Here is a 55,789-nt window from a genome sequence, read left to right on the forward strand (position 1 = left end):
CGCACCCCGTCCAGTTCGGCGGCCTCCCACCAGTCGAGCTCGGTGACGCGGGTGAAGCGGCGCCGGGTGAACCAGCGGCCGAGGCCCGCGGGGACGAAGACCGGGGTGTCGCGCGGGAGTCTTTTGAGGGTCGGCCAGTCCATGTGGTCGTAGTGGTTGTGGCTGATGACGACGGCGTCGACGCGCGGCAGCGCGCTCCAGGCGACGCCGACGGGGGTGACGCGAGCCGGGGTGCCGAGGATCTTGCGGGACCAGACCGGGTCGGTGAGCACGGTCAGGCCCCCTATGCGCACCACCCAGCTGGCGTGGCCGGCCCAGGTGACGGCGGCGGTGCGGGCGTCGACATCGGGCAGCGGTCCCGGTTCGAAGGGCAGGTTCGGGATGTCGGCGAGGCTCTCGGCGGGCGGCCTGAGCGCGCCCTCGCGCGCGAACCGGGCGAAGGCCCGCAGGCCCGGCAGGGGCGCGGTCAGCCGGTCGGCGAAGGACTTGGGCCAGCGGCGCGGGACGCCGGTGCCACCCCCGCCGAGCGGCCGCGGCCCGACGAGGGGGGCGGGAGAGGCGACGGCATCATCCCGCTGCTGTGTCGAGGTCGATTCGGACGCTTGCGTCATCGCTCGGACTCCCATCCTTCGCCTGCCGGTCCGTTGCCTTCCGGGCCCCTGGAACCCGCTCCGGGCCCGCCGAGATCGCCGAACGCCGACCCCACCATGCTCAACAGCCGCCGTACATGCGGCAATTCCAGGGGATCCGGTGAGGTGAGAGACGCCCTGCGCTCGTCAGGGGTTGAACCGAGCAGCGGGCCGGTCGACAGGCGGGCCCGCAGCGCCGCCGGATCGTCGCCGAAGCGGTGGCCGCCGGGCACCGGCATGCCGAGCCGCTCGGTGAGGAAGTCCTCCAGGTCCTGGGCGTCGGTGACACCGCGGGCGGCGAGCGGCCGGCGCATCGGGTCGAGGTCGACGTAGAGATGGCGTCCTGCCCGCGGGGGCCGGGCGAACCCGCCCGCGGCGAGCACGACGCCGTGCACGGCCTGGGCCGCCTCGGCGTGCAGCGCGGCGGCGGCCGTGCGGCGTGCGGTGACCTCGTCGTCCTCGTCCAGGACGTACGTCGCGGCTGCCGCGACCGGCGCGGCGAGCAGGGCGCCGGTCGCGGTGAGGACGTCGAGGACGCGGTCGGCGAGGTGCTCGCCCTGTGCGGTCGGGGCGAAGCGGGCGCAGGCGGCGGGCAGCGACGGCGGCAGGAACGCGCCCGTCAGGTCCGTGAGGACGGTGACGTGGGCGGGGAACATCTCGGCCGGGCTGAACAGGACCGTGCCCGCGCCGGGGTGCACGGTGTCGCGCCAGGTCTCGTCGCTGACGATGTGCAGGCCCTCCCCCGCGGCGGCCTCCACGGCCTCGTGCAGCACCTCGGGCGGCGGCACGGTCGCCGTCGGGTCGTCGGCGACGGACAGGACGAGCAACCGGGGGTCGCCGCCCTCGGCTCTGACCCGGCGGACGGTCTCCAGGAGGGCGTAGGGGTCGGGGACGCCGCCGCACTCGGCGGGCGTCGGCACGTGGAACACCTCGCGGCCGAGCAGCCGGGCCTGCGGTCCCCACCACGCGGGGCAGGGGCGCGGCACCAGGACGTCGCCGCCCAGCGCGGCGGTGAGCGCGAGCAGCAGCGGGGCCGCGCCGGGGGCGGCGACGATCCGGCCCTGTTCGGCGGGGAGCCCTCTGCGCTGCCAGAAGCCGCGGGCCGCCTCCAGGAGGGCGGGCGGGCCGCCGGGCGGTTCGGGGCAGGGGCGGGCCGCGGCGCCCGCGACGACGGCGGCCAGGCCGGGCAGCACGGGCAGGCCCGCCTCGGGCAGGGGCGGCCCGTACCGCACGGGGCCGCGCCCCTCGCGCGGGGAATCCGTGGCCGTGGGGTCCGACTGCCGCATGCCGCCTCCGTGCCGTCTCGGTCACCGTCTACGTCCGCCACGTCCAGCGTCACATCCCGGTGACCCCGCGCGCGCGTCGTACCGCTCCCGAGTGCGTACCCAGGCGGGTGCCCGGCCAGGCAGGGGCGCCCGGCGCGGGACTGCGCCGGGCGGGTGAGAGGGGTTCTCGCGGGGTGCTCAGCGGGTCAGCGCGGTGAACTCACGCTCCAGGCCGCGGCCGCGGCAGTCGACGACAGCGGCGGCCACGTCGGCCAGCTTCCGGTTCGTGGTCTGCGAGATGCGACGCAGCACGGTGAACGCGTCGTCCGCGTCGCAGCCCAGGACGTGCATGACGATGCCGCACGCCTGGTCGACGACGGGCCGGGTGCGCAGGGCGGTGCCCAGCTGGTCGAGCTCCGTGAGGGCGGCCTGGTACGAGCGGTCGCGTACGAGGCAGGTGGCGGCGAGGTCGCCGAGGGCGCGCACCGGGCCGTGCGGGACGTCCTCCAGGGTGCCCGCGCGGAAGCTGTAGAGGCTGAGGGTGACGGTCAGGTCGGCGCTGCGGAACGGGATGGTGACGCTGGAGCGCACGCCGGAGTCGAGCGCCAGGGCCCGGTAGTCGGGCCAGCGGCGGTCGTTGAGCAGGTCACGGGCGTCGACCGGCATGCCTGCCTGCTCGGCGACCGGTATCGGGCCCTCGCCGGAGCGCAGCTGCACGGAGACGAGGGCGGCGAGGTCGGGGTGGGTGACCGCGGACGGCCGCTCGCCGCTGCGGTCGGACGCCATGGCGACGGCCCCGCAGCAGTCGGCCGTGCAGCGCACGGCTTCCTCGGCGAGTTCGGAGAGCCGGCGTGCCGGGAGTCCCGACTCGGGCGTTTCGGGCGGAAGTTGACCTTGCGCCCCCGGGTAGCAGTCCGAACGGGGGGCGGGCGTCTCGGCCTTGACGGTCTGTCGCATCGGGTAACGCCTCCTCCCTGTTGCGGCTTCCCCCGGCGGGCCCCGGAAAACCGCTGCACGGGATAGGTTCTCGGCATGGGGCAGACGGAAGAATTCGGTGAGGAACTCGCGGACTTCGTGCGCCGGGTCACCGAGTTGAAAGCGGCACGCTCCGTGCCCGCGGACGGGCTCCCCGCGGTGCTCGACGCGGCGATCTTCGAACTCGACCATGTGGTCGGCACGCTGTGGCCGTGGTACGAGCAACTGAGCGGCCCGGGCGCCGGCGCGGAGGGCCGGTCGGCGCACGCGGACCGGACGGAACAGCAGTTGCTGCGCGCCATCTTCCAGCGGCTTCCGCTTCCGGTGGCGCTCGTGGACCGCGAATCGGTGGTGCGGCGGATGAACTTCGCGGCGACGACGTTCACGGGCGTGCGGGCCGGGTACGCGACAGGGCGGCCGCTCACCGGGCTCCTGGCCCACGCCGACCGGGGCTCCTTCCGCTCGCAGGTCGCGGCGGTCGCCCGTGGCGAGGGGGACCGCGGCCTGACCGTGCACCTCCAGCAGGACCCGCGCTCGCCGGTGCGGACGACGCTGACGGGGCTGCGCCCGGGCAACGAACCGCGCACCGCGGTCCTCGTCGTCCTGCACCCGGCCGACGACGACGCGCCGGTGCGCGGCACGGCCCGCGCGACCGCGCCGGTCCCCGATCTCGCGGAGGCGACCCGGCACACGGCCCTGATGGACCTGGTGGACGTGATGGCGCGCGAGCTGCTCGGCGCGCCCGCGGGCGATCCCGCCCAGGTGCTGCACCGAGCCGCGCGGGTGCTGCACGGCCGGTTCGCGGACTGGGTGATCGCGGACCGGGGCGCCGCGCGTCCGGAGCGTACGGCGGTGCTGGGCGGCGACGACAAGGCCGTACAGGACATCCACGCGCAGGACCCCGCGGCCGCCCCTCTGGTGGTGGAGGCGGCGCGCGGGGGTTCACCGGCGCTCCTGGTGCGTCCCGAGGACCCTCAGGCGCTCGGTGAGGACGCGTCGGGGGCGCCGGTCCTGGTGCGCGCGGACGTCACGTCGCTGCTGTGCGTCCCGCTGATCCCGGCGCCCGGCGAACCGGTCCAGGGCGTGCTCACCCTGTTCCGGTCCGCGGGCCGCCTCGCGTTCTCGATGGCGGAGGCACAGGCGCTCGACGTGATGTCCCGGCACATCGCGCTGGCGATGCGCCGATAGACATCCGCGCCGCTAGGCGGCGTCGTGCAGGACCTGATCGCGCAGCCGGTCGCAGCAGCGGCTGATCAGGCGGGAGACGTGCATCTGGGAGATGCCCAGCTGTTCGGCGATGCGGCTCTGGGTCATGTCGCCGAAGAACCGCATGTACAGGATCCGCCGCTCGCGTTCGGGCAGGGCGGCGATGCGCGGCTTGACGGCCTCGCGGTCGACGACGACGTCGAGCGCGGGGTCGGCGGCGCCGAGCGCGTCGGACAACGAGTAGCCGTCCTCGCTGCCGGGCAGCTCGGCGTCGAGGGAGAGCGCGGTGAAGCTCTCCAGGGCCTCGAGGCCGCTGCGGGCCTCCTCCTCGGTCATGCCCGCGTGCTCGGCGATCTCGGCGAGCGTCGGGGCGCGCCCCGAGATGCTCTGGGACAGTTCGTGCTGCGCGAACCGGACGCGGTTGCGCAGGTCCTGGACGCGGCGCGGTACGTGCAGCGTCCACATGTGGTCGCGGAAGTGGCGTTTGATCTCGCCGGTGACGGTGGGCACGGCGTAGCTCTCGAAGGCGTTGCCGAGCGAGGGGTCGTAGCGGTCGACCGCCTTGACCAGGCCCAGAGCGGCGACCTGGCGCAGGTCCTCGTAGGACTCGCCGCGGTTGCGGAAGCGGCCGGCCAGCCGCTCGGACATGGGCAGCCAGGCTTCGACGATCTCCTGACGCAGGGCGTCGCGCTCGGGCCCCTCGGGCAGTTCGGACAGTTTGACGAACGCGGCGGCGGTGTCGGGGGCATCGTCGTGCGGATGGCGCCGAGCGGGCTTCACCGGGTTCTCGGGTGCGCTGGTACGCGTACGCATGGGATTGCAACTCCCTGAATGGGGTGCCTCTGTGCAATGGACACCGTGAGAGGGAGTCGCGCCCCGACGTGGATTCGGACACACCCGGGGCGGAGAAACCGCAGATACGCGTACGTACCCCTCCCACGGACGTGCCTCCTGTCCGAAGCACTGATCTGCGCCTGCCCCGTGGTCGGCGCGGCAAACATCCGCGGCGTCCACGGATCTCAGAGGCGCTTCTGCGGACGATCACGCCCGTTTGGTTGCCTCGGGCTCCTTCGGCCGCGGCAGCAGCCACTCCTCGTACCGTCCGAGCGCGACGACCAGTCCCAGCATGCCGAACGGCACGAGCACCGTGAGTAGCTCCATGGCCTGTCCTTCCCCAGCGAGCCGAGCGAGGGGGGCCGCACTCGGGTCTCCCCGGCACGGCAGGGCAAACCGGCAGGTGTCAGCCAGGTGCCCCCGGGTACGCGTCGGCCGCATTCACGACACAGGAGGGACAGATGCAGCGAGGCAGCGACCGGCTCAGCGCGCACCGGGACGACGAGATGAAGCACGAACTGCAGGGCCTGCTGCGGTCCGGCCACCCCACCCGCACCGAGGAGTGGAACGACCCGGAGCCGGTGGCCGACGACGACCCCGAGGTGGCGGGCGGCCCCGTGCAGCCGGGCCGCGGGCCGGGCCGCCTGGAGGCGGTGCGGCTCGAAGTGGGGCGGCTGCTGGGCCGTACGGCGTTCCCCGCGACGCCCGCGGTGCTCGCCGACGCCCTGGCCGAGCGCTCCGCCCCCGAACAACTGGTCACGATGGTCGCGGCCCTGCCGGAGAAGTCGGTGTTCCGCACGGCGAGCGAGCTGGCGCAGGCGCTGACCGACGAGCAGGCATAGGTGCGCACCGCAGGGGTACTGCGGCCGTGGTCACCCCTATCGCGGAGAAAGGCCCAGGGCGATGGCCGATTTGGTGAGGGAAGTCATGACACCCGGCGTGGTGGCGGTGCGCCCCGACGCCTCACTCGTCGAGGCCGCGCAGCTGATGCGCGCCCAGGACGTCGGCGGCGTGCTGGTGGCCGACGTCCGCCGGGTCGTCGGTCTCCTCACGGACCGCGACATCACGTTGCGCGCGGTCGCCGACGGCGCTGATCCGCTCACCGTGAGCGCGCAGGCGGTGTGCACGCCCGACCCGGTGGCGGTCGGGCCCGACGACGAGGTGTCCCGGGCCGTCGCCCTGATGCGGGAGCACGCGGTGCGCCGGCTGCCCGTGGTCGAGGACGGGCGCCCGGTGGGCATGCTCAGCCTCGGCGACCTGGCCCTGACCCAGGACCCGGACTCGGCGCTCGCCGACATCAGCGGCGCCCTGCCGGACACCTGACCCGGACACCCGACCCGGACACCCGAGCCGGGCACGACGAAGTACCTGACACAGCAAGGGAGTTGAGCAGCCATGCGTATCGCGTTCCTAGTGGCACCCGAGGGGGTCGAACAGATCGAGCTGACCGATCCCTGGCAGGCGGTGCGGGACGCGGGCGGCGAGCCCGTGCTCGTGTCGACGAAGCCGGGCGAGGTGCAGGCGTTCCACCATCTCGACAAGGCGGACACGTTCCCGGTGCAGGAGACGGCCGAGGGGCTGACGGCGGCGGGCTTCGACGGCCTGGTCCTGCCGGGCGGTGTGGCCAACCCGGACCAGTTGCGCACCGACGCCGACGCGGTGGCGTTCGTACGGGACTTCTTCACGCGCGGGCTGCCGGTCGCGGCGATCTGCCACGCGCCGTGGACGCTGGTCGAGGCCGACGTGGTGCGCGGGCGGACCCTGACGTCGTGGCCGAGCCTGGCCACCGACATCCGCAACGCGGGCGGCACCTGGGTCGACGAGCAGGTGAAGGTCTGCACGGGCGGGCCGAACGTGCTGGTCACCAGCCGCAAGCCGGACGACCTGAAGGCGTTCGACGAGGCGCTGATCGAGCAGATGCGCGGCGACTGACCCCGGCCGCCCCTGCCGCCCGCACGGGCCCGGAGCAATGTGTCCGGGGGGAGCCCGGGCCCGCGGGCAGGGGGCCGGCCCGGCGGGGTAGTGCCGGGCCGGGGGTGTCGCCGGAATCCGTCACGGTCTTCCCGGTACCCCGGTGACGGCAACGACCCGGAGCACGGGGGACCGGCCCCCGGCGACCCCCCGACGGTAGATCGGGCCCGGCTGCCGAAACGATCCGCTGAACGCGGGCGCTGTCCGGATAGCGCGGTCGGCCCTGGTCAGCCGCGTCCGGACCCGGTGGCGCGCAGCGTCGCGGACGGCACCCGGCCGTACTTGGCCCGGTACTGCTCGGCGAACCGGCCCAGGTGCCCGAAGCCCCAGCGGTGGGCGATGTCCGCGACGGTCGTCGTGCGCGGATCGGCCTGGGCGAGTTCGGCGTGCGCCCGCTCCAGGCGGACCGTACGCAGATACGCCATCGGCGGCATGCCCACGTACCGGCCGAACGCCTCCTGCAACCAGCGCACCCCGACCCGGGCCTCGGCCGCGAGTTCCGCGGTGGTGAAGGGGTGTTCGGGGCGCTCGCGCATGGCGTCCATGGCCCGCTTGACGGGGGCGGGCCGCAAATCCCCCGCGGGCCGGTCGAGCCGGTCGCGGAAGCGGTGACCGGCCGCCAGGAGCAGACCGTTGAGCACCGCGTCCCGCAACGGCGCGGCGACCAGCGGGTGGTGCAGCAGCGGGGCCCCGCCGTGCAGGTCAGCCACCAGTGAGCCGACGAGCCGCGCCCACTCGCGGCCCCGACCCTGCGTGAGGTCGAGGCCCGGGTCGAGGACGACGGGGGTGCGCGGGGCGATGCCCGTCAGCTCCTCGACGCGGCGCTCGAGCAACCCCTGGTCGATCTTCAGGGCGATGATCCGGCCGTCGCCCTGCCAGCGGTCGACGACGGTGGAGCCGACCGGCTGGAACAGGGCGGCGCCGCCGGGCGCGGTGAGCTGCTCGGGACGGGTCGCCTGGTGCCAGCGCAGCGGGTCGCCGAGCGGGATGTTCACGTGGTAGGCACCCAACTCCCCGCAGCGCACCATGACATCGGCGCCGCACCTCAGGTCGCCGACGGTCATCCCGCCGAGCTCCAGGACGTCGAAGCTCGCGCCGAACCGCTCCGGCCGTGCCAGGACATCGAGCCGGTTGGCGTAGAAGGAGTCCCTGATCGCCTCCATGGCCTCGTCGACGTCACCCGTCCGGAAGGACGTCCTCACCACCGCGTCTCCCCCTGCTCGGTCGTATGCGCCCAACGGAGCAGGATACGGGGAGACTTCAGGTGTCGCGACGTGGCTGCGACGGCATGCCTAGCGGGCGCGCTCCACGCGCCGTTCGTCCCAGACCGGCTCCGGGGTCTCGCGCAGCCTGCCGTCCGAGCCGAAGACCAGGTAGCGGTCGAAGGAGCGGGCGAACCAGCGGTCGTGGGTGACGGCGAGGACCGTGCCGTCGAAGGACTCCAGGCCCTCCTGAAGGGCCTCGGCCGACTCCAGGTCGAGGTTGTCCGTGGGCTCGTCGAGCAACAGGGCGGTGGCGCCCGCGAGTTCGAGCAACAGGATCTGGAAGCGGGCCTGCTGGCCGCCCGAGAGGCGCTCGAACTTCTGCTCCGCCTGCGCCGTCAGTTCGTAACGGCGCAGCAGCGACATCGCGGCGCCGCGGTCCTTGGCGTGGTCGCGCCAGAGGATGTCGAGGAGCTCGCGGCCCTGGAGCTCGGGGTGGGCGTGGGTCTGGGCGAAGTGGCCGGGGACGACGCGCGCACCGAGCTTCCAATCCCCCGTGTGCGCGACGGTGTCCTCGCCCGCGAGAAGCCGCAGGAAGTGGGACTTGCCCGAGCCGTTCGAGCCGAGGACCGCGACCCGCTCGCCGTAGAAGACCTCCAGGTCGAACGGCTGCATCAGGCCGGTCAGCTCCAGGCCCTTGCAGGTCACCGCGCGGACGCCGGTGCGGCCGCCCTTCAGGCGCATCGTGATGTCCTGCTCGCGCGGCGGCTCCGGCGGCGGGCCCGCCTCCTCGAACTTGCGCAGCCGGGTCTGGGCGGCGGCGTACCGGGACGCCATCTCGTGGCTGACGGAGGCGGCCTGCCGCAGGTTCACGACGAGCTTCTTGAGCTGGGCGTGCTTCTCGTCCCAGCGGCGGCGCAGCTCCTCGAAGCGGGCGAACCGCTCGCGGCGGGCCTCGTGGTACGTGGCGAAGCCGGAGCCGTGCACCCAGGCGTCGGCGCCGCCGGGGCCCGGCTCGACGCTGACGATCTTCTCGGCGGAGCGGGCGAGCAGCTCGCGGTCGTGCGACACGAAGAGGACCGTCTTGCGCGTCTCGCGCAGCTTCTCCTCCAGCCAGCGCTTGCCGGGGACGTCGAGGTAGTTGTCCGGCTCGTCGAGCAGGAGGACCTCGTCGGTGCCGCGCAGCAGCGCTTCGAGGACGAGCCGCTTCTGCTCGCCGCCGGAGAGCGTGCGCACCTCGCGGAACTGCGCCTTGTCGTACGGGACGCCGAGCGCGGCCGTGGTGCACATGTCCCAGAGGGTCTCCGCCTCGTAGCCCTGCGCCTCGGCCCAGTCGGACAGGGCCTGCGCGTAGTTCATCTGCGCGGCCTCGTCGTCGACCGTCATGATCGCGTGCTCGGCCTTGTCGACGGCCTTCGCGGCCTCCTGGATGCGCGGTGACGACACCGACACCAGCAGGTCCCGTACGGTCGTCTCGTCGCGCACCGACCCGACGAACTGGGACATCACGCCGAGGCCGCCGCTGATCGTGACGGATCCGCCGTGCGGCTGGAGCTCGCCGGAGATCAGCTTCAGGAGGGTCGTCTTGCCCGCCCCGTTCGGGCCGACCAGGGCGACGATCGCGCCGTCGGCGACGCGGAACGAGACATCACCGAGCAGCGCCCGCCCGTCCGGCAAGAAGTACTCGAGGTGTGCGGCTTCCAGATGTCCCATGATCAGGCATTGTGGACGCCCGTGCGGGTGACGGGCAAACGGATTCGCCGTCAGGGACCGGGTGCGGGCGTCGGCACGGGGTACGCGTTGTTCCATGTCTGACGACCTCGACCCCACCACGCCCCCGCTGGACGTGACCGCGCCGGGGCCTTCCCTGCGCGGCCGCCTCGCCGCCGCCGATCTGCGCGTCTTCGAATTCGCCGCCGGATCGCACTGGCCGGGCGCCGAGCGGATCCTGCCGAAGCTGAGCCGCGCCGCCAACCACGGAGTGCTGTGGTTCGCGGTGGGCGGGGCGCTCGCCCTCTCCGGTTCGCCGAAGGCGCGCCGCGCCGCCGTGCGCGGCATCGCCTCGCTCGCGGTCGCCTCGGCGACCATCAACACGCTCGGCAAGCGGTCGGTGCGGCGCAAGCGGCCCGTGCTCGACCCGGTCCCGCTGGTGCGCCGCCTGAAGCGTCAGCCGTTCACGACGTCGTTCCCCTCGGGGCACTCGGCCTCGGCCGCGGCGTTCGCGACCGGTGTCGCCCTGGAGTCGCGGGGCCTCGGCGCTGCCGTGGCGCCGCTGGCGTTCTCGGTGGCCGCGTCGCGCGTCTACACCGGCGCCCACTTCCCCGGTGACGTGCTCGCGGGCGCGGCGCTCGGAGTGGGTGCGGCGTTCGCCGTACGCGGTCTGGTGCCGACCCGCGACCAGATGCCGTCGCCGGGGCGCCCGCTGGTGGAGGACGTCCCCGCGCTGCCGGGCGGTGAGGGCCTGGTGATGGTGGTCAACACCCGGGCGGGGACGCCCGACAAGGTGCGGGCCCTGCGGGACGCGCTGCCGCGCGCCGAGTTCGTGGAGTGCGCGGGCGGTGACCTGGTGGCGGAGCTGGAGAAGGCGGCACCGCGCGCCCGTGCGCTCGGCATCTCCGGCGGCGACGGCTCGGTGAACACCGCCGCGCAGGTCGCCATCGCGCACGGGCTCCCGCTGGCCGTGCTGCCCGGCGGCACCCTCAACCACTTCGCGTACGACGTCGGCATCGAGGACGCCGGCGATCTGGTGCGGGCTCTCGAGGGCGGCGACGCGGTCGCCGTGGACGTGGGCCGCTTCACCTCGGAGCGGACCTCCGGGATCTTCCTCAACACCTTCAGCCTGGGCGCCTACCCGGAGCTGGTGCACGAACGCGAACGCTGGTCGTCGCGGATCGGCGGACGGCTCGCGGATGTGGTGGCGGCACTCCAGGTGCTGCGTCGCGAGCACCCCCTCGAGGTCGAACTCCACGGCAGGAAGCGGCCGTTGTGGCTGCTGTTCGCGGGGAACTGCACGTACCGGCGGATGGGCCTGACGGCCGGCCGGCGCGCGGATCTGGCCGACGGCGTGCTCGACGTGCGCACGGTCGACGGCGGCCGGCTGCCCGGCGTCCGGCTGCTCGCGGCGGCGCTCTCGGGTCCGCTGTCCCACTCCCCGTTCCACTCCGCGACCCGGATGACGCGGCTGCGGGTGGGCGGCATCAAGCCCGGCACCCCGCTCGCGTACGACGGTGAAGTCGGCGAGTGCGGGAGGGAGTTGACGGTCGACAAGCAGCACGAGGCACTGCGCGTGTACCGGCCGCTGACCATACTGTGACGCCCCGTCAGCAACCTTTCCGCACACACGGGCTGTCCATATTTCAAGACGGGGGTCTCACTATTCGAGTGGGGACCGTACGGTGAGGGCATCACCCGGGGCACCGGCCCCGGGTGACCGTCACACCGTGAAGGGATCCCGTCATGTCGCAGGAGACCGCCGTGTACACCCACGGCCACCACGAGTCCGTGCTGCGTTCGCACACCTGGCGCACCGCCGCCAACTCGGCGGCCTACCTGCTCGGTTCACTGAAGCCGCACATGAAGATCCTGGACATCGGCTGCGGCCCCGGCACCATCACGGCCGACCTGGCGGCCCTGGTCCCGGACGGCCACGTCGTCGGCGCCGACCACGCCGCGGGCATCCTGGACCAGGCGCGCGCCACGGCGGCCGAACGGGGCCTGACGAACGTGGAGTTCACGACGGCGGACGTGCACGCCCTGGACTGGCCAGACGACACCTTCTGCGTGGTCCACGCCCACCAGGTGCTGCAGCACGTCGGCGACCCGGTGCAGGCGCTGCGCGAGATGCGCCGCGTGACGAAGCCCGGCGGGATCATCGCCGTACGGGACTCCGACTACGCGGCGATGACCTGGTACCCGCAGTCGCCGGGCATGACGGACTGGCAGGACCTCTACCAGCGGGTGGCCCGCGCCAACGGCGGGGAGCCGAACGCGGGCCGCCGTCTCAAGTCGTGGGCCCTGGAAGCCGGTTTCGCCCCGGCGGACATCACGGCCTCCGCGGGGACGTGGTGCTACTCGACGCCGGACGAGATCGCGTGGTGGAGCGGCCTGTGGGCGGACCGCACGCTGGCCTCCGCCTACGCCGACCGCGCGACGGAGGGCGGGCACGCCACCCCCGAGCAGCTGAAGGCCGTGTCCGACGCATGGCGGGAGTGGGGCACGCAGGACGACGCGTGGTTCACGGTGCTGCACGGCGAGCTGCTGTGCCGTAAGCAAGAGGCGTAGGTAAGTGACTCCGGCCGTACGGGAGTTCAGCTGCGCGGCAGCAGCGGGCCGAGCGGTCCGAGGTCGATGTTCAGATCCTCGGGCCGCAGGTCGTAGCGGTCACGCAGCTCCTGCATGCGGTCCTCCAGGAGCATCAGCGTGAGGCCGATCCGCTCCTCCTGATCCTCGGTCAGGTCTCCGGTGTCGAAGCGGCGCACCGCCTGGCGCTCCATGAGCTGGCGCAGGAGTTCCACGACCGTCAGCACGAGCTTCATCAGGTCGCGCTCGACGGTGTCGGGTTCGAGCTCGATGCGCTGCCGCTTCCGCTGGGGTTCGCGCGTCATGTCAACTCCGGCCACGGGGAGGGGACTTGCTCATTGACCGAGCTGATCAGAGCGTTGAGGTCGATACGGACCAGGTCCACGTCGGCGATCCGCAGGGTGATGTCGCCGGCCAGGACCACACCGCCCGCGAGCAGCCGGTCGAGGAGGTCGACCAGGGCGATCTCGCGCCGTTCGACGACGGTCATGCGCGCTCGCTCCCCTCGTCGTCGGCCGCTCCGCTGAACGAGTAGCCGGCCCAGGGTCCGGTGAGTTCGACGCGCAGGCCCGGCTCGCGGTCCTTGGTGGCGTCGACCCGCTCCATGAACTCCTCCGACGTCGAACGCTCCACCAGATAGGCGGCGTTGAGGACGTTGCGGCCGCTCGTGCGGGACAGTTCGGGGTTCTGCGGCGGATGGATGCGGGTGGCGGCGGCGTGCCGCGCCAGGTCGTCGTGGAGCTCCTGAGCGAAGCGTTCGGCGCGCTGCCAGGTGTCGTCGCGTGCGGTGCGCTCGGCCCGGCGGCGGCGCAGGTAGTCACGGCCCGAGGACGCGGCGGGCGCCGGCGGCTCCTGTGCGGGCGGCGCCTGCGCGGCCTCCTCGACGTACACCTTCACCCCCCACTCGACGCGCCCTTCGAGGCGGTCGAGGCCGGCCCGGAAGCGGTCCTCCTCCTGTTCCAGCATGGCGCGTACGCCGCTGTCGTCACGGAAGACCGTGGCCAGGCGCAGGGGCAGCGGGCTGGTGACGGTGGTCAGGGCGCCGACCACGTGCTGGTGGGCGCGGGCCGTCTCCGTCAGCCAGTCGAGGTCCTCCAGGTGGGCGCGGAGCGGGACTTCGGCGAAGTCCCGCTCCGGCACGCTGCCCACGATCGCGACGAGGCCGCGGTGTTCCAGCTGTGCGGGCGGGGCGCCCGCGACCCCCGTCAGTTCGGCCTGCAAGGGGGCGGCGAGCGGCCGGCACACGGCGTACACGTAGCGCAGGTCGTCCGTCGTCGTCATGCGGTGTCCCTCTCCTCCCGGCTGCCGACGGCTTCCCGGCCGCTGCCGGACTCCTCCAGCTCGGCCAGGCGTTGCTTCAACTCGGCGTTCTCGCGCGCGAGTTCCTTGCGGCGGGCGCCCGACGACAGGGCCGGGTCGTCCTCCCACCAGTCGATGCCCATCTCCTTCGCCTTGTCGATGGACGCGACGATCAGGCGGAGCTTGATGGTGAGCAGTTCGATGTCGAGCAGGTTGATGCGGATGTCGCCCGCGATGACGATGCCCTTGTCGAGGACGCGTTCCAGGATGTCGGCGAGGTTGGCCCCGCCTCCGTCACCGCGGAAGGGCTCGGGGTAGCGGCTCGCGGTGGTCATCCGCGGGCCCCCGCGCCGGCCCGGCGCCGCCGGGGCTCGGGCTCCGGCTCCTCCTCGGGCTCGTCATAGGGCTCGTCGGCCTCGTCCGCCTCGTCGACCTCGTCCTCGTACCGCTCGTCCTCGGCCTCGTCCTCGTCGTAGGGCTCGCCGGCCTCGTCCTCGGCCGTGCCCTCGTCCTCGTCCTCGTACGCCTCGGGCTCCTCGCCGCCCTCGTACGCGTCGTCCGACGGCTTCCCGGCGTCCTGCTCGCGGGCCTCCAGCTCGCGCTGCTCCTCTTCCACGGCGTCCTCGTGGCTGCGGACGACCTCGCCGTCCTGGATCTCGCCGCGCCATCCGTCGCTCGCCTCGCCGCGCATCGTCACGAACCGCGCGAAGTGCTTGAGGTCGAGACGGGCGCGGCGGCCCTGGGCGCGCCAGATGTTGCCGGTCTTCTCGAACAGGCCCTTCGGGTAGTACTCGATGAGCAGCAGCACCCGGGTGAGCCGGTCGCCCATCGGGTGGAAGGAGACGACGCCCTTCGAGGTGCCCTTGGCGCCCTCCGACGTCCACTGGATCCGCTCGTCGGGCACCTGCTCGGTGGTGTGCGCCTTCCAACTCCGGTTGGACCAGAAGACCTTGAGCTGCCAGTCGGACGTGGTGTCGTCGGCGCGGTTCGCGTTCTTGACGCCCTTCGCGAACGTGCTGAACTCCTGGTACTGCGTCCACTGGTCGTACGCGGTCCGCAGGTCGACGCCGACGTCCACGAACTCCATGATGACGGTGGGCTTCTTGCCCGCGCCGCCCTTGCGCTTGCCCTTGCCCTTGCCGCCGAGGCCCTTGAACGCCTCGACGACGTTGTCCTTGAGCCGCCCCGCGCCCACCTCGACGGCGCTGCGCAACGGGCCCTTGCCCTCGGCGAGTTTGCGGCCGCCGTCGAGCGCGAGCTTCGCGAAACCGGGGCTGTTGCCCGCCGCGATGTCGTTCAGCTTGACCGTCGACTCGCCGAGCTTGCGGCCGGCGCCGATCAGGATCCGCTGCGCCTGTGCGGCGAGGTACTCCTGCAGCTCGGCCTTGAGGTGGTCGGTGGCCTGGCTCTTCGCGAGGCCGGTGAGCGCGTTCTTCGGGGTGTCAGCCACGGCCACGGCCTCCCTTCGTGGATGTGCGGGACGCACTGCCCGCGGTCTTCTTGGCGGTACGCGCGGTCTTCTTGGCCGCGCCGCGGGTTCCACCGGTGCCCTGCTTCGCGGCACTCTGCTGTGTGGTGTTCTTCTTGGCGGCGGCCGTCTTGCGGGCGGGGGCCCGGCGCCGGGGGCGCTCGTCCTCCTCACGCTCGTCCGCGTCGCTCTCGTGGTCGGCGCCGGCCTCGTCGTCACCCTCGTCCTCGGCCTCGTACGCGTCGTCCGGCTCGTCCTCGTCCTCGCGCGACTCGTCCTCGGAGCGGCGGCGTCCGGGCACGACCTTGCCGGTCACCCGCTCCCCCGCGTCGCGCACGTCGTCCACGTCCGGGGCGACGCCCGCGATCTGGTCGCGCACGCCCTGCGTACGGCTGTGCAGGCGGCCCGCGATGCCTTCGATCTGGCGCTCCACCAGGGCGCCCGACGCGGCCTTGCCGACACCGCGCAGATCCTCGCGGAGCTGGTCCCCGATCTCCTTGAACTGGGGGTTGTTCTCCAACTGGTGGCTCACCAGGTCGGCGAGCGCGCGCGGGCTCAGCTTCAGCCGCTTGCCCGCGACCATCGTGCCGACGGCGAACGCCAGCTTCATCTTCTTCGTACGCCCGAGGACGTAACCAGCCCCTACCGCGAGGCCGAGCGCTGCTCGGTTCACTTTCCCTCCAGCCGGTCGAGGAGTTGGTCCTCGATACGGTCGAACGTCTCCTGGTCGATCTCGCCCGCCGTCAACTGCTCTTCCAGGCGGGCGAGTTCGGCCCTGACTGCCGCAGGGTCGTAGTACTGCCGCTCGGCCTCCGTGAGCACCTGCTCCATCGCCCACAAGGACCCGCGCACCGGCGCCAGCGGCAGCAACAACACCTCCTTGATCAGCCCCATCGGGTCACTGCTCCGCGCCCACGTCCGCAGGCTCCGAGGGGCCCGGCTCCACGAAGCTGTACGGCGGGAGCGGGCCGTTGACGGTGAGCTCGATGTGCGAGTGACTCCGGCGGACCTCCTCGATCGCGGCGAGGAAGCGCTCGGACGTCTTCTGGTCGACGAGGAACGAGAGGTTGGCCAGCCAGCCCGTGCTCTCCGGACCCGTGGACATCGCCTCGGCCGCCGGTTCGAGCAGGTGCTGGAGTTCGACGGCGTCCTCGGCCTCCCGGGCCTGCACCGCCCCCACGACCAGCTCGCCGAGGCGCAGCCGCTCCTCGTAACTGCCGCCGCCCGCCTGCCGGTTGGCCTCGGTCATGGTGCGGACCTCGGGGTTCTCCGCCATCACGCGGTGCAGGACGGCTTCCTCGTCGTGCCGCGCCTTCACGTTGTACTCGACCTTGCCGTCGAGGGCGCCGAGCCGCTCCAGGTAGTGCTCCGCCCGTTCGGCGAGCACATCCGCGACCGCCTTGTCGTCGGGCGCGAGGCTGCCGAACCGCATGGGCAGCACGGAGCCGCCGCCACCCGCCTCGGACAGCACGCTCTGGTGGGCGAGCAGGTCGCGCCGCTTGGGCCGCAGGTCGTCGGGGGCCTCGCTGACGATCGCCGCGAGCGGCCCCTCCTTGACGATGCGGACCTCGCGCGCCGGGTCGCCGATGCCGCCCATTCCGGCGGGCAGCGAGGGGTGTTCGGCGGCGGCTATGCCGTAGATGTAGGTACTGGTCACTCCTGCTCCTCCTTACGGCGGCTCGGGGCGCGGCGGGTGCGCTTCGGCTCGGCCTGGCCCTGGCCCTCGTCGCGGGCCTGGTTGAACGCGTCGGAGATGGTCTGCGCGGCGCCGGACAGCGCACCCTTGGACTTGCCGCGCGCGCCCGACTCGGTCATCTCGCCGACGAGGTCGGGCAGGCCGGGACTGCGATGCGGTCCTGCTTCCAGGTCGAGGCGGTTGCACGCCTCGGCGAAGCGGAGATAGGTGTCGACACTGGCGACGACGACCCTGACGTCGATCTTCAGGATCTCGATGCCGACCAGCGAGACACGGACGAACGCGTCGATGACGAGTCCGCGGTCCAGGACGAGTTCGAGTACGTCGTACAGACCGCTGGTGCCGCCACCGCCGCCTGACTGCTGTGCAGGAACAACGGTCATGGAGACCGGTCCTCCTTGTCTGTGTTGTGCGCGGTTCTGCGCGCGGTACGAGGCGAGGGCCGGCGGCCTAGCGGCCGCCAGGACTGCGCGACTCGGCACGGCCCCGCTCATAGCGGCGGGTGCGCCGGTAGCCGGTGAGCACGCCGTGCGGGTCCAGGCTGACCTGGTAGCTCGCCAGCAGGCTCATGGTGTCGGGGACGCGGGCCACTTCGAGGACCTCGATCTCCAACTCCCAGCCGTCCTCCGTCCGTTCGAAGGACGACACGGACTCGGCCGCCATGCCGGTGAGCTCCGCCAGCTGGGCGCGCGCCTCGCGCAGCACCTCCATGGGGCCCGGCACGTCGCCCGCCTCTCCTTGCGTCTTGTCTTCTTCCGTGGTGTCTTCCTGCTTCTTCTCTTCTTGTGGCTTCTTTGTGTTCGTCATGTGCAGCCTCGTCCTCCGAGTCACCTCATGAGCCCTGGCCAAACCTTCAACCGGCGTTCCTGGTACGGAGTTTGCGGCGGGCGGGGCCGAGCGCCCGCCCCTTCCCGAGCAGCCCGGTCCACGGATTGGTGCGGGCCTGTTCGACGGCGTCCGTCACGCTCCAGCTGCGGGCGTCGACGGCGGGGTCGTCGAGCTGCTCCCAGGACAGCGGCGTGGCCACGGGGGCGCCGGGCTTCGCGCGCACCGTGTAGGGCACGACGGCGGTCTGGGCGTATCCGTTGCGCAGCACGTCGAGATAGAGGCGGTCGCCGCGGTCCTTCTTGCGCGCGGCCGTGGTGAGCGCCTCGGGGTGCTCGTCCGCGAGCGTGTCGGCGACCTGCCGGGCGAAGTCGCGGGTCTCGTCGAAGTCGTGGTGTCCGTTGATCGGTACGACGACGTGGACGCCCCGCGATCCCGTGGTCATCGGGGCCGCGGGCAGCCCGAGCTCGTCGAGCAGCGCGTGCAGCAGCCGGGCCGCCTCGCGCACTGGGGCGAAGTCGTCCTTGGCGGGGTCGAGGTCGAAGACCAGGCGGTCGGGGCGTTCGATGCGGCCGACCCGGGACTGCCAGCGGTGCAGGGTGAGCGCGGCCTGGTCGACGAGGAACATCAGCGTGGCGGTGTCCTCGCACACGGTGTGCGTGACCGTGCCGCCCTCCTTGGCGACCTCGACCCGGTGGATCCAGCCGGGGTAGTGGTCCGGGGTGTCCTTCTGCATGAACCGGGGTCCGTCGAGGCCGTCGGGGTGGCGTTCCAGCATCAGGGGGCGGCCGCGCAGGTGGGGCAGCATGAACGGGGCGACGGCCCGGTAGTAGTCGGCGAGGTCGCTCTTGGTGACGCCCTCGTCCCCGTCGTCGCGCCCGGGGAGCAACACCTTGTCGGGCCGGTGCAGCTCGACGCTGCGCTTTCCGGCGCGGATGGTGCGTGCCTCGCTCATGGTGCCCCACCTTCCTTCGTGCGTGATGGACAGCGCCCCAGAGGCGCGGGGCTGTGTCGATGTGCGGCTCCGCCGCGCGGGCGCGCCCAGCCGGGACGGCGCCGCACCCGGCAACGATGCCGAGGTCCCGGGGCACTGCCCGGGGCCCCGCTGCTCAATCGCCGCAGGGGCTCTAATGGGGCGTCACCGCGTGCTCGACCAGGAGTGAGACCCCGGCCACGATCGACGCCGCGTCGATGCCCGCCGCCCGCAACTGCTCCTCCGGCGTCGCAGACCCCGGCATCGTGCGGACGGCCAGGCGGACCAGGCGCGGCCCCGGCTCGCCGTCGTCGAACGCTTCGGCCACCGCGTCGCCGAGGCCGCCCTCGGGCCGGTGGTCCTCCACGGTCACCAGGCACCCGGTGTCCCGCGCGGCGTCCCGCAGCGTGCGGCGGTCGACCGGCTTGACCGAGTACAGGTCGATGACCCGCACCGGGATGCCGGCCGCGCCCAGTTCGTCGGCGGCGCGCAGCGCTTCGTGGACGGTGGCGCCCGCGGCGACCAGCGTGAGCTTGTCGTCGCCGGACGAGCGCAGGACCTTGCTGCCGCCGACGGGGAACTCCTCGTGCGGCGGATAGATGACGGGCGACTTGCCGCGGGACGTCCGCAGGTACCGGATGCCGTTCAACTCGGCCATGGAGGCGACGAGTTGGGCCGTCTGGTTCGCGTCGCACGGGTACAGGACGGTCGAGTCGTGCACCGCGCGGAACATCGCGAGGTCCTCCAGGCCCATCTGGGAGGGCCCGTCCTCGCCGATGGCGACACCGGCGTGCGAGCCGACGAGATTGATCCCGGCGCCGCTGATCGCCGCCATCCGCACGAAGTCGTGCGCGCGGGTCAGGAACGCCGCGAACGTGGACGCGTACGGAACCCATCCCCGTATGCCCAACCCGACGCTCGCGGCGACGAGTTGCTGCTCGGCGATGTAGCACTCGAAGTACCGCTCGGGATGTTCCTTGGCGAAGAACTCGGCGCGCGTGGAGTCGCCGACCTCGCCGTCGAGGGCGACGACGTCGCCGCGGGCGGTGCCGAGCGCGGCGAGCGCCTGGCCGAACGCGTCGCGGGTGGCCAGCTCGTCGCCGATCTCGTAGCGCGGCAGGTCGAGATGGCCGCTGCGTACGGCGTGCAGGATGCGGGCGGCCGGCGGCTCCTGGACGGCGACGCGCGCACCGCGGTCGCCGCCGAGCTCCGCGATCGCCTCGTCGGCCTCGGGCAGCGGCTTGCCGTGCAGGCCCTCGCGGTCCTCCACGGAGGCGACGCCCTTGCCCTTGAGGGTGCGGGCGAGGATCACGGTGGGCTGCCCGGCGGTGGAGCGGGCCTCGGCGTAGGCGCGGTCGAGGTCGGCGATGTCGTGCCCGTCGGCCTCCACGGTGTGCCAGCCGAACGCCTGGAAGCGGCGCGCGTACGCGTCGAGGTCGTGGCCGTGCCGGGTCGGACCGCGCTGCCCGAGCCGGTTGACGTCGACGATCGCGGTGAGGTTGTCGAGGTGCTCGTGCCCGGCGTGTTCGGCGGCCTCCCACACGGATCCCTCGGCGAGTTCGCTGTCGCCGCACAGGACGTAGACCCGGTAGGCGACGCGGTCGAGCCGCTTGCCGGCGAGGGCGACGCCGACGCCGACGGGCAGCCCCTGGCCGAGCGATCCGGTGGCGGTCTCGACCCAGGGCAGGCGCTGCGGCGTCGGGTGCCCTTCGAGCCGGCTGCCGAGCTTGCGGAAGGTCGTCAGCTCGGTGTCGTCGATGGCTCCGGCCGCCTTGTACGCGGCGTAGAGCAGGGGTGACGCATGGCCCTTCGACAGGATGAAGCGGTCGTTGGCGGGGTGGGCGGGCCGTTCGAAGTCGTAGCGGAAGTGGCGGGCGAGGAGCACGGCCATCAGGTCCGCGGCGGACATCGACGAGGTGGGGTGGCCCGAACCCGCGGCGTCGGCGGCGCGCACCGCGTCGACCCTCAACTGCTGGGCGAGTTCGTGGAGTTCGGTGTCGGTGTACGTGGTCACGGGGTACCTCCGTGGTGCTTGTCGGGGGCGCTGTCGGGCACCCGTGCGAGTTCGGGGGCGGCGGTGTCCAGCGGGACGGACCAGGAGCGGACCAGGCCCAACTGCACGGCCTGGCGCGGCAGTACGGCGTCCAGGAGCCAGTCGGCGGCGACCCGGATCCGGTTGCCGGGCATCGCGGCGAGGTGGTAGCCGCGGGTGACGGCGCCGGCCGGCGGGCCCGACAGGTGGATGCCGAGCGGGTTCGCGGCGGCCTCGACCCCGCCGAGGTCGACGGTGAAGCCGAGGTCCTTGTGCCGGTAGCTGCGGCGTTCGCCGTAGCCGAGGGACGCGGCGACGTTCAACCCGGCCACGCGCCCCTGCCGCCAGGCGTGCTGGGCCGTCATCGGCGTGTACTGACCGGGTTTCTCCAGGTCGGGGACGGCGGCGGCGTCCCCGCACGCGAAGACGTCCGGGTGGCCGGGCACGTTCAGGTACGGGTCGACGAGCAGCCGCCCGCGCTCCAGCGGCCGGCCGAGGCCGGAGACGAGCGGGTCGGGGCGGACGCCGACGCACCACACGAGGGTGCGGGTGTCGACGAACTCCCCGTCGTCGAGCAGGACGCCGTCGGCGGTGGCCTCCTTGACGGAGGTCTTCGTCCGCACCTCCACGCCGCGTTTGCGGAGCACGCCGTCGGATGTACGGGAGAGCCGTTCGTCGAGCTCGGGCAGGACGCGCGGCGCGATGTCGAGCAGCATCCAGCGGGGCCTGATCCCCTGCCGCAGCGGCTGCTTCCTGACGAGCGCGTCGGTCAACAGCTGTCCCTGCGCGGCGACTTCGGTCCCGGTGTAGCCGGCGCCCACGACGACGAAGGTGCTGCGGGCCCGGCACTCCTCGGGGGTCCTCGCCGTCGCGGCGAGTTCGATCTGCCGGGTCACGTGGTCCCGCAGGTACAGCGCCTCGGGCATGCCGCGGAAGCCGTGCGCGTGCTCGGCGACCCCCGGCACCGGAAGGAGCTTGTTCACGCTGCCGACGGCGAGCACGAGCCGGTCGTACTCCAGGGTGCCGTGCCCGCCCTCCGGGTCGCGGTAGGAGACCGTACGGGCGTCGAGGTCGACGCCCTCGGCCTCGCCGAGCACGAGCCGGGCGTGCGGCAGCGTCCCGGACAGCGAGACGGTGACCCGGCGCGGCTCCAGGGTGCCCGCGGCGACCTGGGGCAGCAGCGGCAGGTACAGGAAGTAGTCGGTCGGGTTGAGCAGAGTGACGTCGGCGCTGCGCCGGGCCACCCGGGTCAGCATGCGGGCGGCCCGGTATCCGGCGAACCCCGCTCCGACGATCAGGACGCGCTGTCGGGTACGGCTCACGGTTCTCCTCCCGGGACACGGAATCGGAACCCTCCGCGTCCCCGAGGGGCGCGCCACCAAACGTGAGCAGTCCTACACCGCCGGGCCGGGGCTGCGGCTCAGCGCGGCGGGTCCGACGGCATCGGCGGGATCTCGGGACCCTCGGGCCTGCCGGGGCGGGCGGCGGTGCGCAGGGCGTACGCCGCGACACCGAGGACGGCCGCCACGATCAGGGCCGCGCCCCAGTCGGGCAGGCCGAGCGCGAGCACCAGGCCCAGGGCGAGGGCGACCGCCGCGCCCGCGTAGAGTGCGGCCGCGCCGGCACCGGCGTACATCATCATCCGCCGCCGCTGGCCGGCCTCGGCCAGTTCGGCCCGCACGGCGTCGCGGACGGCCTGCGAGACGCGGCCGGTCAACTCGTCGGACACGGGATTCTCGACGTGCTGTGCGATGCGTTCCATGCGCGCCGGGTACCCGCGGCCCCCGTACCGTAACGGCGGCTTCCGCGAAACGATCACACCCCGCGGACGGGCCAACTAGGCTTCCCCGTATGGACATCCTGGGAACCACGCTGCGCATCTGCGTCCCGGACCTGGCGGCGCTGGAGTCGACGGTCTCGTTCTACGAGAACCTCACGGGCAGCCGGGCACAGCGCTTCGAGCGCGGTGGCGTCTCGGTGGCGGCGGTGGGCTGCTTCCTCCTGATGAGCGGCCCGGAGCGCGAGCTCGAGGTGCTGCGCAAGGTGTCGGCCACGATCGCGGTGGCCGACGTCGACGAGGCGCACGCGGCCCTGACGGCGTCCGGCGCGAAGGTCGTCGCGGGCCCCGTGCCGACCCCGGCGGGGCGCAACCTCATCGCGCTGCACCCCGACGGCTCGATCTTCGAGTACGTGGACCGCCAGGTGTCGCCCTAGGGCCTGTCGTCAGTCGGCGTCGCCGAGGTCCAGCTCGTCCACGGGTTCCTGGTCGAAGACCAGCGCGTCGGCGTCCTCGTCGTCGAGGACGAACACGTCGAGCTCGTCCTCGTCGGTGATCCGCACCGCGTCCTCCTCGGCGCTCAGCCCGTCGACACCGCCCTCCTGCGCGAACACGTCCTGGTTGCGCGCGCCATCGCTGTCGGGTGCGTCGTAGAGCAGTCCCGCGCGTGGTTCCTCGGCGCGCTCGGGGACGTCGGGCCGCTCGTCGGCGAGCCGGTCGTCGAGCGACCGGTGCCCGATCGCCTCGTCCACCGTCGTGGCCCGCTCATCGGCGACGGTCGGCTCGTCACCGGGCACCGGCATCCGCTCGGGACCGCTCGCCTCCTGCAGATCGGGGATCCCCTCGTCCTCCGGGTTCGCCCCCGGGTCGTGCGGCCTGGTCACGGCGATCGCCTCCCTCCGTAAGGCTTCGCGGCCGGGTGCCCCCTGAGGCGGCGGGAAACACACGAGGCCCACGTATCCTCTGCTGCCTGGCACAACGGGCGAAGGACGGTGCACGTGGCGGGCAAGGCGACGGAGTCGGGGCAGGGGCGTACGTCCCTGAGCGCGCAGGCGCGCGACGAGGTGCGGCAGCGCATCGTCGACCGCCGCTACGCGATGGGCGCTCGGCTCGTGGAGCGCGAGGTCGCCGAGGAACTGCGCATGTCCCGGGTGCCGGTGCGCGAGGCGCTGCGCGCGCTCGTCTCCGAAGGCCTCCTGGAACTGCTGCCGCACAGCGGTGTCCGCGTACGGCGCCTGGAGCGGGCCGACGTGGCGCACCTGTACGAGGTGTGGGAGCCGCTGGCCGTGCAGGCGTCGCGGCTCGCGGCCCGCGCCGTCGCGGCGGCCGCCCCCGACGCGCTGCCGGGCCTCGCCGCGCTGCGCGGCACCCTCGACCGGGCGGAGCGGGCCGCCGCGGCGGACGAGGGGTCGCGCGAGGTCGCGGCCCACACGGCGTTCCACGAGGAGATCGTGGCGCTCACCGGCAATCCGCTGCTCGCCCGCACGATGGAGCAGCTCAGCGGGCAGTTGCAGCTGCTGTTCGGGATGCGGGAGGAGCCCGCGCACATGCGGGCGCAGCACGCGGACATGTTCCGGCACATCGCGGCGGGCGACGCGGAGGCAGCGGCGGCGAGCACGCTGCTGCACGTCAGGGACAGTCGCGCGGTGGCGTTGAAGTCACTGTTCGGGGACGCGGGCCCCGCTGCGGTCGACGCCTGACCCACCGACCTCACTTTGTATACCTAGGCCAAAAATCCTCCCACCCCGCACGCGGAATCTCTTGAACATATCCGGCAAAGAACTCACCGTTGAGCGTCACGCACCGACGGACCTTGCCGCCGCTCTCCCCTTGGTATACAAAAAAGCGGTCAGGCCGCTCCCCCACCCCAAGGAGAACCGATGACTCCCCCTCCCCTGTCCCGGCGCGGCGTCCTCGCGGGCGCCGCCTCGCTCGGCGCGGCGCTCACCCCGACGGCCGCGTCGGCGGCGCCGGCGTCCGCCGCCGGGAGCGGGCGCGCCCCCAAGAAGGCCGTGGTCTTCCGTGACGTACGCCCCTTCGGCGCCAAGGAGGCCGTCGACCTGACGGTCGTCGACGGACGGATCAGCGACGGGCCCGCCCCGCGCGGCGCGAAGGTGGTCGACGGCGGCGGCCGGCTCGCCCTGCCGTCGCTCGTCGACGCGCACATCCACCCGGACAAGACGAGCTGGGGCGGCGACTGGGTCACGCGCAAGCCGGCCAGTGGCATCGCCGAATACTGCGCGCAGGACGTGGAGTTGTTCCGGTCGCAGAAGCGCCCGGTCGGCGAGCGGGCGTACGGCCTGATGGCGCACGCGGTGACGCGCGGCACGCGGGCGATGCGGGCGCACGCCGACGTGGCGCCCGCGTACGGCCTGGCCGGACTCGAAGGCGTGGCCGAGGCGCGCGAGCGGCTCGCGGACGCGCTCGACGTGCAGATCGTCGGGTTCCCGCAGCACGGCGTGATCCGTACGCCGGGGACCGCGAAGCTCCTGGAGGACGCGGCGCGTTCCGGGCTCGTCGACATGATCGGCGGCATCGACCCGATCAGCTTCGACCACGCCCTGGACGAGCAGCTCGACCTGGTCTTCGACCTGGCGGACCGCTACGGGGTCGGCGTCGACATCCACCTCCACGACCGCGACGAGAAGGGCACGACGGTGCTGCGCGGCATCATCGAGCGCACCCGCGCCCTGTCGCTGCGCGGCAAGGTGACGGTCAGTCACGTCTTCTGCCTGCCGTTCCTGCCGGACGGTGAACTCGACACGACGGCCGGGGACCTGGCGGATCTGGACATCGCCCTGACGACGGTCGCGCCGAACGAGTCGCTCGTCCTGCCGATCACGAAGCTCCAGGAGCACGGCGTCCGTGTCGGCCTCGGCTCGGACGGCGTGCGCGACTCGTGGAGCCCGTTCGGCAACGCGGACATGCTGCACCGCGCGCACATCCTCGGCTGGGTCACCGACGTCCGGCTCGACGACGAACTGACCTCCTGCTACACGGTGGGCGCGCACGGCGGCGCCGACGTGATGGGCCTGGACCGCGCCGAGTTCAAGCCGGGCGACCCCGCGGACTTCGTCCTGGTCCGCGGCGAGTGCGTCCCGCAGGTCGTGGTCGACATGCCGCAGCGCGACATGGTCGTCCACGGCGGCCAGGTCGTGGCCCGTAACGGGGAGTTGGTCTAGCGCGGCACCGCCGGGCGGGGCGGGGGCCCGCCCGGCGGTCGTCACTCCCGGCCCGAACTGGCGTGCACACACAGCCAGTTGGGGTTCTGCACACAAGCCTCCGCGCGACACACCTGCTGCTATCGTCGGCAAGGACGGTGTCGGACACATCGGAGTGCGGGGGAACAGCACAACAGGCCGTTTCACGTGGCACGCCGGGCGTGGAAGGGATCTGTATGACGCATCGTGACCGTTCCGGCGAACCCACGGGACTCCCCGCCACCCACGAGGAGTTCGTGAGCGGCACCTTGGCCGAGAAGGTCGAGAACATCAGCGACTTCCGTTTCGTGACGGAGTATCAGCGCAGCGGGCCGCTCAGCGCCGCGATGGCCGAGGCCCTGATGTCCGTGGGCTACCGCGTGCTCAACGACTTCCTCGAGCTGGAAGGCATCCACTACCTCGACGTGCTCGAGGCCCGCACCCAGCTCGACGGCGACAATCCGAACTCGATCTCCCATGTGGAGTTCACCTTCGGCCACGATCTCCACCACTGCCAGTTCATCATCGGGACGGACCGCTTCGAGATCCACCGGCGCCCCTCCTCGTTCGCGGACTTCTTCTCCTGGTACGTGCTCTTCATGAAAGAGGCGGAGCGGATCGAGGCGACCTTCCGGCGGACGATGGAGAACGTCGCGGAGCGGCCGCTGCGCCCGGCCCGCTCCCAGCACACCTTCGTCTTCTACTTCAGCGATTTCGTGCGCTACGACAGCGACAGCGGCAAGCCGAAGATCCGTAACACGGAAGTGCTCAAGGAGATCGTTCCGAACATCCCCGACTCCAACGGGCGGATGACGCCGCCCACCTCCCTCGACCTCTACCGCCTCGACCTGACCATCTCCAAGCGCGAGAAGTTCAAGGACCCGCTGCGCGGCACGGAGAAGGCGCGCAACACCTGGATCACCATCGAGGCTCCGTTCAACGAGAACGGCCGCTTCATCGTCTTCACGGCCCAACTGCGCAACACGGCCGCCGAGAACCTCTCCGAGAGCCCCGTGCAGGGCACCTTCGGGTTCGACTCCGACTCCAGCAGCGACTACCGCATCGCGCTCGTCGACTTCCTGCGCGACGGCGTCCTCGACGGGTTCGTGAAGGAGATGTTCAGGACCTGCCGGTTCCGGACCCAACGCCAGATGTGATCAGAACGGAGTCGATCCCGGTGTCGGACCCCAAAGTTGTTCCCCTCCCGCTCGGCTCCACATGGAGCGACCTGAGCACACCCCTGCACGAGCCCGAGAGCATTCGTATCAAGACCTATCTGCAGGGGATCGCCGACGACGATCTGATCACCCTCCAGTGGCCGAGCACCGTCGTCGGCAGCTTCGACGACGGCGAGGTCGTCGAGCGGATGGTCATCGTCAGCCAGGACGGCGGCCGCTGGCTGCGCCAGGCGGCCCACGGGATGCAGCCCGAGTCCCTCCTCGACCACGTCGCGTCGATCTACCTCTGCGCCGCGCGCACCGCGCAGGGGGTCGAACTGCGCTACGTCTTCATCGACCTGGACGACAGCGGGCCCTTCCTGGTGTGCCGCCGCGACGACTTCGAGACGGTGTACACCGCGCTCAACTCGCGCGGCAAGGACGCCGGCCGGGTGTGGAAGGGCAGCCGGCTGCTCGACGCCGACCTGTGGCGGCAGGTCGATCCCGAGTCCTACGTCTTCACCGCCGGGCTGCTGGAGACGGTCACGGCGAACACCTCGGGCTTCCTCCAGGGCGAGACCGCGAACCTGCTGCTCGAATGGGGGGTGCCGCCCAAGCGGGGCGTGCTCCTGCACGGGTCGCCGGGCAACGGCAAGACCATCCTCAGCCGCCTCGCCGTACGGCACGCCGTCGAGACGGGGATCAACGCCGTGTTCCTCGACGTCGCCAACCTCTGGGACTGGACCGAGATCGGCGACCATCTGCGCATGGCGGCCTCCCGGTCGCCGGTCCTGATCGTCCTCGACGACCTCGACATCTACTGCGGCCTGCGGGCGACCGACAACCAGAACAGCCAGGAGATGCGCCAGCGTTTCCTCGCCGACCTCCTCGAGTTCCTCGACGGGATGGAACCCACACAGGGGTACGTGCTTCTCGCGACCGCCAACCACATCGAGAACCTGGACTCCGCCCTGCTGCGCTCGGGCCGCCTCGGCGTCCACATCCCGGTGAACGGCCCCGACGAGGAGCAGCGCGAGAAGCTGCTGCGGCAGGCCCTCGAAGGCCCCGGCGGCATCAAGCCGCCCCGCCTCGCCACCGCGGCGGCGCGCCTGAAGGGCTGTTCCTACGCCGACATCGCCGAGTGCGCCAAGCGCTACAAGCAGGCGGTCGTCAACACGCACCAGCGGATCACCAGCGACCAGAAGCTCCTGGACGAGACCGCCGCGGAGTTCGCGAGGACGGTCCTCGCGGAGCGGGCGAAGGCGCCGACGGCCCCGGACGCCGAGGCGAACCCGGATGAGGAGAAGGCATGAGGCACATCCCCGAGCCGGGCGACTCGATCCCCATGGACAAGGCCGCCTGGACGCTCGGCGACCGCATCGGGCAGGGCGGTTTCGGCCTGGTGTTCCGGGCCCGCCGCGCCGACGGGGCCACCGGAGCCGTCAAGCTGATCGAGAAGGCGCCCGGCGCGGACCGCGAACTCCTGCTCGGCCGAACGCTGGCCGGATCGCCGTACGTCGTGCCGGTCCTGGACGCGGGCGAGACCGAGGACCACTGGGCGCTCGCGATGCCGCTGGCCGACACCTCCCTCGACGAGCGGGTCGCCCGGCAGGGCGGCAGGCCGCTGCCCCTGGCGGACGCCCTGGCCGTGCTGCGCGACATCGCCGCCGCCCTGGCCGACCTCGACGGACGGGTCGTCCACCGCGACCTCAAACCGGCGAACATCCTTCTCCTCAACGGCAGTTGGCGCCTCGCCGACTTCGGCATCTCGCGCTACGCGCAGGCGTCGACGGACCCGAACACCCGCAAGCACAGCCTCACCCCGCCCTACGCCTCGCCCGAGCAGTGGCGCGGCGAGCACGCCACCGGCGCCGCCGACATCTACGCGACGGGGGTGATCGCCTTCGAACTCCTCACCGGCAGCCGCCCGTTCCCCGGGCCGCAGCCCCCCGACTACCGTCGCCAGCACCTGAGCGATCCGCTGCCCCCGCTGCCGGACGAGGTGCCGGCGGAGCTCGCGGCCCTGGTGAAGGAGTCCTTGTTCAAGCCGGCCGGCGCCCGCCCCACCGCCGACGACCTGCGCGCGCGACTCGACCGCATCGACCGTGCGAGGTCCTCCAAAAGGGCTTGACCGGCTGCGGGTGTGGAACGACCGGGAGACCGACCGCGTCTTCCACGCACTCAGCCACGCGGCCGGGGCCGACATCGCCTCGGCCGGCCGGGCGGAGCTGTTCCACACGGCGGCGGACCTCCTGAAGTCCTTCACCGGGCGACTGCGCGCGGACCTCACCGGTGCGGCGCGCCAAGCGCAGGAGCAGGCGGATTCCCCGCTGTTCTGGTCCCTGCGGCTGCCCACCGCCGAGCTCCGCATCGGCATCGCCGAACCCGTGGAGCCCGCGCCCGGACTGCCCTTCGAGGTGATCGCGGCGGCGGAGATCCGGCTGACCCCGCACGACGGGCGCACGCGGGGGCGCGGCCACGCGCTGTGGTACTGCGACGCCCATACGGCACAGCGGTTCCGCTGGTACGAGACGGCCTTCGCGCCCTGTCATCCGGACCGGGTGCACCTGCAGCACGTGCCGTGCGCGCTGTCGCCGGAGGTGACCGAGGCGAGGGACGCGCTGGCGCCCGGTGTGACGGACGCGGAGTACGCGGTCGTCTGGCCGGTGCGGGAGCTGACGGTGCTCACGCTCGACGGCTTCGTCGACCGCTGGGCCGGCTGGCTGGCGGCCGCCGCGGCCGGGCAGCCCCTCGAACCCGGAGAGCGGCCCGACGCGTCGGGGACGTGGCGCCACGGCTGAGCGGCTTCTCCGGAGGTCAGGACCCCGGCCGCATCCGGAAGTCGTAGCGCGCGGGCAGCGGCTCGCCGGGGGCGACCCGGTCCCACATCTCCCCGATCACCTCCGCGCCCTCGCGCAGGTCCGCCACCTCGAAGCCCTCGTCGAAGACGGCACGCGCGGCTGCCGACTCCCCCTCGGCGACGAGGAGTTCGACCTCCAGGAAGCGGAAGCGGCCGCGGGCCCGGGTGGCGGGGTGCAGGCGCTGCCAGACGGAGCGTGCCGCCGCGGTCCGGCCGACGGCCAGGAGTGCCTCGATCGCCTCGCGGCCCAGCGCGGCGGTCGCCGTGAGCCAGACCTCGCCGTCGTCGCGGCGCTCCGCGCACAGGTCGTCGAAGGCCTCCGCGTAGCGGTCCGCGGCCCGCTCGCCGTGGCCGTCCGCGGCGTCCGCGACCGCCAGGCAGCGCAGCAACGGCCAGAGCGACGGGGCGAGTTCGAGGCCGCGCTCCCAGCTGCGCACGGCCTGCGCCCGGTCTCCCGCGTGCCATTGGGCGACGCCCAGGTGGTACTCGGACAGCGGACGCGCCGGGGCCGTCTCCAGCATGTCCCGCCAGGGCGCAGAGACCAGCGAGGGTCCCGGCGGGCCGACCTTGCGGGGCTCGGGGAACGCGCCGGTCTCCAGGAGGGTCCGCCAGGGCTCCTGCGCCGGACCGAGCGTCGCCTCGTCGAACGGGGTGCCCTCCAACTTCACGCCGGTACGCAGCACTTCGAGCGCGCCCCAGCCGGATCCGGCGGCGAGCCGCTCCCCCGGTTCGGTGTCGGCGTGCGGCCGCCACGCCTCGTACGCGGCGTCGACGGCGTCGCGCGGCAGCGCCGCTTCGAGCCGCCGCTCGACCTCGCCGACGGCGCCGCCCCAGTCCGTCCCGTGCACCGCGCCCGCGTCGGCGCCGAGCGGCCCGTACGCCTCCAGCCAGCTGAACTCGCCCTCGGCCTCCAGGCGTACGTGTTCCAGCTGGGTGCGCGCGAGGCCCGCCTGGATCTCGGCGTAGCCGCCGGTGCCCGGCTCGGTCAGCCACTCCTGCCAGCGCCGTCCGCCCGAGCCGGTCCCCCACACGAAGAGCTTCCGGCCGCGCAGGGTGTCCGTCGACGTCTGGACGAGGCCCTGCCCGGCGTCGTCGAGCGCGGCGATCCACCGGCGCCGCCCGTCCGGCACGTCGTAGAACCAGTCGGCGGCGTACTCGCTGTTCAGCGGGTAACTCCGGTCCGCACCACGGGAGTTCGGCACCGGTTCGCGGCTCAGGTGCTGCTCGTACCCGAAGTGCCAGGCCGAGTCGGCGGGCGCGAGGACACGCCGCTCCTCCGGTACGGCGATGTTGGACCACCAGTACACCGGCGCGGGCTTCTCGTGCGGATTGCGCACGCGGACGCCCACGTAGAGGAAGTCGGAGCCCTCGGGCAGCCACAGGTCGACCTGGAAGGGGAGGTCGCGCAGCCGCTCCCACTCCCACAGGCGCAGCATCTCGCCGCCGTCGGGGGCGGGGACGCGGGCGGCGTGCAGCGGCGCGCAGGCCAGGGTGGTGTGGCCGGTCGCGCCGATGTTCCACTCGATGCCGCCGGAGAACCAGGCGCCGTTGAGCGCGAAGGCCGCGGGCTGGAACACCGGGTTGCGGTACAGGAGTTCACGGCCGGTCGGCTTGTGGAACAGGGACCGGACGCGGCCGCCGAGCCCCGGCAGGACGGTGACCCGCAGCCGGTCGTTCTCCAGGACGATCGTGTCGAGGCCGACGGGCTGCCGGTCGCGCCCGTACCCGTCGACGAGGCGGGTGGGCAGCAGGCTGCGCAGCGGCCGGTAGCCGAGCTGGCGGGTCATGTCGAGCGGCAGGCCCGCCTTCGACCGTTCGTCGAGGGTGTGCGTCTCGGCCGGTGGCCGCAGCGGCGGCAGCGGGTTGACCGGGCCCGGCAGGACCCCCGGCAGGGTCAGCACCTCGCGGCGGATGATGGTCACGTCTGCCTCCCGTCGCCCGGGGCTCGGCCGCACCCGACGCCCCGATGACCATCGAACATGGTCATCGGCGAGCTGGCCAGGGGCTGCTCCGGTCAGGATTGCGCAAAGGCGGCCACGACCAGATCGGTGAGGAGCTTGCCCGCGGTGCCGTCGGGGTCCAGGTCGGGGTCGTAGATGGTGACGTTCATGCCGACGCAGCGCGGCGAGGCGAGCAACGGCCGCAGCAGCGCGAGGAGTTCGTCCGGCAGCAGGCCGTCGGGGTCGGGGGCGTCGACGGCGGGCATCACGCCCGGGTCGAGGACGTCGGCGTCCAGGTGCAGCCAGAACCCGTCGAGCACCGGCACTTCGAGGCTCTGCACGACACCCGGCACGAGGTCGGCGATGCCCCACTGGCGCAGTTCGCCGACGGTCACGTTCGGGATCTTCAACGCGGCGAGTTCGGCCCGCTCGTCCGCGAAGGCGTCGCGCCCGCCGAGGAGGCGGACGTCCTCGTCGCGCAGATACGGCCGCAGCCCCTCGATGTCCGTGAGGTCGTCCTGCCCGCGGCCCGTCCCGAGCGCCAGCTCCTCGCCGCCGGCCGCGCCGACCCGGTCGGAGTTGCCGGGGTGGCGGAAGTCCGCGGAGGCGTCGACGGCGGCGAGCCCGTACCGGCCGATGCGGCGCAGCGCGAGGGCCGCGCCCAGCTGGATCGAGCAGTCCCCGCCGAGCACGAGCGGGAAGTCCCCGGCCCGGACGTGCCGTTCGATCCGGTCGGCGAGCTTGACGGTGTACGCGGCGATCGCGGCGGCGTTGAAGACGCCGTCGCCCTCCTGCCAGTCGCCCCGGTCGTAGCGCGGCGGGACGACGACGCCGCCCTCGAAGGCGCCGAGGCGGCGCACGATGCCGTGCTCGCGCAGCGCTCCGGCCAGTTTGTAGACACCGGGCACGGTGCCGGGGGCGGGCGGGCGAAGACCCAGGTTGGAGGGGGCGTCGATCGCGACGATATTCCGCATGCGCACCATCCTCATCGACGTACCCTGACGCTTTCAACAGGCCGTACGCATGCAACAGGCAGTGCGCATCGGCGTACCCAGGAGGAGCGAGCACCACCATGGCCGAGAGCCACACCTACCGCGTCATCGTCCGCGGCACCTTCGACGCCCTGACCGACGCGGCGCGCGAGCGGCTGCTCGCCGAGGTCGCGGAGCACGAGGGCATCGCGGGCATGCGGTTCGGCCCCGAGGGCTCGCTCGCGTACGACCGCACGCTCAAGCACTTCTCGATGCGTTACGTCATCGAGTCCGATCCGGCCGACGGCGACGAGATGGCGGGCGCGCTCGCCGAGGAGCGGGCCGAGGCGTATCTGAACGAGCGCGGATACACGTACGGGGAACTGCGCTCCACCGTGACGGACATGGACACGATGAAGATCAACCGGAAGCCGGGACGGTAGGTGCCTTCCGGGCGCTGACCATGTCCGAGGTGAGCGCCCAGCGTTCGTGGTCGCGCCAGGCCCCGTCGATGAAGAGGAAGTCCGGCGAGAAGCCTTCGAGCCGGAAGCCGGCGCGGCGGGCCAGGGCGATCGACGCGACGTTCTTCGGCTGGACGTTGATCTCCAGGCGATGCAGGCCGAGCGGGCCGAACGCGTAGTGGATCACCAGGTCGAGGCCCTCGGACATGAGGCCGCGCCCGGCCGCGTGCGCGAAGGCGCCGTAGCCGAGCGCGCCGCAGCGGAAGCCGCCGAGCACCACGTTGTTGATGTTGATGAACCCGGCGATGGGCCCGCCGCCGGCCACGCCGTCCTGGCGCTCGCACACCAGGAACCCGTACCTCGTCGGGTCCTCGATGAGCCGGCTCGCGTAATCCGCGTAGGCGTCGGCGTGCACGGGCGGGAAGAGCCACGGCTGGTGCAGCTCGACGCTCTCGCGGGCCCGGGCGGTGAACTCGTCCGCGTCGGCGAGCGCGTAGGGCCTGAGGGCCACCCGCTCACCCGCGGCCACTGGCGCTGGATGCTCACTCATCCGGCCAGCCTACGCAGCGGCTACCCCGCCCCTGCCCTGGGGCACTTCTCAGCGTTCTTCACGACACCGATGCGCACCGTGGCGTCGCCGATCTCCCTGCCGACGGCCGGGCTCTGGGTGCAGACCTTCCAGCTCAGCGGCCACAGGACGTGCCGGTGGAAACCGCTGACGTCGTTCACCTCGACCCGGGTGCGGTAGTCGACCGTGCTGAACACGTGCATCAGGCCGCGCCCGCGGAAGTCCGGCATCACCGGGCCGTCCGCGGCGGCGGCCGCGCCCGCCGCGCCGACCGATGCCGTCAGGGCCAGGACCGTCCCGGCCGTCAGCGTCGCCGCGCGTCTCATTTGCGTCTCCTTGCCACGAAGTAGCCTCCGCAGACCGCGCCGATGACCGCCGTCAGCAGCAGGGCGATGTAGAGCGGCATGGTGACCTCGGGGATCAGCAGCCGGATCTTCACCTGGCGCGTGTTCTCGAAGATGAAGATCACGGTGAGGACCGCCAGGACCAGGACCGCGATCCTGGCCGGCGTGAACGCGGCGGAGCCGCCCCGCTTCGAGGAGCTCGCGGTGTCCTTGGGGCTCATCGGTGGACCCTTCCGTCGTTCCCCCGGAGGCCGTCACCGCCTCCCCGCCCAGCATGTGCGGGAAGCGGCCCGTCCCGCACCGGCCGGGCGCCCGTACGGGTGACAGTGCCCTGTGGTGGGTACGTGACGGAAGTGATCAGAAAACTGCAGGCAGTCGCTTTGGACTGCGCCGATCCCGAACAGCTCGCCGCCTTCTACGCCGAACTGCTCGGCGGCCGGGTGGTCGCCGACGACGACGACACCGACTGGATCGAGGTGCACGGCTTCGAGGGCGTCCCGCTGGCCTGCCAGCGGGTGGCGGACTACCGCCCGCCCGTGTGGCCGGGGCAGGACCGGCCGCAACAGCTCCATCTGGACTTCGACGTGGACGACCTCGACGGCGAGGAGAAGCGCGCACTCGCCCTCGGCGCGACGCTCCTGGAGCGGACGGACGAGCTCCGCCCGGGGGCCAACTGGCGGGTCTACGCGGACCCGGCCGGCCATCCGTTCTGCCTCTGCGAGCACTGAGGGGGCGGGGCAGGGGTCACAGGAGCGCCGGGGCGTCCAGGGTCAGCGTCCCGGCCTCGGCGTCCAGCAGGCCGGGCACCCCGAGCGGGATCGTCAGCGCCCCGTCGCCGTGTCCGAAGCCGAACTCCTCCGCCACCGGCACCCCGAGCCCGCCGAGCCGGTCGGCGAGCAGGTCGCGCACCGGCTCGCACTCGGCCCAGGAGCCGAGCAGGATGCCGGAGACCCCGGTCAGCCAGTCCCCGCGCAGCAGTTGGGTCAGATACCGGTCGATGCGGTACGCCTCCTCGCCGACGTCCTCCAGGCAGAGCAGCCCGCCGCGCGCCGACGGCCGGGCGTGCGGCGTGCCGAGGTCCGCCGCGAGCAGGCAGAGGCACCCGCCCAGGGTGACGCCGCGAGCGGTGCCGGGCACGAGCGCCCCGGCGCCGTCCACGGCGGTGATCACCTGGACCGACTCGGGGTCGAACAGTGTGGCCCGCAGGTGGTCCTGGGCCCGCGCGTGCTTGAGGAAGTCCGCCGCCGCGACCATGGGCCCGTGCAGCGTCGAGACGCCGAGCCGCGTCGCGAACGCCTCGTGCAGCGCCGTGATGTCGCTGTACCCGACGAACACCTTGGGCTCGGCGGCCCGCATCGTCTCCCAGTCGAGCAGGTCGACCATGCGCTGGACGCCGTAGCCGCCGCGGGCGCACAGCACGGCGTCCACGTCGGGGTCGCACCAGGCACGCTGAAGATCCGCGGCGCGGTCGGCGTCGGCGCCCGCGAGGTAGTCCAACTCCCCGTGTGTGTCCAGGACATGGGGCGCGATGACCGGCTCCAGGTCCCAGCCGCGCAGGATGTCCAGGCCCGCCTGGAGCCGCTCCTCGGGCACGGGCCCGCTGAGGGCGACGACGGCGACGCGGGCGCCGGGGGCGAGTCGGCGCGCGCGCCGCAGGGGATTCACTTGGACAGCTCCAGGGTGGGGATACCTGCCGGATTGAGCCCGAACACCTGGGCGTACAGGGAGAGTTCGGCCTCCAGGGCGCGGACCATGGTGTCCGCACGGCGGAAGCCGTGGCCCTCGCCCTCGAAGGCGATGTACGCGTGCGGCACCCGCCGCCCCTCGCTCTCCACCCGCTCCAGGAACCGCTCGCACTGCGCGGGCGGGCAGATCACGTCGTCCAGGCCCTGAAGGAGCAGGAACGGGACGGTGAGACGGTCGGCGTGCTCGGCCGGGGACCGCTCGGCGTAGCGCGCGGGGACCTCGGAGAGGGGCCCGACGAGCGACTCCAGGTACCGCGACTCGAAGTCGTGGGTCTCCCCCTCGGCCCAGCCGGTGAGGTCGAGGATCGGATAGATGATCGTGCCGCATGCGTAGACGTCCGTGCTGGTCAGGGACGCCGCGCTGGTCCAGCCGCCGGCGCTGCCGCCGCGGATGGCGAGCCGCTCGCGGTCGGCGGTGCCCTCGTCGGCGAGCGCGAGGGCGACGGCCGCGCAGTCCTCGACGTCGACGACGCCCCACTGCTCGCGCAGCCGGTTGCGGTACTCCCGCCCGTATCCGGTCGAGCCGCCGTAGTTGACCTCGGCGACGCCGATGCCGCGCGAGGTGAAGTAGGCGATCTCCAGGTCGAGTACGAGAGGCGCGTGGCCGGTGGGGCCACCGTGCGCCCAGACCACGTACGGCGGGAGCGTGTCGTCGGGGGCGCTGTGGGTGGGGCTGTGCGGCGGGTAGATGTGGGCGTGGATGTCGCGCCCGTCGGGCCCGGCGAAGGTGCGGATCTGGGGTTCGGGATAGTACGCCGGGTCGACCGGGTCGCTGTGCGCGGCGCCGATCACGCGGGTGCGGCCGGTGCAGGTGTCGAGCTCGACGACCTCGGGCGCGGTCCGCGGGCTCGCGGCGACGCCGACGACGCGGGTGCCGTGCACGGCGAGCGTGGACGCCCACTCCGTCCAGGGCCCTGCGGTGTCGACGACCTCGCCGGTCTCCGGGTCGAGGATGCCCAGCGCGGTGGCGCCCGCGCCGTGCACGACGGCGACGAGACCGGCTTCCAGCGGCTTGAACCAGCTCAGGCCGATCTTCCACAGCGGCCCGCCGAACTCCTCCTCGCGCGGGCACAGCGGTCTGGCGGCCGCGCCCGGGGACGCGGCGGCCTCAAGGCGGTACAGGTTCCACCAGCCACTGGCGTCGCCGGAGTACAGGAGCGCGCCGTCGGGCGCCCACTCGACCTGGCAGATCGACTCCTCGGGGCCGCCCGCGACGGTCCGGGCGGGACCGAACGTGCCGTCCTCCGCCACGTCCGCGAGGAGCAGCTCCGTGCCGTCCCACGGCATGCGCGGGTGGTCCCAGACGATCCACGCGGCGCGCCGCCCGTCGGGCGAGAGCCGGGCGCCGGTGACGAACCGGTGGTCCGCGTCGGCAGGGCCGATGAGTTCGCGCACCGCGTCGCGCTCCTCGGCGGCCGAGCCGTCCAGCGGGACGGCGGCGACCACCCGGCGTACGTCGCTCGGTCCGTCGCCGGTGAACTCCTCCAGGACGCACCAGACCTCGCCCCGGTCGAGGTGGAGCTGCGGGTCGGCCCAGCGCAGGCCGCCGCCGACCGGGGAGAGCGGGGTGAGCGGGCGGGGCTCGGCGCCGGGGGCCTCGGGCTCGTACGCGTACAGGCGCTGGTCGGCGAAGTTCACGAAGACGAGCAGCGGGCCCTCGGCGCGCTCGGCGCCCGCCCACGGCCGGCCGCCGTACTCGATGACGCGGCTGCGCACGTTCCACGGCGCGGACAGGACCGACTGCTCCGTGCCGTCGGGCCTGCGGCGCACCAGGGCGCGGCGGCCCGCCTCGGTGGGCCGCGGCTCGGTCCACCAGGGCTCGTCGCCGACGAACCCGACGTACTCGGGCTGCCCGTCGTGCGCGGCGGCGAGCGCCGCGTCGATCGGCGACGGCCAGGATCCGTGACCTTCCGTGTGCACCATGTCGTCCCCGCCCCCCATGTGTCCTGAGGCCCCCATGTTCTTCGCGTCCGCCATGTTTTCCTAGCCCGCCGCCCTGTACTCGCCCGGTACTCGCCGTGTGTCTGCCGTGTACGTGCCGTGTGTCTATGCCGTGCGCAGGAAACGGTCGAGGACGCGCACCCCGAAGTGCAGCGCCTCCACCGGGACCCGCTCGTCGACGCCGTGGAACAGCGCCTGGTAGTCGAAGCCCTCGGGCAGCTTGAGCGGAGCGAAGCCGTAGCCCGTGATGCCCAGGCGCGAGAACTGCTTGGCGTCCGTGCCGCCGGACATGCAGTACGGGACCACGTGTCCCTCGGGGGCGAACTCCTCCACGGCCGCCCGCATGTTCCGGAAGGTGGGCGAGTCGACCGGTGCCTGGAGCGCGACCTCGCGGTGCTGGAACTCCCAGTCGACGTCGGGTCCGGTGAGCCGGTCCAGGGTTGACCTGAACTCGTCCTCGGCGCCCGGCAGGTAGCGCCCGTCGACGTGCGCGACGGCCTCCCCCGGGATCACGTTGATCTTGTAGCCGGCGGACAGCATCGTGGGGTTGGAGCTGTTGCGCACGGTCGGCTCGACGAGGGCGGCGGCCGGGCCGAGGGCGGCGAGCAGCGCGTCGACGTCGAAGTCGGGGGCGCTGACGTCGGTCTCGATGCCGTACAGGGCGGCCAGTTCGGTGAGCGCGGCGCGCACGGTCGGGGTGAGCCTGACCGGCCACTGGTGCTCGCCGATCCGGGCGACAGCGGCGGCGAGGCGCGAGACCGCGTTGGCCTTGTTCACCTTGGAGCCGTGGCCCGCCTTGCCGCGCGCGGTGAGCTTGAGCCAGCCGGTGCCGCGCTCCCCCGCCGCGATCGGGTAGATCTGCTTGCCACTGCCGTCGTGGAAGGTGAAGGCGCCGGACTCGCTGATGCCTTCCGTGCAGCCTTCGAAGAGGTCGGCGTGCCGGTCGGCGAGGAACCCGGAGCCGTCCTCCGCGCTCGCCTCCTCGTCGGCGGTGAAGGCGATGACGATGTCGCGCCGCGGCCGGAACCCGAGGCGGGCCCACTGCCGTACGGTCGCGAGGATCATCGCGTCCATGTTCTTCATGTCGACGGCGCCGCGGCCCCACACGACGCCGTCGCGGACCTCGCCGGAGAAGGGGTCGACGCTCCAGTCCGCGGCCTCGGCCGGCACCACGTCCAGGTGGCCGTGGACCAGGAGGGCGTCCGCGCCCGGGTCGGTGCCGGCGATTCTCGCCACCACGTTCCCGCGGCCCGGGGTGCGCTCCAGGATCGTCGGCTCCAGGCCCGCCTCGGCGAGCTTGGCGGCCGCGTACTCGGCGGCGGGCCGCTCCTGGCAGTCACCGCCACCGCGGTTGGTGGTGTCGATGCGGATCAGCTCGGAGGTGAAGGTGACGACCTCGTCCAGCGCCTGCTGGTCGACGGTCGGCGCTTCGAGAACTCGCTCAGCCATACTGTTCCTCCACCGCGGCCGAGGCGATCGTGGTGACCGCCTTGAAGGTGCGGATGCCCTCGTACATGGTCTCGTTCGTGTAGGAGATCCTGCGCTCGCCGATCTGCTCGACGCCGGGCACGACGGTCGCCGCCATGGCGAGGTGCTCGGCGTCGAACTCCACCTCCACCGTGAACGGGCCGCCCCGGACGGGCTCGTGGCGCACCGCGAGCGACGCCGCGTCCTTGGCGGCGGCCCGGATGTCGGCGGCCGTGCGCGCGGGGGTGCGGCACACCGCCGCGTACCGGGAGACGTGGTCCTTGACGGCCACCTTGCGGGCCTCCGGCGCGTAGCCGAGGGCGTCGTCGCAGGCGTGGTCGTCACCGGTGACGAGGACGACGGGGACGCCGTACTCCGCCACCACATGGGCGTTGAGCAGGCCTTCGCTCGCACGCACCTCGTTGACCCACACGCCCGTGATCTGGTTCGCCAGGTAGGTGTGCGCGAGCACACCCTCCATGCCGGCGCCCGCGTGGTAGCCGATGAAGGCGATGCCGTCGACGTCACCGTGCTGGACGCCCTCCACCATCGACAGCGACTTGTGGCGTCCGGTGAGCATCTCGGCCCGGTCGTCGAGCTGTTCGAGCAGAAGGTTGCGCATCGTCCAGTGCGCTTCGTTGATGAGCACCTCGTCGGCGCCGCCGTCGAAGAAGCCGAGCACCGCCGCGTTCACATCCGAGGTGAACAGGGCGCGGCAGCGCTCCCACTGCGGGGTGCCGGGCAGGACGTCCGCGGGCCAGGTGACCCCCGTCGCGCCCTCCATGTCGGCGCTGATCAGGATCTTCATGAGCAGCACCGTACGCGGAATCGGTCATGCCCCACCAGGCCTGTGGATAACTCCCAGTGGCATAGACCAATGTCGTACCCGTGCGGCGCAGTTCGCTCTGGTCAGCGCGGTGCGGCCCCCACCACGAGCCACTTCGACGGCAGTTCGATCCGGGTGCCGTCGGCGGCGCGCTCGGTCGTGGTCAGCGGGAGGTCACCGGCCGAGCACACGGTGAGTCCGGCGGCCTCGACATGGTCGAGCACGGCCACGTCGGAGACCTCGCCGGGGGCGATGCCGTGGGCGAAGACCGGGGCCAGCTTGGGCGGCGGCCCGGCGGGCTGGGCCGCGAGCGCCCGCAGTACGGGTCCTGCCCGCTCCGACAGCTCGACGACGAAGGCGCGCCCGCGCGCGCCGACGAGTGTGGCCACCGCGTCCATCAGGGGCTGCCGGTCGGCGGGTTCACTCTGGTGCAGCACCCCGCGCACGTACACGTTGGCGTCCCCCAACTCGCCGTGCAGGGAGGCCACTTGCTCCGGGTCCGTGGCGTCGAGCAGACGGTAGTCGGCCGCCTTGGCCGGGTCGGCGTGCACGGCCCGGTCGAGCGCGGCGCCCGACAGGTCGACGCCGACGACCTTCGGGCAGTGGCCGGCGAGGAAGCGGGTCTGGGTGCCGTTGCCGCAGCCGAGGTCGACGAGGGGCAGGTCCGGCGCCGTCACGTGCGGCTCGTACAGGGCGAGGTGGAGGCCCGCGGTGAGGACGGGCTCGGAGTCCCAGAAGACGCTCCCCGGCTCCTGCGGGGCGTCCTCCCAGAAGCTTTCCCACGCTTCTTTGTAGCGCTCGGTCACGCTCATGGGGCCCTCCCGGGGCTCGGCGACGGACTCGCCCGAGAGGTCGGCTCGGACCAGATCGGTCTATCGCGCCGGAGTGCGCCCCCACAAGCGGCCGACACGTACCTTCACGAGTCGTTCGGGAGGCGTGCGCCGGTCAGCCGCGGCGGCGGGGAGCCGTCAGCTCGAACCACACGGTCTTGCCGTGCGCGGTGCGGCTCGTGCCCCACTCGCGCGCCAGGTGCGTCACGACGCGCAGACCGCGCCCGAACTCGTCGCCCGGGCCCGCGCTGAGCAGGTTCGGCAGGGTGTGCTCCGTGTCCTCGACCTCGCACAGCAGGGAGCCCGAGCGCACCAGGCGCAGGTGCACGCGCTCGCCGCGGGCGTGCCGTACGGCGTTCGTGACGAGTTCGCTGACCATCAGCTCGGTCGCGTACTCCAGGTGCAACAGACCCCAGTCCGCGAGCTGTTCGCGCACGAGAGCGCGCGCCCGCCCCACCTCGGCCGGCTCGGCGGCGAGCTCCCAGTGGGCGACGTCGTCGCCCTCGATGCCGCTCATGCGGACCATCAGGAGCGCCACGTCGTCCTTGCGGCCGCCGCGCGTACCGAGGCTGCGGATGATCGTGTCGCAGGCGTCGTCCATGGACGCGGCCGGGTGCGCCGCGGACTCGCAGAGCGTCGCGAGCCCGACGCCGATGTCCTCGCCGCGCACCTCGACCAGGCCGTCGGTGCACATCACGAGCCGGTCGCCGGGCGCGACCGGGACCCGTACGGACTCGAAGGGCACGCCTCCTACGCCGATGGGGGCGCCGGTGGGCAGGTCGAGCAGGTCGCTGCGGCCGTCGGCGGCGCGCACGATCACCGGCGGGATGTGCCCGGCGTTGGCCAGGTGCAGCTCTCCGGCGATCGGGTCGTAGACGGCGTACAGGCAGGTCGCGAGATAGTGCTCGCCGAGCCGCTGCGCCAAGTCGTCGAGATTGCGCAGGAGTTGGGCGGGCGGCAGGTCGAGGGCGGCCATCGTCTGCACGGCGGTCCGCAACTGGCCCATCATCGCCGCCGAGTTGAGCCCGTGTCCCATCACATCGCCGACGACGAGCGCGGTCCGCGCGCCCGGCAGCTTGATGGAGTCGAACCAGTCGCCGCCGACCCGGCCGAGCAGCGTGCCCGGCAGATAGCGGGTCGCGATGTCGCAGCCCGGCATGTGCGGTTCGATGTGCGGCAGCATGCTGTCCTGGAGCGTCTCGGCGACGGACTCCTGGTACGTGTACATGCGGGCGTTGTCGAGCACGAGGCCCGCGCGCGCGGCGAGTTCGGCGCCGGTGACGCGGTCCATGTCGTTGAAGACCGGCCGCTCCTGGTGGCGCAGCAGGATCATGAACCCGAGCACGACGTTCCGCGCCTTCAGCGGGACGACGAGCATCGAACGGTGGGTGATCAGCGGCCGGATGTCGCGCTTCTCGAACTGCGACGCGATCGCGTTGCCCATCTCCTCGGAGATGTACGGGACGAGGACCGGGTCGCCGCTCGTCATGCACTGGAAGAACGGCGTGTGCACGGGGAACGGCATGGACTCGCCGACCGGCACCACGTCGTCCCAGCGGCCCGGCTCGTCCGTGTGCTCCAGGGCGACGCGGTGCCACATCGTCGTGGCGTCGGGCGGCCCCTCGGGGAACCCCTCCCCCGCGACGACCTGTTCGCGCAGATACGTGCCGGCCACGTCCGTGAAGCGCGGGACGACGGCGCGGCTCACCTCGATGATGGTGCGGGACAGGTCGAGGGACGAACCGATGCGCCCGCTCACCTCGTTGAGGAATTCGAGCCGCTCGCGCACCGCCGCGTACTCGATGTCCTCGGCGTCGTCAGCGTCGTCGAGGGGCGAGCGCGGGGAGGGTACGCCGGTGGTGCCGGCCCGCGCGGTCTCCGCGCGCCGCGCCTTGCGCTCGGAGCGCCGCGAGACGCCCCAGTCCGCGGTGACGGGGACCCGGTCGTGCTGGCTGAACTCCAGGACGGGATAGCCCAGTTCGAGTATCTGGGAGACGATCCGCGCGCTCTCGCCGACGCTCATGCTCGGCAGGATCGCGGGCAGCCCGTGGGCGAGGTCGTCGGCGCCGGGGAAGTCGGTGTGCAGTGCGAACCCGGGGGCGATGCGCTCGCCCTCCGGCTCCTCCTCGCTGAGGCGCCGGGCGTCGGCGGCGAGCACGAGCAGCCGCTCAGGCCCCGGGCCCACCAGCGGGTACGCCCACCACAGCACGTCGATCCGGTCCCGCGCGCCGACGCTGGAGTCGAGCCGGGCGCGGCCCGCGGCCGGATAGGAGGACCGCCCGTCGAGAAAGTCCTCCAGGTCGTGCTCGCCGCCCTCGTACGGGCCGTACTCCGGGAGTGCGCCGGTGACGGGGAGCAGGTCGGCGGCGGGGCGGCCCACCGCGTCCTCCCTGGAGGGGCCGAAGAGGCGGCGGGCTCCGGTGGACCAGTGCGAGACGCTGCCTGCCTGGTCCACGACTATGACGGCCAGCGGAACGCGGCCCTGCGGGGCTTGACCGGTGCCGTGCATCGCCGCGTTCCTTCCCTCCGGCGCGCCGGGGGTACGCGCCGCCTCCTTCCACGGTACGGCTCCGACCGTCAACGGGTCTGGCGTAACCGGTAATTGGGCTCGGGCCCCGGGGTGCGTTCGTCGGCCGACGGCCGGTGGGGGCTGGTCGCGCAGTTCCCCGCGCCCCTAGAAGGCATGCGCTGCGCGCAGCCTTCATAGGGGAAATGCGACGCGAAGCGTCTGCATTTCAGGGGCGCGGGGAACTGCGCGACCAGCCACGACGAAAGCCGCAGCCAAAGACGCTAGTCCTCGTGCCCGAGCTGAAGATCCCGCTCCGTACGACCGCCCCCGGCCACCTGAAGCACCGTAGCGACCGGAGGGTAACCCGCCGCGATGACCGTGTACTCGCCCGACGACAGATCGACGAAGCGGAACGTCCCGTCCGGCCCCGTCGTCAGCGTGTCCACGACGTTCCCGGCCGCGTCGAGCAACGTGACCCGGGCATCCTCGACCGGCCGCCCGCCGGAGGCCCGCACCGTGCCGCGCAGCACCGCCCCGCCCGCGAGTTCGACGTCCTGCCGGGTCTCACGGGAGGCCATCACGGTGACCGGAAGCGCGGCGGGGCGGAAGGCCGGGGCGCTGGCCGCGAGGGTGTACTCCCCCGCCACCAGCTCCGTGATGACGTACCCGCCCTCGCGCCCGCTGCGGGTGGTGGCGACGACCTCCCCGTGCACGTTCGTGAGCGTGACGATCGCTTCCCGTACGGGGGTTCCGTCCGCGGTGAGCACGGACCCGGCGAGGCGGCCGGCGCCGCCGAGGACGACGTCGAGCTCGACGGGGCGCTCGCCGACGGTGACGGTCACGGCCTGCGGCTGGTGTCCCCCGGCCGCGGCGATCAGGACGTACGAGCCGGTGCCGGGCGTCGACAGGGCGTACCGGCCGTCCTCCCCGCTGGCGCCGCGCCCGATCTGGGTGCCGCCGACATCGATGAGGGTGAGGGCCGCGCGCGGCACGGCGGTGCCGTCGGAGTGCTGCACCGTGCCGCAGACCGGGACTCCGGCGGCGTACGACGTGCGCTCCTGCGGCGGGATGACGGGGTTCTCGGCCGAGGAGGGGGAGGGGGCGGCTGCGCTGGACAACAGGGGTGTCTCCTTGAGGAAGAAGGCGAGGAGCAGGCCAAGGACGAGGACCGGCACCAAGTAGAGGAAGATCCGGGGCATCGCGTCGGCGTACGCCTCGATGTAGGGCGTGCGCAGCGCTTCGGGCATCGCGTGCACCAGCTGCGGGGTGATCGACTCGGCGTCGGGCAGGTCGCCGCCGGCGGGCAGCCGGCCGGCGAGCGAGTCGGCGAGGCGGTCGGCGAAGAGCGTGCCGAAGATCGCGGCGCCGACGCTGCCGCCGATCTGCCGGAAGTAGTTGTTGGCGCTGGTGGCGGTGCCGAGGTCGGACGGGCGTACCGCGTTCTGCACGGCGAGCACGAGCACCGGCATGATCAGGCCGATGCCGGCGCCGAGGACGGCCATGTAGACGCTGTATTCGAGCCGCGGGGTGTCGACCTCCAGGCGCGACAGGAGGTACATGCCGACCGTGGAGAGGGCGCCCCCGAGGATCGGGTAGAGCTTGTACCGGCCTGTGTGGCTGATGAGTTGGCCGGAGATGACCGAGGCGCCGACGACGCCGCCCATCATGGGGAGCATCAGGAGGCCGGACTCGGTGGCGGTGGCGCCGTCGACCATCTGGAGGAAGGTCGGCAGGTAGCTGGCGGCGCCGAAGAGCGCGACGCCCACGACCATGCCGATGACGCCGCTGAGGTTGAACACGGAGTCGCGGAACAGGCGCAGCGGGATGAGGGGTTCGGCCGCGTACTTCTCCGCGACGACGAACAGCGCGGCCGAGACGACGGCTCCGGCGGCGAGTCCGATGATGACCCGGTCGCCCCACGCGTACTCGGTGCCGCCCCAACTGGTCAGCAGGACCAGGCACGTTGACGCGGAGGCCAGCAACAGGGCGCCGGGGACGTCGAGTCGGGGCTTCTTGGTCGGCTTCGGGAGCTTCAGCACGACGGCCGTGACGGCGAGGGTGAGCAGGCCGAAGGGGACGTTGAAGTAGAAGCACCAGCGCCACGAGAGGTGGTCGGTGAAGTAGCCGCCGAGCAGCGGACCGGCCACCGAGGCGAGACCGAACGCGGCGCCGATCAGGCCCATGTAGCGGCCGCGTTCGCGGGGCGGCACGATGTCGCCGATGATCGCCTGGACGCCGATCATGAGGCCGCCCGCGCCGACGCCCTGGACGGCGCGGAACGCGATGAGCTGGTCCATGCTCTGGGCCCGGCCCGCGAGCGCGGAGCCGATGACGAACACGACGATGGCGAACTGGAAGACGCCCTTGCGGCCGAAGAGGTCGCCGAGCTTTCCGTAGATCGGCAGGCCGATGGTGGAGGTCAGCAGGTAGGCGGTGATCGCCCAGGACATCTTGTCGAGGCCGTGCAGCTCACCGACGATCCTGGGGAGCGCGGTGGCGACGATCATCTGCTCCAGCGCGGCGAGCAGCAGCGCGAGCATCAGGCCGACGAAGACCATCCGGATCCGGCTCGGGGAGAGCCCGTGTCCGGGCAACTGCGCGGATGCGCGGGGCGGTTCGGGCTCGGCGGCCGCCTTGGGGGCCGGCCCGGCCACCGGCTCCCCGACCGTCTCGGTCACCAGCGTCGTCGTGCCCACGTACCGCTCCCCTCGTCGCCCTTGCGCCGCCCATTTCTCGCATTACGGGAGAACGGGGGGCAAGCGCGACGAGACGCACGTCAGCGGGGTTTCATCGACGTATGCGCCGGTCGGAGCCCTACGGCGTACAACCGGCGCGAAACGAAAACCACTCGAAACGGTGAGCACTACATCGGCTTCACCGGGGTCCGTACGAAAGGAAGACGAACTACTTCTCGACCTCGGTGGCGAGCTTGGCGAGCACGGCGTCGTAGATGCGGCCGAGCCCCTTGGGCGCGAACGTCTTCTCGAAGAAGCCGCCGATGCCGCCCGCCCCGTTCCACACCGTGGTCACCGTCACGCGGGACTGCCCCTCACCGGCCGGGGTGACGCGCCACGTCGTCACCATCGACGAGTTGCGGTCCTTCTCGACGAGCTCGCCGTCGGTCGGCTCGGTCACGTCGAGCAGGCAGTCGCGGATGCGCTTGCTGGTGGCCTGGAGCTTCCAGTGGACGACGGTGCCCTCGCCGTCGCCGCCCTCGCGCACCTCGTACTCGCTGAAGTGCTCGGGCAGCAGCTTCGCGCGCGTACCGCTGTAGTCGGCGAGGGCGTCGAACACATCGTCCGGCTTGGCGGCGACGACCCGCTCCGTGGTGGCCTCGACCTGCGCCATGACTCTTCCTCCAGGACTTGGTTCTTCAAGGGGCTGCGGCAAGCCAACCACCCGGCGCACCGGCCACCAAATCCGGGTGCCCGAAGGATTCGGAAACAGGTTCGCACGATCAAGGGAACATGTGTTCTATTCTAGGCTCCCGCTCCCGGATTCCGGGTCGCGGGGCAGAGCCGGGGGCAGAGAGAGCGAGGAGGCGCCATGCGCTGGGAGAACCTCACGGACGGGCCCGCCGAACACGGCCGGGCGCCCGACGCCGCGCTGTTCGGCGCGGACGCCGTGGTCAGCAGGACCTTCGACACCCCCGAGTTCCGCGGTGTGACGTTCCACGAGATCCGGGCGCGCTCGATCGTGAACCGGGTGCCCGGAGCGTCCCGCATGCCGTTCGAATGGACCGTCAACCCGTACCGCGGCTGCACCCACGCCTGCGTCTACTGCTTCGCCCGCAACACCCACAGCTACCTCGACCTCGACACCGGCCTCGGCTTCGACAGCCAGATCGTGGTGAAGGTGAACGCGCCGCAGCTGCTCCGCCACCACCTCGGCTCGCGCCGCTGGCACGGCGAGCACATCGCGATGGGCACGAACGTCGACTGCTATCAACGGGCCGAAGGGCGCTACCAGTTGATGCCCGGCATCATCGAGGCGCTGCGCGACTACGCGAATCCGTTCAGCATCCTGACGAAGGGCACGCTGATCCTGCGCGACCTGCCACTCCTGCGGCAGGCCGCCGAGGTGACCGACGTCGGGATATCCGTCTCGGTCGGGTTCACGGACCAGGAGCTGTGGCGCACGGTCGAGCCGGGCACGCCCGCGCCCGAGCGCCGGCTCGACGCCGTACGGGCCCTCACGGACGCGGGCATCGGGTGCGGGGTCCTGATGGCGCCGGTGATCCCCTTCCTCGGCGACCGGCCCGAGCAGCTCCGGGCGACGGTACGGGCCGTCGCGCAGTCCGGGGCGACCTCGGTGACGCCGCTCGTGCTGCATCTGCGGCCCGGCGCGCGCGAGTGGTTCATGGCGTGGCTGGCGCGGCACCACCCCTACCTCGTGCGGCGTTACGAGCGGCTGTACGCGGAGGGCGCGTACGCCCCGAAGTGGTACCAGCGGCGGGTGACCCGGCAGGTGCACGAGCTGGCCGAGGAGTACGGGATCGGGCCCTCGCGGGCGGCGGAGCGACGGCGCGTACGGGAGCCGGAGGCGCTGACACCGGCCCCTCCCGGGGAGCCGACCCAGCTGACCCTGCTCTGAGCGCAATCGGGTCAACTTCCTGCAGAACGGGTTCTTCCGGGCAGGCTTTCCGGGACGATGCGGCGGGGGCCGCTGACCCGCGGTCCCGAACCCCCCATCCCGGGAGGCCCCATGAAGAAACGCGCAGTCGCTCTGTGCGGGATCGCCGCCCTGGCCGCCACCACGTTCGTGACGGTCCCCGCCGTGGGCGCCGATGCCGAGCCGGCCCGTTCGACCTCGCGCACCACGACCGCCCTCAGCTGGAAGAAGTGCGGCACGAAGGACTATCCGACGCTTCAGTGCGCATCGTTGAAGGTGCCCCTCGACCACGCCCGCCCGCACGGGCGGCAGATCACGCTCGCCCTGTCGCGGGTCCCGCACACGGCGAAGAAGTCCCAGGGCCCGCTCCTGGTGAACCCCGGCGGACCGGGCGGCAGCGGACTCACGCTCGCCGGGTTCGTCGCCTCCACGCTGCCGAAGAAGGTCGCGGCGCAGTACGACGTCATCGGGTTCGACCCGCGCGGCGTCGGCAAGAGCACGCCGGCGCTCGACTGCGAGCCCGGCCACTTCAACCCGGTGCGGCCGCCGAGCGTGCCCACGTCGAAGGCGATCGAGCAGGCGAACCTGAAGCGTGCGGCGTCGTTCGCCCGCGCCTGCCAGGACAAGTACGGCGACCTGCTGCCGTACATCGACACGGTCAGCGCGGTCCGCGACATGGACGCCATCAGGGCCGCGCTCAAGGCGCCGAAGCTCAACTACTTCGGCTACTCGTACGGCACGTACCTCGGCGCGGTCTACGCGAAGTACTTCCCGCAGCGGGTGCGGCGTCTGGTGCTCGACTCGATCGTGGACCCGACCGGCGTCTGGTACCGCGACAACCTCGGACAGGACTACGCCTTCAACGCCCGGCACCAGGCATTCATGGCATGGGTGGCCAAGTACGACACGACGTACAAGCTGGGCAAGGACCCCGCGAAGGTCGAGGCCAAGTGGTACGCGATGCGCGACGCGGTCACGAAGAAGCCGGCCGGCAAGAAGGTCGGGGCCGGGGAGCTGGAGGACACGTTCCTGCCCGGCGGCTACTACAACGGCTACTGGCCTTATCTGGCCGAGGCGTTCGCCGCGTACGTGAACGACAAGGACGCCGACCCGCTCGTCGAGGCGTACGAGAACTTCGGCGCGATCGACGCCGCCGGGGACAACGGGTACAGCATCTACTCCGCCGTGCAGTGCCGGGACGCGTGGTGGCCGCGCGACTACGCGCAATGGCGCGCGGACAACACGGAGGCGCACAAGAAGGCGCCGTTCTCCACGTGGAACAACGCGTGGTACAACGCGCCGTGCCTGTACTGGTCGCAGCCGCCGCTGCACCCCACCGACGTGTCGAACGACGCGCTGCCGCCGGTGCTGCTGCTCCAGGCGACGGACGACGCGGCGACGCCGTACGAGGGTGGCGCGACCGTGCACCGGCTGCTGCGCGGGTCGAGCCTGGTCGTCGAGCAGGGCGGCGGCAACCACGGCATCTCGCTCAGCGGGAACACGTGCCTGGACGGGCACCTGGCCGCGTATCTGTCGACCGGGAAGGTGCCGCGCAGCGGCGGTGAGGTCGACGCGGTGTGCGCGAAACTGCCGGATCCGAAGCCGCTGACGACGAAGGCGGCCTCGTCCTCGTCCGGCGGGGCGACGCTGCACGGCCTCCTGGGCCCCAGGGGCTGACGCACGTCACGGCGGGGGCGTGGGCGACACTGGGCGCGTGAACCGCCCCGCCCACGCCCCCGTCCTGCTGCGCCCGATGACGCTCGACGACTGCGCCGCCGTGGCCGAGGTCCGCGTGCGGGGCTGGCGGTTCGCGTACGCGGGGCTGATGCCGCAGGGGTATCTGGACGCGATGGACGTCGTCCGCGACGCCGAGCGGCGGCGCGAACTGTTCGGGCGCTCCGAGGAGTACGTCGCCGAGCGCGCCGGACGTGTGATCGGCTGGGGCTGCCACGGCCCGTGCCGGGATCGCGATGTGCCGCCCGGCGAGGGCGAGTTGTACGCGCTGTACGTCGATCCCGCGCAGGTGTCGACGGGCGTCGGCCGCGCCCTGCTCGACGCCTGCCTCGCCGGGTCCGCCGCGGCCGGGCGGCCGGCGATGCGGCTGTGGGTCGTGGAGGGCAACGCGCGGGCACGGCGCTTCTACGAGCGGGCCGGCTTCGTAGCGGACGGGGCGCGTGAGCCGTACGAGGTGGCCGGCGCGAGCGTCCCGGAGCTGCGGTACCGGTGGTCTCCGCCCGGGTCGGCCGCCCGGTAGCCGCGCAAGGGCCGCCGGACGGCCGAGTGACCGTGGTCCGTGGTCGCTCGCGCGGTTCCCCGCGCCTCTTTCGGGGCGCGCCTGCCCGAGCCCGGTCCGGAGCCCGCCTCAGTCCCGCGGTAACCGGGCGAGCGCCGCCGCCGCCGCCATCGCCAGTCTCGGGTGGGACGTCGCCTCCGTGAGGACGTCGCGGGCGCGCGGGTCCGCGAGGCTGCCGAGGCCCTCGACGCAGGCCAGGGCCACCCTGCGGTACGGGTCGTGCGGCGTGAGGCGGCGGCGGAGCGTGGCGATCAGGGCCGGGGCCGACTCGGGGGCCCTGAGCTGGGTGAGCAGGCGGACGGGGTGCAGGGCGTAGGCGACGCGCAGCTCGTTGGTGGCGAGGGCGGCCGCCGCGCGGCCCGTGCGCGGGTCGCGCAGGGCGAGCAGCGCCTGCGCCGCCGCGGCGCACCGCTCGGGGTCGCGGTGGTTGAGGAGCAGGACGAGGGACTCGAAGGCGCGGGCGTCACCGGCGAGGCCCAGCCGGTACGCGGCCAACTCCCTCGCCCACAACGGCTGTTCCGGTGCCGTGAGCACCGCCGCGAGATCGTCGTGGTCGGCCGTGGCGGCCAGTTGCTCGAAGGCGGGCGTGCCGCCGGATTCCTTCCGGATGCGCTCTGTCACCGCTCGCGACTCTTCGTCCATGAGATCGAGGGTAGACGGGCCGGGCCTGCGGCGACGTAGATCACAGCGACTGGTCAACGCCGGGGACTGGTGCGCTCGTTACTCGGCGGTTAAGCTCAGTTGAGCGGGCACACTTCCCGCAGCACCACTCCGCGCGGCCTGGTGACGCAGCCGCAGCGAGTGCACGTCGGTTCAGCAGGACCCAGCACCACCCAGTACGGCATGGCCCCGGGACAGGGCCGCCGCTTCCCGTGCGCGCCGCGCGCCACGGTCAACTCCCGCACGACGCCCGGCTACCTGGCGTCTTCGCGTGCGACCCCTCAGTCGTCACCCTCACTTCTGGAGTTCCCGGATGGACGCTCCCCTGTCCCGCATCGCCACGGTCGCCGTCGTCGGCCTCGGCACCATGGGCACCGGCATCGCCGAGGTCCTCGCCCGCGCCGGCCGCGAGGTCATCGGCATCGACATCAGCGAGGCCGCCACCGCGCAGGCCATCGCCTCCCTGGAGACCTCGACGGCGCGTGCGGTGCGCCGCGAGCACCTCACCGAGCAGGAGCGGGCCGACCTGCTCGCCCGGTTCCGTACGTTCACCGATCTCCAGGCCGCCGCGGACGCCGACCTGGTGATCGAGGTCGCCCCGGAGTCGTACGAGATCAAGCAGCAGATCTTCCGCGCCCTGGACGGGATCGTGCGGCCCGAGGCGATCCTCGCGACCGGCACGAACGCGCTGTCCGTGACCCGGCTCGCCGCCGACTCCGCACGGCCCGAGCGCGTCATCGGACTGCACTTCTTCAACCCGGCCCCCGCGATGAAGCTCGTCGAGGTGGTCTCCAGCGTGCTGACCGCGCCGACCGCCGTCGCCGCCGTCACCGACCTCGCCGTCGAGCTCGGCAAGGAGCCCGTCGCGGTCGGCGACCGGCCGGGTTTCGTCGCCGACGGACTGCTCTTCGGCTACCTGAACCAGGCCGCCGCGATGTACGAGGCCAAGTACGCGTCCCGCGAGGACATCGACGCCGCGATGAAGCTCGGCTGCGGCCTTCCGATGGGCCCCCTCGCCCTGCTCGACCTGATCGGCGTCGACACCGCGCGGACCGTCCTCGACGCCATGTACGCCGAGTCCCGCGACCGTCTGCACGCCCCCGCGCCGATCCTCAAGCAGCTCAGCGAGGCGGGCCTGACCGGGCGCAAGGCGGGCCGTGGCTTCTACTCGTACGCGGAGCCGGGCAGTTCGGTCGTCGTGCGGGACGCGCTCACGCCGCTGAGCGACGCCGTCGCCGCCCCCGGCCGCGCGATCCGCTCCGTCGGTGTCGCGGGCTCGGGGACGATGGCCTCCGGGATCGCCGAGGTGTTCGCGAAGGCCGGGTACGACGTCGTGCTCGCGGCGCGCAGCGAGGAGAAGGCCGACACCGCCAAGGCCCGTATCGGAAAGTCGCTCCAGCGCTCTGTCGACAAGGGACGGCTGACGGCGGAGGCCGCGGCGCAGACGCTCGCGCGGATCACGCCGGCCGGTTCGTACGACGCCTTCGCGGACGTCGACCTCGCCCTGGAGGCGGTCGCCGAGGACCTGGAGATCAAGCGGCAGCTGTTCGCCACGTTCGACAAGGTCTGCAAGCCCGGCGCGATCCTCGCCACGACGACGTCCTCGCTGCCGGTCGTCGCCTGCGCCCGCGCCACCTCGCGCCCGCAGGACGTGATCGGGATGCACTTCTTCAACCCGGCGCCCGCCATGAAGCTCGTCGAGGTCGTGCGGACCGTTCTCACCTCCGACGACGTGCACTCCACCGTCAAGGACCTGACGCTCAAGATCCGCAAGCACCCCGTGGACTGCGGCGACCGGGCCGGGTTCATCGTGAACGCGTTGCTGTTCCCGTACCTGAACAACGCGATCAAGATGGTCCAGGAGCACTACGCCACCCTCGACGACATCGACGCCGCGATGAAGCTCGGCGGCGGCTACCCGATGGGGCCCTTCGAACTCCTCGACGTGGTGGGCCTGGACGTGTCCCTGGCCATCGAGAAGGTGCTGCACCGCGAGTTCCGCGACCCGGGTCTCGCTCCCGCGCCGCTGCTCGAACACCTGGTGGCCGCGGGCTGCCTCGGCCGCAAGACGGGCCGTGGCTTCCGCGAATATGCCCGGCGCTGAGCCGGGAGCGGGGGCCGGTCCCGGCCTCGGGTCCGACTGGGGCGGGCTGCTCGGGGAGCCGGGCGGCCCGCTGACCGGGGAGCGTTTTGGAGCGTACATGCAGTACGTTCGGGGCATGACGCCCGCTCATAAGGCCGCCGACCCGTCCGCCCGCACCTCTGCCCAGCCCGACGCTCCGGAGAGCGCCGCGGGCACCCGGGCCGCTGCCCAGCGGCTCAAGATGCGCCGTGAGCTCGCGGCCGCGGCGATGGAGCTCTTCGCCACGAAGGGGTACGAGGCGACGACGGTCGACGAGATCGCCGCGGCGGCCGGCGTCGCCCGCCGCACCTTCTTCCGGCACTTCCGCTCCAAGGAAGAGGCGATCTTCCCGGACCACGACGACACCCTGGTCCGCGCCGAGGCGGTGCTGAACGCGGCGCCGGCCTCGGAGCACCCGCTGGACACGGTGTGCCGCGGCATCAAGGAAGTCATGAAGATGTACGCCGCCTCGCCCGCGGTGTCCGTGGAGCGCTACCGGCTGACCCGTGAGGTGCCCACCCTGCGCGAGCGGGAGATCGCCTCGGTGGCCCGCTACGAGCGGCTCTTCACCCGCTACCTCCTCGGCCACTTCGACGAGCAGGCCCACCACGACGGCAACGACGACCCGTTGCTCGCCGAGGTCGCCGCGTCCGCCGTCGTCACCGCCCACAATCACGTGCTGCGCCGCTGGCTGCGGGCCGGCGGCCAGGGCGACGTCGAGAACCAGCTCGACCACGCCTTCGAGATCGTCCGCCGCACGTTCGGCACCGGCATCGGCGCGGGCCGCACCCCCGCGTCCCCGCCGCCCGCCCAGGTGTCGCACACCGGTGAGGTCCTTGTGGCGGTGGCCCGCACGGACGCGCCGCTGCCCGAGGTGATGCGCACGATCGAGGAAGCGCTCAGGAACCGGTAGAGCCGGTCGGCCCCCTGACCGGAGCCGCCCGGTCCCCCGCCGATGTGCGGCCCTACGCGGTACGCGCCCGCCGGTTGTCCACCTCCCCCACCGCACCTGTACGAACCTTTTCGGCATCTCCCCTCTTCGCTTCTACTCACGCATGCCGAATCGCAGACCGCGACGGGCGCCGTCGGCGTCATCGGTCTCGGCCATGTCGGACTGCCGCTGACCGCCGACCATGCGCGGCTGCGCCGCCAACTGCCGTGCGAGCGGCTGCTGTTGACGTCCGATGCGGCGGCGGCTGGGTGCCGAGCGGGCCGCACCACGTCTGCGACGGCTGCACGGACACGTACGCGACGACTGCCCTGGACGTACACGACGGCCGCGCACACGGGCGCGCGGGCCGAGCGCGTCGACATCAGCGCGTACACGGACGGCGACCGCAAGCTCGTCACCCGCCAGGACCGCGGCACCTGCACCCCGGCCGTGACGCTCGGCGATCAGCTTCGGCCTCTCGCTCCCCGCGGCCGGCAACGCGACCGTGGACGACTTCTCGCTCGTGCAGAACTGATCCGCAGGTCCGAGCCCCCTCACATGGCACGCAGTGCCATGTGAGGGGGCCTTTGCGCACCTCGCCCCACCCGCTCTGCGCTCCCGTGATCGATCATCGATCCCTTCCCGCCTGCACAACCCGCCCCTGACCACGGATGATCGATCATCGCTCAGCTGAGCGTAAAGATTTCACCTGAGCGAAACTGATGGCACGCAGTGCCTTGTGCGTTGTCACGGCGTGCCATACGTTGAAGGAGTCCGGGCGGCCGGCGTACAGAGAACTTCCGTACGCCGGCTGTCCCCACAAGCCACGACCGACCGTGGCGCGTGCGCCCGGACGCCTGCGTCACAGGCAACCTTCCGCGCCACACCCAGCGCTGCCACAGCACCACCCCGCCGAACCGACGGCACACCCTCAACACCCAGCAGCCACACCCGACTCAGCGATCCCCTCAGTCGCTCACCGCCGGAGGCACCACCGTGAAGGACATCCTGGACGCGATTCAGTCGCAGACCGCCACGTCTGCCGACTTCGCCGCCCTGCCGCTCCCCGACTCGTACCGCGCGATCACCGTGCACAAGGACGAGACCGAGATGTTCGCCGGGCTCGAGTCCCGCGAGAAGGACCCGCGCAAGTCGATCCACCTGGACGACGTGCCGGTTCCCGAGCTCGGCCCGGGCGAGGCACTGGTGGCCGTGATGGCCTCCTCGGTCAACTACAACTCGGTCTGGACCTCGATCTTCGAGCCGATGTCGACGTTCGGATTCCTGGAGCGCTACGGCAGGTTGAGCGAGCTGACGAAGCGTCACGACCTCCCGTACCACATCATCGGCTCCGACCTCGCGGGCGTCGTGCTGCGCACCGGACCCGGCGTCAACGCCTGGCACCCCGGCGACGAGGTCGTCGCCCACTGCCTGAGCGTGGAGCTGGAGTCCAGCGACGGGCACAACGACACGATGCTCGACCCCGAGCAGCGCATCTGGGGCTTCGAGACGAACTTCGGCGGGCTCGCCGAGATCGCGCTCGTCAAGTCCAACCAGCTGATGCCGAAGCCGGACCACCTGAGCTGGGAGGAGGCCGCGGCCCCCGGGCTCGTGAACTCCACCGCCTACCGGCAGCTGGTGTCGAGGAACGGCGCCGGGATGAAGCAGGGCGACAACGTCCTGATCTGGGGCGCCTCCGGTGGACTCGGCAGTTACGCCACGCAGTTCGCGCTGGCCGGCGGCGCCAACCCCATCTGTGTCGTCTCCAGCGAGCAGAAGGCCGACATCTGCCGGGCCATGGGCGCCGAGGCGATCATCGACCGCAGCGCCGAGGGCTACAAGTTCTGGAAGGACGAGCGCACCCAGGACCCGAAGGAGTGGAAGCGCTTCGGCAAGCGCATC

General features: G+C 72.5%; 56 protein-coding genes (2 of these 56 cut by a window edge). 21 read left to right on the top strand and 35 right to left on the bottom strand.

Translation table 11 applies throughout. The features are described from left to right. The 3 genes from AB0L37_RS10390 to AB0L37_RS10400 all read right to left on the bottom strand — a co-directional run. A protein-coding gene (locus tag AB0L37_RS10390; protein ID WP_365502462.1) for an MBL fold metallo-hydrolase crosses the window boundary here: on the bottom strand, nt 1-611 show its 5' portion. 436 nt of this gene lie to the left of the window's left edge; the window shows 611 of its 1,047 coding nt (coding positions 1-611); the start codon lies at nt 609-611; its stop codon lies beyond the left edge, outside the window. Next, complete coding sequence (locus AB0L37_RS10395) at nt 608-1,915, bottom strand: aminotransferase class I/II-fold pyridoxal phosphate-dependent enzyme (protein WP_365502464.1); 1,308 nt, start codon at nt 1,913-1,915, stop codon at nt 608-610. Before AB0L37_RS10395 ends, AB0L37_RS10390 begins: the two co-directional genes overlap by 4 nt. Before the next feature lie 177 nt (nt 1,916-2,092). Next, entirely contained in the window at nt 2,093-2,851 is a 759-nt protein-coding gene (locus tag AB0L37_RS10400) for an ANTAR domain-containing protein (protein WP_365502466.1), read from the bottom strand. Between the two features lie 75 nt (nt 2,852-2,926). Between AB0L37_RS10400 and AB0L37_RS10405 the strand changes: the two genes are divergently transcribed. After that, the gene (locus AB0L37_RS10405) at nt 2,927-4,057 is read left to right on the top strand and encodes a PAS domain-containing protein (protein ID WP_365502468.1); all 1,131 of its coding nucleotides are present in this window, start codon (nt 2,927-2,929) and stop codon (nt 4,055-4,057) included. A 12-nt stretch (nt 4,058-4,069) separates the two neighbouring features. Here the strand turns inward: AB0L37_RS10405 and AB0L37_RS10410 are convergent, their stop codons facing one another. Continuing rightward, nucleotides 4,070-4,888: an RNA polymerase sigma factor SigF gene (locus tag AB0L37_RS10410; RefSeq protein ID WP_365502469.1), complete on the bottom strand. Its 819-nt coding sequence runs from the start codon at nt 4,886-4,888 to the stop codon at nt 4,070-4,072. Nucleotides 4,889-5,370: 482 nt separating this feature from the next. Between AB0L37_RS10410 and AB0L37_RS10415 the strand changes: the two genes are divergently transcribed. From AB0L37_RS10415 to AB0L37_RS10425, 3 genes are all read left to right on the top strand, one after another. Beyond that, nucleotides 5,371-5,751 carry a hypothetical protein gene (locus AB0L37_RS10415; protein WP_365502471.1) on the top strand — a complete coding sequence of 127 codons (381 nt, stop codon included), beginning with the start codon at nt 5,371-5,373 and terminating at the stop codon, nt 5,749-5,751. Between the two features lie 61 nt (nt 5,752-5,812). Further along, nucleotides 5,813-6,232, top strand: coding sequence for a CBS domain-containing protein (locus AB0L37_RS10420; protein ID WP_365502473.1), 420 nt, complete (start codon nt 5,813-5,815; stop codon nt 6,230-6,232). A 72-nt stretch (nt 6,233-6,304) separates the two neighbouring features. Continuing rightward, a complete protein-coding gene (locus AB0L37_RS10425) occupies nt 6,305-6,841 on the top strand; it encodes a type 1 glutamine amidotransferase domain-containing protein (RefSeq protein WP_365502475.1) in 537 nt (178 codons plus the stop codon). Between the two features lie 266 nt (nt 6,842-7,107). Here AB0L37_RS10425 and AB0L37_RS10430 read toward each other — a convergent pair whose 3' ends face one another. Together AB0L37_RS10430 and AB0L37_RS10435 are read right to left on the bottom strand one after the other, a co-directional pair. Continuing rightward, complete coding sequence (locus tag AB0L37_RS10430) at nt 7,108-8,085, bottom strand: AraC family transcriptional regulator (RefSeq protein WP_365502477.1); 978 nt, start codon at nt 8,083-8,085, stop codon at nt 7,108-7,110. 87 nt (nt 8,086-8,172) lie between these two features. Then, entirely contained in the window at nt 8,173-9,795 is a 1,623-nt protein-coding gene (locus tag AB0L37_RS10435; protein ID WP_365502479.1) for an ATP-binding cassette domain-containing protein, read from the bottom strand. A 94-nt stretch (nt 9,796-9,889) separates the two neighbouring features. Between AB0L37_RS10435 and AB0L37_RS10440 the strand changes: the two genes are divergently transcribed. Further along, a complete protein-coding gene (locus AB0L37_RS10440; RefSeq protein ID WP_365502481.1) occupies nt 9,890-11,395 on the top strand; it encodes a phosphatase PAP2 family protein in 1,506 nt (501 codons plus the stop codon). Between the two features lie 143 nt (nt 11,396-11,538). Continuing rightward, the gene (locus tag AB0L37_RS10445; RefSeq protein WP_365502483.1) at nt 11,539-12,363 is read left to right on the top strand and encodes a class I SAM-dependent methyltransferase; all 825 of its coding nucleotides are present in this window, start codon (nt 11,539-11,541) and stop codon (nt 12,361-12,363) included. A 26-nt stretch (nt 12,364-12,389) separates the two neighbouring features. Here the strand turns inward: AB0L37_RS10445 and AB0L37_RS10450 are convergent, their stop codons facing one another. The 14 genes from AB0L37_RS10450 to AB0L37_RS10515 form a co-directional block, all read right to left on the bottom strand. Then, entirely contained in the window at nt 12,390-12,686 is a 297-nt protein-coding gene (locus AB0L37_RS10450) for a gas vesicle protein K (protein ID WP_365502485.1), read from the bottom strand. Next, a complete protein-coding gene (locus AB0L37_RS10455) occupies nt 12,683-12,871 on the bottom strand; it encodes a gas vesicle protein (RefSeq protein WP_365502487.1) in 189 nt (62 codons plus the stop codon). The genes AB0L37_RS10450 and AB0L37_RS10455 overlap by 4 nt, the downstream gene beginning before the upstream one ends. After that, nucleotides 12,868-13,662, bottom strand: a complete 795-nt coding sequence (locus tag AB0L37_RS10460) for a GvpL/GvpF family gas vesicle protein (protein WP_365502489.1) — start codon at nt 13,660-13,662, stop codon at nt 12,868-12,870. Before AB0L37_RS10460 ends, AB0L37_RS10455 begins: the two co-directional genes overlap by 4 nt. Continuing rightward, a complete protein-coding gene (locus AB0L37_RS10465; protein ID WP_365502491.1) occupies nt 13,659-14,015 on the bottom strand; it encodes a gas vesicle protein in 357 nt (118 codons plus the stop codon). The genes AB0L37_RS10460 and AB0L37_RS10465 overlap by 4 nt, the downstream gene beginning before the upstream one ends. Then, nucleotides 14,012-15,136, bottom strand: a complete 1,125-nt coding sequence (locus AB0L37_RS10470; RefSeq protein WP_365502493.1) for an SRPBCC family protein — start codon at nt 15,134-15,136, stop codon at nt 14,012-14,014. The genes AB0L37_RS10465 and AB0L37_RS10470 overlap by 4 nt, the downstream gene beginning before the upstream one ends. Further along, nucleotides 15,123-15,821 (bottom strand): DNA primase, encoded by a 699-nt coding sequence (locus tag AB0L37_RS10475; RefSeq protein WP_365502495.1) that lies wholly within the window; start codon nt 15,819-15,821, stop codon nt 15,123-15,125. Before AB0L37_RS10475 ends, AB0L37_RS10470 begins: the two co-directional genes overlap by 14 nt. Next, nucleotides 15,818-16,042, bottom strand: a complete 225-nt coding sequence (locus tag AB0L37_RS10480; RefSeq protein ID WP_365502497.1) for a gas vesicle protein GvpG — start codon at nt 16,040-16,042, stop codon at nt 15,818-15,820. The genes AB0L37_RS10475 and AB0L37_RS10480 overlap by 4 nt, the downstream gene beginning before the upstream one ends. Nucleotides 16,043-16,046: 4 nt before the next feature. Then, nucleotides 16,047-16,805, bottom strand: a complete 759-nt coding sequence (locus tag AB0L37_RS10485) for a GvpL/GvpF family gas vesicle protein (protein ID WP_365502499.1) — start codon at nt 16,803-16,805, stop codon at nt 16,047-16,049. Next, a complete protein-coding gene (locus AB0L37_RS10490) occupies nt 16,802-17,227 on the bottom strand; it encodes a gas vesicle structural protein GvpA (RefSeq protein WP_365502501.1) in 426 nt (141 codons plus the stop codon). Before AB0L37_RS10490 ends, AB0L37_RS10485 begins: the two co-directional genes overlap by 4 nt. Nucleotides 17,228-17,294: 67 nt before the next feature. Continuing rightward, on the bottom strand, nt 17,295-17,651 hold the full coding sequence (locus AB0L37_RS10495) for a gas vesicle protein (RefSeq protein WP_365502503.1): 357 nt from the start codon (nt 17,649-17,651) through the stop codon (nt 17,295-17,297). Nucleotides 17,652-17,697: 46 nt separating this feature from the next. Next, nucleotides 17,698-18,624, bottom strand: a complete 927-nt coding sequence (gene ligD / locus AB0L37_RS10500; protein WP_365502505.1) for a non-homologous end-joining DNA ligase — start codon at nt 18,622-18,624, stop codon at nt 17,698-17,700. Nucleotides 18,625-18,796: 172 nt separating this feature from the next. Continuing rightward, nucleotides 18,797-20,656, bottom strand: coding sequence for a transketolase (locus AB0L37_RS10505; protein ID WP_365502507.1), 1,860 nt, complete (start codon nt 20,654-20,656; stop codon nt 18,797-18,799). Next, a complete protein-coding gene (locus tag AB0L37_RS10510) occupies nt 20,653-21,996 on the bottom strand; it encodes an NAD(P)/FAD-dependent oxidoreductase (RefSeq protein WP_365502509.1) in 1,344 nt (447 codons plus the stop codon). The genes AB0L37_RS10505 and AB0L37_RS10510 overlap by 4 nt, the downstream gene beginning before the upstream one ends. 98 nt (nt 21,997-22,094) lie before the next feature. Further along, nucleotides 22,095-22,436 (bottom strand): phage holin family protein, encoded by a 342-nt coding sequence (locus AB0L37_RS10515; protein ID WP_365502511.1) that lies wholly within the window; start codon nt 22,434-22,436, stop codon nt 22,095-22,097. A gap of 89 nt (nt 22,437-22,525) precedes the next feature. Here AB0L37_RS10515 and AB0L37_RS10520 point away from each other — a divergent pair, with 89 nt between their 5' ends. After that, nucleotides 22,526-22,888 (top strand): VOC family protein, encoded by a 363-nt coding sequence (locus AB0L37_RS10520; protein ID WP_365502513.1) that lies wholly within the window; start codon nt 22,526-22,528, stop codon nt 22,886-22,888. 9 nt (nt 22,889-22,897) lie between these two features. On the opposite strand, the gene AB0L37_RS10525 is transcribed toward AB0L37_RS10520, so the two are convergent. After that, complete coding sequence (locus AB0L37_RS10525) at nt 22,898-23,335, bottom strand: DUF5709 domain-containing protein (RefSeq protein WP_365502515.1); 438 nt, start codon at nt 23,333-23,335, stop codon at nt 22,898-22,900. Nucleotides 23,336-23,449: 114 nt separating this feature from the next. Between AB0L37_RS10525 and AB0L37_RS10530 the strand changes: the two genes are divergently transcribed. The 6 genes from AB0L37_RS10530 (at nt 23,450) to AB0L37_RS10555 (ending at nt 29,609) form a co-directional block, all read left to right on the top strand. After that, the gene (locus tag AB0L37_RS10530) at nt 23,450-24,151 is read left to right on the top strand and encodes a GntR family transcriptional regulator (protein WP_365502517.1); all 702 of its coding nucleotides are present in this window, start codon (nt 23,450-23,452) and stop codon (nt 24,149-24,151) included. 180 nt (nt 24,152-24,331) lie between these two features. Next, nucleotides 24,332-25,633 (top strand): amidohydrolase, encoded by a 1,302-nt coding sequence (locus AB0L37_RS10535; RefSeq protein WP_365502519.1) that lies wholly within the window; start codon nt 24,332-24,334, stop codon nt 25,631-25,633. A 215-nt stretch (nt 25,634-25,848) separates the two neighbouring features. After that, the gene (locus tag AB0L37_RS10540; protein WP_365502521.1) at nt 25,849-26,808 is read left to right on the top strand and encodes a hypothetical protein; all 960 of its coding nucleotides are present in this window, start codon (nt 25,849-25,851) and stop codon (nt 26,806-26,808) included. A 20-nt stretch (nt 26,809-26,828) separates the two neighbouring features. Beyond that, nucleotides 26,829-28,121: an ATP-binding protein gene (locus tag AB0L37_RS10545; RefSeq protein WP_365502523.1), complete on the top strand. Its 1,293-nt coding sequence runs from the start codon at nt 26,829-26,831 to the stop codon at nt 28,119-28,121. Further along, nucleotides 28,118-28,939: a serine/threonine-protein kinase gene (locus tag AB0L37_RS10550; protein ID WP_365502525.1), complete on the top strand. Its 822-nt coding sequence runs from the start codon at nt 28,118-28,120 to the stop codon at nt 28,937-28,939. The genes AB0L37_RS10545 and AB0L37_RS10550 overlap by 4 nt, the downstream gene beginning before the upstream one ends. Next, nucleotides 28,914-29,609, top strand: coding sequence for a hypothetical protein (locus AB0L37_RS10555; protein WP_365502527.1), 696 nt, complete (start codon nt 28,914-28,916; stop codon nt 29,607-29,609). The genes AB0L37_RS10550 and AB0L37_RS10555 overlap by 26 nt, the downstream gene beginning before the upstream one ends. A gap of 16 nt (nt 29,610-29,625) precedes the next feature. Here the strand turns inward: AB0L37_RS10555 and AB0L37_RS10560 are convergent, their stop codons facing one another. Together AB0L37_RS10560 and AB0L37_RS10565 are read right to left on the bottom strand one after the other, a co-directional pair. Next, nucleotides 29,626-31,590 carry a DUF5107 domain-containing protein gene (locus AB0L37_RS10560; protein WP_365502529.1) on the bottom strand — a complete coding sequence of 655 codons (1,965 nt, stop codon included), beginning with the start codon at nt 31,588-31,590 and terminating at the stop codon, nt 29,626-29,628. A 92-nt stretch (nt 31,591-31,682) separates the two neighbouring features. After that, complete coding sequence (locus tag AB0L37_RS10565; protein ID WP_365502531.1) at nt 31,683-32,582, bottom strand: arginase family protein; 900 nt, start codon at nt 32,580-32,582, stop codon at nt 31,683-31,685. A gap of 98 nt (nt 32,583-32,680) precedes the next feature. Here AB0L37_RS10565 and AB0L37_RS10570 point away from each other — a divergent pair, with 98 nt between their 5' ends. Next, nucleotides 32,681-33,022 (top strand): DUF6204 family protein, encoded by a 342-nt coding sequence (locus tag AB0L37_RS10570; protein ID WP_365502533.1) that lies wholly within the window; start codon nt 32,681-32,683, stop codon nt 33,020-33,022. On the opposite strand, the gene AB0L37_RS10575 is transcribed toward AB0L37_RS10570, so the two are convergent. Genes AB0L37_RS10575 through AB0L37_RS10585 form a run of 3 tightly spaced genes read right to left on the bottom strand, consistent with a single transcriptional unit; the run spans nt 33,000 to nt 34,173 of the window. Further along, nucleotides 33,000-33,590, bottom strand: a complete 591-nt coding sequence (locus tag AB0L37_RS10575; protein ID WP_365502536.1) for a GNAT family protein — start codon at nt 33,588-33,590, stop codon at nt 33,000-33,002. The genes AB0L37_RS10570 and AB0L37_RS10575 overlap by 23 nt on opposite strands. Before the next feature lie 20 nt (nt 33,591-33,610). Further along, complete coding sequence (locus AB0L37_RS10580; protein ID WP_365502538.1) at nt 33,611-33,934, bottom strand: hypothetical protein; 324 nt, start codon at nt 33,932-33,934, stop codon at nt 33,611-33,613. After that, complete coding sequence (locus tag AB0L37_RS10585; RefSeq protein ID WP_365502540.1) at nt 33,931-34,173, bottom strand: LapA family protein; 243 nt, start codon at nt 34,171-34,173, stop codon at nt 33,931-33,933. The genes AB0L37_RS10580 and AB0L37_RS10585 overlap by 4 nt, the downstream gene beginning before the upstream one ends. A gap of 132 nt (nt 34,174-34,305) precedes the next feature. On the opposite strand from AB0L37_RS10585, the gene AB0L37_RS10590 reads away from it, so the two are divergent. Beyond that, a complete protein-coding gene (locus tag AB0L37_RS10590) occupies nt 34,306-34,680 on the top strand; it encodes a VOC family protein (protein WP_365502542.1) in 375 nt (124 codons plus the stop codon). A gap of 16 nt (nt 34,681-34,696) precedes the next feature. Here the strand turns inward: AB0L37_RS10590 and AB0L37_RS10595 are convergent, their stop codons facing one another. The 8 genes from AB0L37_RS10595 to AB0L37_RS10630 form a co-directional block, all read right to left on the bottom strand. Beyond that, complete coding sequence (locus AB0L37_RS10595) at nt 34,697-35,617, bottom strand: LD-carboxypeptidase (protein WP_365502544.1); 921 nt, start codon at nt 35,615-35,617, stop codon at nt 34,697-34,699. Continuing rightward, entirely contained in the window at nt 35,614-37,620 is a 2,007-nt protein-coding gene (locus AB0L37_RS10600; RefSeq protein ID WP_365502546.1) for a prolyl oligopeptidase family serine peptidase, read from the bottom strand. Before AB0L37_RS10600 ends, AB0L37_RS10595 begins: the two co-directional genes overlap by 4 nt. A gap of 123 nt (nt 37,621-37,743) precedes the next feature. Then, nucleotides 37,744-39,087 carry a M20/M25/M40 family metallo-hydrolase gene (locus AB0L37_RS10605; protein ID WP_365502548.1) on the bottom strand — a complete coding sequence of 448 codons (1,344 nt, stop codon included), beginning with the start codon at nt 39,085-39,087 and terminating at the stop codon, nt 37,744-37,746. After that, nucleotides 39,080-39,913, bottom strand: coding sequence for a M55 family metallopeptidase (locus tag AB0L37_RS10610; RefSeq protein ID WP_365502550.1), 834 nt, complete (start codon nt 39,911-39,913; stop codon nt 39,080-39,082). The genes AB0L37_RS10605 and AB0L37_RS10610 overlap by 8 nt, the downstream gene beginning before the upstream one ends. Before the next feature lie 101 nt (nt 39,914-40,014). Continuing rightward, nucleotides 40,015-40,743, bottom strand: a complete 729-nt coding sequence (locus tag AB0L37_RS10615) for a class I SAM-dependent methyltransferase (protein WP_365502552.1) — start codon at nt 40,741-40,743, stop codon at nt 40,015-40,017. Nucleotides 40,744-40,876: 133 nt separating this feature from the next. Beyond that, nucleotides 40,877-43,270, bottom strand: a complete 2,394-nt coding sequence (locus AB0L37_RS10620) for a SpoIIE family protein phosphatase (protein WP_365502554.1) — start codon at nt 43,268-43,270, stop codon at nt 40,877-40,879. A gap of 281 nt (nt 43,271-43,551) precedes the next feature. Further along, entirely contained in the window at nt 43,552-45,966 is a 2,415-nt protein-coding gene (locus AB0L37_RS10625; RefSeq protein ID WP_365502556.1) for an MFS transporter, read from the bottom strand. 208 nt (nt 45,967-46,174) lie between these two features. Further along, nucleotides 46,175-46,618: an SRPBCC family protein gene (locus AB0L37_RS10630; protein ID WP_365502558.1), complete on the bottom strand. Its 444-nt coding sequence runs from the start codon at nt 46,616-46,618 to the stop codon at nt 46,175-46,177. Between the two features lie 198 nt (nt 46,619-46,816). On the opposite strand from AB0L37_RS10630, the gene AB0L37_RS10635 reads away from it, so the two are divergent. The 3 genes from AB0L37_RS10635 (at nt 46,817) to AB0L37_RS10645 (ending at nt 50,135) form a co-directional block, all read left to right on the top strand. Continuing rightward, nucleotides 46,817-47,863, top strand: coding sequence for an Rv2578c family radical SAM protein (locus AB0L37_RS10635; protein ID WP_365502560.1), 1,047 nt, complete (start codon nt 46,817-46,819; stop codon nt 47,861-47,863). A 111-nt stretch (nt 47,864-47,974) separates the two neighbouring features. After that, complete coding sequence (locus tag AB0L37_RS10640; RefSeq protein ID WP_365502562.1) at nt 47,975-49,558, top strand: alpha/beta hydrolase; 1,584 nt, start codon at nt 47,975-47,977, stop codon at nt 49,556-49,558. Nucleotides 49,559-49,595: 37 nt separating this feature from the next. Continuing rightward, nucleotides 49,596-50,135, top strand: a complete 540-nt coding sequence (locus AB0L37_RS10645; protein WP_365502564.1) for a GNAT family N-acetyltransferase — start codon at nt 49,596-49,598, stop codon at nt 50,133-50,135. A 108-nt stretch (nt 50,136-50,243) separates the two neighbouring features. Here AB0L37_RS10645 and AB0L37_RS10650 read toward each other — a convergent pair whose 3' ends face one another. After that, the gene (locus AB0L37_RS10650; RefSeq protein ID WP_365502566.1) at nt 50,244-50,816 is read right to left on the bottom strand and encodes an adenylosuccinate lyase; all 573 of its coding nucleotides are present in this window, start codon (nt 50,814-50,816) and stop codon (nt 50,244-50,246) included. A gap of 331 nt (nt 50,817-51,147) precedes the next feature. Here AB0L37_RS10650 and AB0L37_RS10655 point away from each other — a divergent pair, with 331 nt between their 5' ends. The 3 genes from AB0L37_RS10655 to ccrA form a co-directional block, all read left to right on the top strand. Next, entirely contained in the window at nt 51,148-52,938 is a 1,791-nt protein-coding gene (locus AB0L37_RS10655) for a 3-hydroxybutyryl-CoA dehydrogenase (RefSeq protein WP_365502568.1), read from the top strand. A gap of 97 nt (nt 52,939-53,035) precedes the next feature. Continuing rightward, complete coding sequence (locus tag AB0L37_RS10660; RefSeq protein ID WP_365502570.1) at nt 53,036-53,869, top strand: TetR family transcriptional regulator; 834 nt, start codon at nt 53,036-53,038, stop codon at nt 53,867-53,869. Between the two features lie 1,014 nt (nt 53,870-54,883). Next, nucleotides 54,884-55,789, top strand: the 5' portion of a protein-coding gene (gene ccrA / locus AB0L37_RS10665; protein WP_365502572.1) for a crotonyl-CoA carboxylase/reductase. The gene runs 432 nt beyond the window's last position; 906 of the gene's 1,338 nt are visible here — the first part of the coding sequence; it begins with the start codon at nt 54,884-54,886; its stop codon lies off the right edge, out of view.

Origin of the sequence: Streptomyces sp. NPDC052225, assembly GCF_040679615.1 — a bacterium.
Lineage (GTDB): Bacteria > Actinomycetota > Actinomycetes > Streptomycetales > Streptomycetaceae > Streptomyces.

Coding starts and splice junctions, on each gene's coding strand:
- AB0L37_RS10395 (WP_365502464.1), bottom strand. CDS start 1,915: ATGCGGCAGTCGGACCCCACGGCCACGGATTCCCCGCGCGAGGGGCGC.
- AB0L37_RS10400 (WP_365502466.1), bottom strand. CDS start 2,851: ATGCGACAGACCGTCAAGGCCGAGACGCCCGCCCCCCGTTCGGACTGC.
- AB0L37_RS10405 (WP_365502468.1), top strand. CDS start 2,927: ATGGGGCAGACGGAAGAATTCGGTGAGGAACTCGCGGACTTCGTGCGC.
- AB0L37_RS10410 (WP_365502469.1), bottom strand. CDS start 4,888: ATGCGTACGCGTACCAGCGCACCCGAGAACCCGGTGAAGCCCGCTCGG.
- AB0L37_RS10415 (WP_365502471.1), top strand. CDS start 5,371: ATGCAGCGAGGCAGCGACCGGCTCAGCGCGCACCGGGACGACGAGATG.
- AB0L37_RS10420 (WP_365502473.1), top strand. CDS start 5,813: ATGGCCGATTTGGTGAGGGAAGTCATGACACCCGGCGTGGTGGCGGTG.
- AB0L37_RS10425 (WP_365502475.1), top strand. CDS start 6,305: ATGCGTATCGCGTTCCTAGTGGCACCCGAGGGGGTCGAACAGATCGAG.
- AB0L37_RS10435 (WP_365502479.1), bottom strand. CDS start 9,795: ATGGGACATCTGGAAGCCGCACACCTCGAGTACTTCTTGCCGGACGGG.
- AB0L37_RS10440 (WP_365502481.1), top strand. CDS start 9,890: ATGTCTGACGACCTCGACCCCACCACGCCCCCGCTGGACGTGACCGCG.
- AB0L37_RS10445 (WP_365502483.1), top strand. CDS start 11,539: ATGTCGCAGGAGACCGCCGTGTACACCCACGGCCACCACGAGTCCGTG.
- AB0L37_RS10450 (WP_365502485.1), bottom strand. CDS start 12,686: ATGACGCGCGAACCCCAGCGGAAGCGGCAGCGCATCGAGCTCGAACCC.
- AB0L37_RS10455 (WP_365502487.1), bottom strand. CDS start 12,871: ATGACCGTCGTCGAACGGCGCGAGATCGCCCTGGTCGACCTCCTCGAC.
- AB0L37_RS10460 (WP_365502489.1), bottom strand. CDS start 13,662: ATGACGACGACGGACGACCTGCGCTACGTGTACGCCGTGTGCCGGCCG.
- AB0L37_RS10465 (WP_365502491.1), bottom strand. CDS start 14,015: ATGACCACCGCGAGCCGCTACCCCGAGCCCTTCCGCGGTGACGGAGGC.
- AB0L37_RS10480 (WP_365502497.1), bottom strand. CDS start 16,042: ATGGGGCTGATCAAGGAGGTGTTGTTGCTGCCGCTGGCGCCGGTGCGC.
- AB0L37_RS10490 (WP_365502501.1), bottom strand. CDS start 17,227: ATGACCGTTGTTCCTGCACAGCAGTCAGGCGGCGGTGGCGGCACCAGC.
- AB0L37_RS10495 (WP_365502503.1), bottom strand. CDS start 17,651: ATGACGAACACAAAGAAGCCACAAGAAGAGAAGAAGCAGGAAGACACC.
- ligD (WP_365502505.1), bottom strand. CDS start 18,624: ATGAGCGAGGCACGCACCATCCGCGCCGGAAAGCGCAGCGTCGAGCTG.
- AB0L37_RS10515 (WP_365502511.1), bottom strand. CDS start 22,436: ATGGAACGCATCGCACAGCACGTCGAGAATCCCGTGTCCGACGAGTTG.
- AB0L37_RS10520 (WP_365502513.1), top strand. CDS start 22,526: ATGGACATCCTGGGAACCACGCTGCGCATCTGCGTCCCGGACCTGGCG.
- AB0L37_RS10535 (WP_365502519.1), top strand. CDS start 24,332: ATGACTCCCCCTCCCCTGTCCCGGCGCGGCGTCCTCGCGGGCGCCGCC.
- AB0L37_RS10540 (WP_365502521.1), top strand. CDS start 25,849: ATGACGCATCGTGACCGTTCCGGCGAACCCACGGGACTCCCCGCCACC.
- AB0L37_RS10550 (WP_365502525.1), top strand. CDS start 28,118: ATGAGGCACATCCCCGAGCCGGGCGACTCGATCCCCATGGACAAGGCC.
- AB0L37_RS10565 (WP_365502531.1), bottom strand. CDS start 32,582: ATGCGGAATATCGTCGCGATCGACGCCCCCTCCAACCTGGGTCTTCGC.
- AB0L37_RS10570 (WP_365502533.1), top strand. CDS start 32,681: ATGGCCGAGAGCCACACCTACCGCGTCATCGTCCGCGGCACCTTCGAC.
- AB0L37_RS10575 (WP_365502536.1), bottom strand. CDS start 33,590: ATGAGTGAGCATCCAGCGCCAGTGGCCGCGGGTGAGCGGGTGGCCCTC.
- AB0L37_RS10580 (WP_365502538.1), bottom strand. CDS start 33,934: ATGAGACGCGCGGCGACGCTGACGGCCGGGACGGTCCTGGCCCTGACG.
- AB0L37_RS10585 (WP_365502540.1), bottom strand. CDS start 34,173: ATGAGCCCCAAGGACACCGCGAGCTCCTCGAAGCGGGGCGGCTCCGCC.
- AB0L37_RS10600 (WP_365502546.1), bottom strand. CDS start 37,620: ATGGTGCACACGGAAGGTCACGGATCCTGGCCGTCGCCGATCGACGCG.
- AB0L37_RS10605 (WP_365502548.1), bottom strand. CDS start 39,087: ATGGCTGAGCGAGTTCTCGAAGCGCCGACCGTCGACCAGCAGGCGCTG.
- AB0L37_RS10610 (WP_365502550.1), bottom strand. CDS start 39,913: ATGAAGATCCTGATCAGCGCCGACATGGAGGGCGCGACGGGGGTCACC.
- AB0L37_RS10615 (WP_365502552.1), bottom strand. CDS start 40,743: ATGAGCGTGACCGAGCGCTACAAAGAAGCGTGGGAAAGCTTCTGGGAG.
- AB0L37_RS10620 (WP_365502554.1), bottom strand. CDS start 43,270: ATGCACGGCACCGGTCAAGCCCCGCAGGGCCGCGTTCCGCTGGCCGTC.
- AB0L37_RS10630 (WP_365502558.1), bottom strand. CDS start 46,618: ATGGCGCAGGTCGAGGCCACCACGGAGCGGGTCGTCGCCGCCAAGCCG.
- AB0L37_RS10635 (WP_365502560.1), top strand. CDS start 46,817: ATGCGCTGGGAGAACCTCACGGACGGGCCCGCCGAACACGGCCGGGCG.
- AB0L37_RS10640 (WP_365502562.1), top strand. CDS start 47,975: ATGAAGAAACGCGCAGTCGCTCTGTGCGGGATCGCCGCCCTGGCCGCC.
- AB0L37_RS10650 (WP_365502566.1), bottom strand. CDS start 50,816: ATGGACGAAGAGTCGCGAGCGGTGACAGAGCGCATCCGGAAGGAATCC.
- AB0L37_RS10655 (WP_365502568.1), top strand. CDS start 51,148: ATGGACGCTCCCCTGTCCCGCATCGCCACGGTCGCCGTCGTCGGCCTC.
- AB0L37_RS10660 (WP_365502570.1), top strand. CDS start 53,036: ATGCAGTACGTTCGGGGCATGACGCCCGCTCATAAGGCCGCCGACCCG.